Origin of the sequence: Methylobacterium sp. 13MFTsu3.1M2, assembly GCF_900112625.1 — a bacterium.
Lineage (GTDB): Bacteria > Pseudomonadota > Alphaproteobacteria > Rhizobiales > Beijerinckiaceae > Methylobacterium.
In genome coordinates, this window is the sequence record NZ_FOMM01000013.1 from 1 (window position 1) to 55,892 (window position 55,892).

Annotated in this window: 52 protein-coding genes, 1 other RNA gene and 1 pseudogene (1 of these 54 running past the window's edge); 19 read left to right on the forward strand and 35 right to left on the reverse strand. The window is 71.6% G+C overall.

From position 1 onward, the window contains the following. Both BM314_RS30605 and BM314_RS29980 read left to right on the forward strand, forming a co-directional pair. The coding region (locus BM314_RS30605) for a hypothetical protein (protein WP_170868112.1) at positions 1-187 on the forward strand (187 nt) is incomplete at its 5' end. Between the two features lie 51 nt (positions 188-238). Further along, a pseudogene (locus tag BM314_RS29980) lies at positions 239-389 on the forward strand (IS5/IS1182 family transposase); the annotation flags it as partial. A 75-nt stretch (positions 390-464) separates the two neighbouring features. Here the strand turns inward: BM314_RS29980 and BM314_RS13775 are convergent. The 4 genes from BM314_RS13775 to BM314_RS13790 form a co-directional block, all read right to left on the reverse strand. Next, on the reverse strand, positions 465-1,961 hold the full coding sequence (locus BM314_RS13775) for a diguanylate cyclase domain-containing protein (protein ID WP_244539943.1): 1,497 nt from the start codon (positions 1,959-1,961) through the stop codon (positions 465-467). A gap of 358 nt (positions 1,962-2,319) precedes the next feature. Continuing rightward, positions 2,320-3,438 (reverse strand): metallophosphoesterase, encoded by a 1,119-nt coding sequence (locus BM314_RS13780; RefSeq protein ID WP_091681720.1) that lies wholly within the window; start codon positions 3,436-3,438, stop codon positions 2,320-2,322. A gap of 162 nt (positions 3,439-3,600) precedes the next feature. Further along, complete coding sequence (locus BM314_RS13785) at positions 3,601-4,242, reverse strand: HAD-IA family hydrolase (protein ID WP_056530626.1); 642 nt, start codon at positions 4,240-4,242, stop codon at positions 3,601-3,603. Between the two features lie 229 nt (positions 4,243-4,471). Next, the gene (locus BM314_RS13790; RefSeq protein ID WP_091978487.1) at positions 4,472-5,653 is read right to left on the reverse strand and encodes an alanine racemase; all 1,182 of its coding nucleotides are present in this window, start codon (positions 5,651-5,653) and stop codon (positions 4,472-4,474) included. Between the two features lie 95 nt (positions 5,654-5,748). On the opposite strand from BM314_RS13790, the gene BM314_RS13795 reads away from it, so the two are divergent. Next, positions 5,749-6,702 carry a LysR family transcriptional regulator gene (locus tag BM314_RS13795; protein ID WP_091978488.1) on the forward strand — a complete coding sequence of 318 codons (954 nt, stop codon included), beginning with the start codon at positions 5,749-5,751 and terminating at the stop codon, positions 6,700-6,702. A gap of 60 nt (positions 6,703-6,762) precedes the next feature. Here the strand turns inward: BM314_RS13795 and BM314_RS13800 are convergent, their stop codons facing one another. Both BM314_RS13800 and BM314_RS13805 read right to left on the reverse strand, forming a co-directional pair. Beyond that, positions 6,763-7,302 carry a L,D-transpeptidase family protein gene (locus BM314_RS13800; protein WP_056530618.1) on the reverse strand — a complete coding sequence of 180 codons (540 nt, stop codon included), beginning with the start codon at positions 7,300-7,302 and terminating at the stop codon, positions 6,763-6,765. 78 nt (positions 7,303-7,380) lie between these two features. After that, the gene (locus BM314_RS13805; protein ID WP_091978489.1) at positions 7,381-8,829 is read right to left on the reverse strand and encodes a GGDEF domain-containing protein; all 1,449 of its coding nucleotides are present in this window, start codon (positions 8,827-8,829) and stop codon (positions 7,381-7,383) included. A 487-nt stretch (positions 8,830-9,316) separates the two neighbouring features. Between BM314_RS13805 and BM314_RS13810 the strand changes: the two genes are divergently transcribed. After that, positions 9,317-10,330 (forward strand): crotonase/enoyl-CoA hydratase family protein, encoded by a 1,014-nt coding sequence (locus BM314_RS13810; RefSeq protein ID WP_091681712.1) that lies wholly within the window; start codon positions 9,317-9,319, stop codon positions 10,328-10,330. Here the strand turns inward: BM314_RS13810 and BM314_RS13815 are convergent. The 10 genes from BM314_RS13815 to BM314_RS13860 all read right to left on the reverse strand — a co-directional run bounded on the left by BM314_RS13815 (position 10,319) and on the right by BM314_RS13860 (position 21,996). Continuing rightward, positions 10,319-12,649: a putative bifunctional diguanylate cyclase/phosphodiesterase gene (locus tag BM314_RS13815; protein ID WP_091978490.1), complete on the reverse strand. Its 2,331-nt coding sequence runs from the start codon at positions 12,647-12,649 to the stop codon at positions 10,319-10,321. The two genes, BM314_RS13810 and BM314_RS13815, sit on opposite strands and share 12 nt — an antisense overlap. Positions 12,650-13,245: 596 nt before the next feature. Then, positions 13,246-14,370, reverse strand: coding sequence for a YeiH family protein (locus BM314_RS13820; RefSeq protein ID WP_091978491.1), 1,125 nt, complete (start codon positions 14,368-14,370; stop codon positions 13,246-13,248). A 28-nt stretch (positions 14,371-14,398) separates the two neighbouring features. Continuing rightward, a complete protein-coding gene (locus BM314_RS13825) occupies positions 14,399-14,731 on the reverse strand; it encodes a SorB family sulfite dehydrogenase c-type cytochrome subunit (protein ID WP_091978492.1) in 333 nt (110 codons plus the stop codon). A 13-nt stretch (positions 14,732-14,744) separates the two neighbouring features. Continuing rightward, positions 14,745-15,950, reverse strand: coding sequence for a SorA family sulfite dehydrogenase catalytic subunit (locus BM314_RS13830; protein ID WP_091978493.1), 1,206 nt, complete (start codon positions 15,948-15,950; stop codon positions 14,745-14,747). Positions 15,951-16,041: 91 nt separating this feature from the next. Then, a complete protein-coding gene (locus BM314_RS13835; protein WP_091978494.1) occupies positions 16,042-16,866 on the reverse strand; it encodes a GntR family transcriptional regulator in 825 nt (274 codons plus the stop codon). 75 nt (positions 16,867-16,941) lie between these two features. After that, complete coding sequence (locus BM314_RS13840; protein ID WP_091978495.1) at positions 16,942-17,931, reverse strand: Ldh family oxidoreductase; 990 nt, start codon at positions 17,929-17,931, stop codon at positions 16,942-16,944. Positions 17,932-17,935: 4 nt separating this feature from the next. Next, the gene (locus BM314_RS13845; RefSeq protein ID WP_091978496.1) at positions 17,936-18,877 is read right to left on the reverse strand and encodes a hydroxyacid dehydrogenase; all 942 of its coding nucleotides are present in this window, start codon (positions 18,875-18,877) and stop codon (positions 17,936-17,938) included. Positions 18,878-18,889: 12 nt separating this feature from the next. Next, positions 18,890-20,254 (reverse strand): cation:dicarboxylate symporter family transporter, encoded by a 1,365-nt coding sequence (locus BM314_RS13850; RefSeq protein WP_091978497.1) that lies wholly within the window; start codon positions 20,252-20,254, stop codon positions 18,890-18,892. Positions 20,255-20,390: 136 nt separating this feature from the next. Next, on the reverse strand, positions 20,391-21,671 hold the full coding sequence (locus BM314_RS13855; RefSeq protein ID WP_091978670.1) for a UxaA family hydrolase: 1,281 nt from the start codon (positions 21,669-21,671) through the stop codon (positions 20,391-20,393). Positions 21,672-21,678: 7 nt separating this feature from the next. Next, positions 21,679-21,996, reverse strand: a complete 318-nt coding sequence (locus BM314_RS13860; RefSeq protein ID WP_020094921.1) for a UxaA family hydrolase — start codon at positions 21,994-21,996, stop codon at positions 21,679-21,681. A 337-nt stretch (positions 21,997-22,333) separates the two neighbouring features. Between BM314_RS13860 and BM314_RS13865 the strand changes: the two genes are divergently transcribed. Beyond that, on the forward strand, positions 22,334-23,080 hold the full coding sequence (locus BM314_RS13865) for a sulfite exporter TauE/SafE family protein (protein WP_091978498.1): 747 nt from the start codon (positions 22,334-22,336) through the stop codon (positions 23,078-23,080). Between the two features lie 17 nt (positions 23,081-23,097). On the opposite strand, the gene BM314_RS13870 is transcribed toward BM314_RS13865, so the two are convergent. From BM314_RS13870 to BM314_RS13915, 10 genes are all read right to left on the reverse strand, one after another. Beyond that, positions 23,098-24,102 carry an ABC transporter substrate-binding protein gene (locus BM314_RS13870; protein ID WP_091978499.1) on the reverse strand — a complete coding sequence of 335 codons (1,005 nt, stop codon included), beginning with the start codon at positions 24,100-24,102 and terminating at the stop codon, positions 23,098-23,100. Between the two features lie 25 nt (positions 24,103-24,127). Continuing rightward, complete coding sequence (locus tag BM314_RS13875; protein ID WP_091978500.1) at positions 24,128-25,753, reverse strand: thiamine pyrophosphate-binding protein; 1,626 nt, start codon at positions 25,751-25,753, stop codon at positions 24,128-24,130. A gap of 13 nt (positions 25,754-25,766) precedes the next feature. Further along, the gene (locus tag BM314_RS13880; RefSeq protein WP_091978501.1) at positions 25,767-27,491 is read right to left on the reverse strand and encodes an L-aspartate oxidase; all 1,725 of its coding nucleotides are present in this window, start codon (positions 27,489-27,491) and stop codon (positions 25,767-25,769) included. After that, positions 27,488-28,099 (reverse strand): fumarate hydratase C-terminal domain-containing protein, encoded by a 612-nt coding sequence (locus tag BM314_RS13885; RefSeq protein ID WP_056530583.1) that lies wholly within the window; start codon positions 28,097-28,099, stop codon positions 27,488-27,490. Before BM314_RS13885 ends, BM314_RS13880 begins: the two co-directional genes overlap by 4 nt. 10 nt (positions 28,100-28,109) lie before the next feature. Further along, positions 28,110-28,982 (reverse strand): fumarate hydratase, encoded by an 873-nt coding sequence (locus BM314_RS13890; RefSeq protein WP_091978502.1) that lies wholly within the window; start codon positions 28,980-28,982, stop codon positions 28,110-28,112. Between the two features lie 30 nt (positions 28,983-29,012). Further along, on the reverse strand, positions 29,013-29,390 hold the full coding sequence (locus BM314_RS13895) for a succinate dehydrogenase, cytochrome b556 subunit (protein ID WP_091978503.1): 378 nt from the start codon (positions 29,388-29,390) through the stop codon (positions 29,013-29,015). Then, on the reverse strand, positions 29,387-29,716 hold the full coding sequence (locus BM314_RS13900) for a succinate dehydrogenase/fumarate reductase transmembrane subunit (protein ID WP_020094913.1): 330 nt from the start codon (positions 29,714-29,716) through the stop codon (positions 29,387-29,389). Before BM314_RS13900 ends, BM314_RS13895 begins: the two co-directional genes overlap by 4 nt. Beyond that, complete coding sequence (locus BM314_RS13905) at positions 29,713-30,465, reverse strand: succinate dehydrogenase/fumarate reductase iron-sulfur subunit (protein WP_091978504.1); 753 nt, start codon at positions 30,463-30,465, stop codon at positions 29,713-29,715. Before BM314_RS13905 ends, BM314_RS13900 begins: the two co-directional genes overlap by 4 nt. Then, positions 30,462-31,484: an ABC transporter substrate-binding protein gene (locus tag BM314_RS13910; protein ID WP_091978505.1), complete on the reverse strand. Its 1,023-nt coding sequence runs from the start codon at positions 31,482-31,484 to the stop codon at positions 30,462-30,464. The genes BM314_RS13905 and BM314_RS13910 overlap by 4 nt, the downstream gene beginning before the upstream one ends. Before the next feature lie 442 nt (positions 31,485-31,926). Continuing rightward, positions 31,927-32,850 carry a CDP-diacylglycerol diphosphatase gene (locus BM314_RS13915; protein WP_091978506.1) on the reverse strand — a complete coding sequence of 308 codons (924 nt, stop codon included), beginning with the start codon at positions 32,848-32,850 and terminating at the stop codon, positions 31,927-31,929. A gap of 120 nt (positions 32,851-32,970) precedes the next feature. On the opposite strand from BM314_RS13915, the gene BM314_RS13920 reads away from it, so the two are divergent. Both BM314_RS13920 and BM314_RS13925 read left to right on the forward strand, forming a co-directional pair. Continuing rightward, positions 32,971-33,270, forward strand: coding sequence for a hypothetical protein (locus BM314_RS13920; RefSeq protein ID WP_091978507.1), 300 nt, complete (start codon positions 32,971-32,973; stop codon positions 33,268-33,270). A 51-nt stretch (positions 33,271-33,321) separates the two neighbouring features. Continuing rightward, positions 33,322-35,019, forward strand: a complete 1,698-nt coding sequence (locus BM314_RS13925; RefSeq protein ID WP_042672196.1) for an IlvD/Edd family dehydratase — start codon at positions 33,322-33,324, stop codon at positions 35,017-35,019. A 175-nt stretch (positions 35,020-35,194) separates the two neighbouring features. On the opposite strand, the gene BM314_RS13930 is transcribed toward BM314_RS13925, so the two are convergent. The 3 genes from BM314_RS13930 to BM314_RS13940 all read right to left on the reverse strand — a co-directional run bounded on the left by BM314_RS13930 (position 35,195) and on the right by BM314_RS13940 (position 40,173). Then, positions 35,195-35,737 (reverse strand): TetR/AcrR family transcriptional regulator, encoded by a 543-nt coding sequence (locus BM314_RS13930; RefSeq protein WP_020094907.1) that lies wholly within the window; start codon positions 35,735-35,737, stop codon positions 35,195-35,197. A gap of 246 nt (positions 35,738-35,983) precedes the next feature. Further along, the gene (locus BM314_RS13935) at positions 35,984-39,091 is read right to left on the reverse strand and encodes an efflux RND transporter permease subunit (protein ID WP_091978508.1); all 3,108 of its coding nucleotides are present in this window, start codon (positions 39,089-39,091) and stop codon (positions 35,984-35,986) included. Further along, a complete protein-coding gene (locus BM314_RS13940; protein WP_091978509.1) occupies positions 39,088-40,173 on the reverse strand; it encodes an efflux RND transporter periplasmic adaptor subunit in 1,086 nt (361 codons plus the stop codon). The genes BM314_RS13935 and BM314_RS13940 overlap by 4 nt, the downstream gene beginning before the upstream one ends. 190 nt (positions 40,174-40,363) lie before the next feature. On the opposite strand from BM314_RS13940, the gene BM314_RS13945 reads away from it, so the two are divergent. After that, positions 40,364-40,774, forward strand: coding sequence for a group III truncated hemoglobin (locus BM314_RS13945; RefSeq protein WP_020094904.1), 411 nt, complete (start codon positions 40,364-40,366; stop codon positions 40,772-40,774). Positions 40,775-40,861: 87 nt separating this feature from the next. Here the strand turns inward: BM314_RS13945 and BM314_RS13950 are convergent, their stop codons facing one another. Continuing rightward, the gene (locus tag BM314_RS13950; protein ID WP_132368230.1) at positions 40,862-42,073 is read right to left on the reverse strand and encodes an MFS transporter; all 1,212 of its coding nucleotides are present in this window, start codon (positions 42,071-42,073) and stop codon (positions 40,862-40,864) included. Positions 42,074-42,348: 275 nt separating this feature from the next. On the opposite strand from BM314_RS13950, the gene BM314_RS13955 reads away from it, so the two are divergent. Further along, entirely contained in the window at positions 42,349-43,011 is a 663-nt protein-coding gene (locus tag BM314_RS13955; RefSeq protein WP_020094902.1) for a ribonuclease H family protein, read from the forward strand. A gap of 63 nt (positions 43,012-43,074) precedes the next feature. On the opposite strand, the gene BM314_RS13960 is transcribed toward BM314_RS13955, so the two are convergent. Continuing rightward, complete coding sequence (locus BM314_RS13960) at positions 43,075-43,368, reverse strand: hypothetical protein (protein WP_026605213.1); 294 nt, start codon at positions 43,366-43,368, stop codon at positions 43,075-43,077. 206 nt (positions 43,369-43,574) lie between these two features. Between BM314_RS13960 and BM314_RS13965 the strand changes: the two genes are divergently transcribed. Further along, on the forward strand, positions 43,575-44,111 hold the full coding sequence (locus tag BM314_RS13965) for a DUF2059 domain-containing protein (RefSeq protein ID WP_091978672.1): 537 nt from the start codon (positions 43,575-43,577) through the stop codon (positions 44,109-44,111). 629 nt (positions 44,112-44,740) lie between these two features. Here the strand turns inward: BM314_RS13965 and BM314_RS13970 are convergent. Then, positions 44,741-45,934 carry an alpha-hydroxy acid oxidase gene (locus BM314_RS13970; protein WP_091978511.1) on the reverse strand — a complete coding sequence of 398 codons (1,194 nt, stop codon included), beginning with the start codon at positions 45,932-45,934 and terminating at the stop codon, positions 44,741-44,743. A 510-nt stretch (positions 45,935-46,444) separates the two neighbouring features. Here BM314_RS13970 and BM314_RS13975 point away from each other — a divergent pair. The 4 genes from BM314_RS13975 to BM314_RS13990 all read left to right on the forward strand — a co-directional run bounded on the left by BM314_RS13975 (position 46,445) and on the right by BM314_RS13990 (position 51,143). Continuing rightward, on the forward strand, positions 46,445-47,608 hold the full coding sequence (locus BM314_RS13975) for an ABC transporter substrate-binding protein (RefSeq protein WP_020094897.1): 1,164 nt from the start codon (positions 46,445-46,447) through the stop codon (positions 47,606-47,608). Positions 47,609-47,671: 63 nt separating this feature from the next. Beyond that, entirely contained in the window at positions 47,672-48,547 is an 876-nt protein-coding gene (locus BM314_RS13980) for a branched-chain amino acid ABC transporter permease (RefSeq protein ID WP_012329745.1), read from the forward strand. After that, a complete protein-coding gene (locus BM314_RS13985; RefSeq protein WP_091978512.1) occupies positions 48,544-50,379 on the forward strand; it encodes a branched-chain amino acid ABC transporter ATP-binding protein/permease in 1,836 nt (611 codons plus the stop codon). The genes BM314_RS13980 and BM314_RS13985 overlap by 4 nt, the downstream gene beginning before the upstream one ends. 8 nt (positions 50,380-50,387) lie before the next feature. Beyond that, positions 50,388-51,143 carry an ABC transporter ATP-binding protein gene (locus tag BM314_RS13990; protein ID WP_091978513.1) on the forward strand — a complete coding sequence of 252 codons (756 nt, stop codon included), beginning with the start codon at positions 50,388-50,390 and terminating at the stop codon, positions 51,141-51,143. A gap of 221 nt (positions 51,144-51,364) precedes the next feature. Here the strand turns inward: BM314_RS13990 and msrA are convergent, their stop codons facing one another. Together msrA and BM314_RS30610 are read right to left on the reverse strand one after the other, a co-directional pair. After that, positions 51,365-51,883 (reverse strand): peptide-methionine (S)-S-oxide reductase MsrA, encoded by a 519-nt coding sequence (gene msrA / locus BM314_RS13995; RefSeq protein ID WP_091978514.1) that lies wholly within the window; start codon positions 51,881-51,883, stop codon positions 51,365-51,367. A gap of 162 nt (positions 51,884-52,045) precedes the next feature. After that, on the reverse strand, positions 52,046-52,201 hold the full coding sequence (locus BM314_RS30610) for a hypothetical protein (protein ID WP_170868113.1): 156 nt from the start codon (positions 52,199-52,201) through the stop codon (positions 52,046-52,048). Positions 52,202-52,344: 143 nt separating this feature from the next. On the opposite strand from BM314_RS30610, the gene ssrA reads away from it, so the two are divergent. Both ssrA and BM314_RS14005 read left to right on the forward strand, forming a co-directional pair. After that, positions 52,345-52,717: a transfer-messenger RNA gene (gene ssrA / locus BM314_RS14000) on the forward strand. 84 nt (positions 52,718-52,801) lie between these two features. Continuing rightward, complete coding sequence (locus BM314_RS14005; protein WP_056530538.1) at positions 52,802-53,095, forward strand: hypothetical protein; 294 nt, start codon at positions 52,802-52,804, stop codon at positions 53,093-53,095. A gap of 395 nt (positions 53,096-53,490) precedes the next feature. Here BM314_RS14005 and BM314_RS14010 read toward each other — a convergent pair whose 3' ends face one another. Continuing rightward, positions 53,491-53,721, reverse strand: a complete 231-nt coding sequence (locus BM314_RS14010) for a DUF6894 family protein (RefSeq protein WP_020094891.1) — start codon at positions 53,719-53,721, stop codon at positions 53,491-53,493. Positions 53,722-54,110: 389 nt separating this feature from the next. Here BM314_RS14010 and BM314_RS14015 point away from each other — a divergent pair, with 389 nt between their 5' ends. From BM314_RS14015 to BM314_RS14025, 3 genes are all read left to right on the forward strand, one after another. After that, positions 54,111-54,935, forward strand: a complete 825-nt coding sequence (locus BM314_RS14015) for a cobalamin B12-binding domain-containing protein (protein ID WP_020094890.1) — start codon at positions 54,111-54,113, stop codon at positions 54,933-54,935. A gap of 104 nt (positions 54,936-55,039) precedes the next feature. Continuing rightward, the gene (locus BM314_RS14020; protein WP_056530534.1) at positions 55,040-55,261 is read left to right on the forward strand and encodes a hypothetical protein; all 222 of its coding nucleotides are present in this window, start codon (positions 55,040-55,042) and stop codon (positions 55,259-55,261) included. Between the two features lie 195 nt (positions 55,262-55,456). Then, a protein-coding gene (locus tag BM314_RS14025) for a hypothetical protein (protein ID WP_244539936.1) crosses the window boundary here: on the forward strand, positions 55,457-55,892 show its 5' portion. The gene runs 212 nt beyond the window's last position; the window shows 436 of its 648 coding nt (coding positions 1-436); its start codon is at positions 55,457-55,459; its stop codon lies off the right edge, out of view.

Genomic DNA, 55,892 nt, shown 5'->3' on the forward strand with positions numbered 1-55,892 from the left:
CTCGAGCCTGTTCGGGGCGGGGTTCGCGGGCCGGACGAGCGCGCTGGGCCGGGACGGCGCGGTTCTGGGGGTGAGCCTGACGGGGGCGGTCGCCGCGGGCGTGCGGCTGTCGGTGGGCTATACCGGCGACGTCCGCCCGGGCGCCACCGCCCAGGTGTTCACCGCCGGCCTCCAGGCCGCGTGGTGAGGGCCTCTTGAGCCACGCTCCTCGTCGCGGCCGGGTCGCTCCCGGCACCCGTGCCGATCCCGCAGCATCACGCCGCGCATCGCACGGCGCGGCGGCGAGGGCAGCGAGGATCTCGGACGCCACCGCTGGATCGCCGCGCACGCCGGCGTGGTCGGCGCGCTTCCGCCGCCTCGCCATCCGCTCCGGGCGGCGCGACGATCTCCGCGCGCCTTCGCTCATCCCGTCCGCGCCCTCGTCCGCCGGACCCGGGCCAGAGGGTCGTGTGGCCGACTCCGCGTCAGAGGCGTCGGTGAGGAGCCAACTCGAGAGCGGACGCGCCGCGAACCGGCGTGGCAGTCGGATCCGTCGCGGCCGAGTAGGTTTCAGCCGTCCCCTTCTGCTTACGCTTCGCGGCGTAGAGGGCCGCGTCGGCGTGGCGCAGCAGCACGTCGCGGTCCTGTCCGGCCTCTCGTGACCGCGCGAGGCCGATCGTTCCCGTCACCCGCGCGATCTGACCCTGCCCTTTCACGACCATCTCGAGGTCGTGCAGGAGGCGCCGCACCATCGCCTGCACGCCCGCGCCATCGCAGCCGGCAGGCACCAGGATCGCGAACTCGTCGCCCCCCAACCGTGCCGGGAAGCAACCGGCGTAGCAGGGCGCGCGCAACCGCTCGGCTACGCAACGCAGAACCTCGTCGCCGGCCGCGTGCCCGAGGCGATCGTTCACGCCCTTGAAGCCGTCGAGGTCGATCAGGAGGACAGCCACATCGTCGTCGGAAGCGCGCGCCTCGCGCAGCCGCGCGTCGAGTGCGCGGTGGAATTCGGCTCGGTTGGCGAGTTGCGTCAGGTCATCGGTGCGCGCCTGATGGCGAAGACGCTGCTCCAAGCTGTGCCGTTCGGTGATGTCCTGGATCAGGCCGATGAGGGCGACGGGCTTACCCTTGACCAATTCGATCTCGCAGGAGCACCGCACGCGCCGGGCATTGCCCTTGGCGGTCACGAAATCGGCGTCCATCTCGAACGGCTCGCCCGTGTCCAGCACGCGCCTGACGGCCGCGCGGAAGAGGGCGCGATCGGGCTCGGGAAAGAAGTTCATGATCGCGCCAATCGGCACACCGCCGCTGACGGGCAGCTCGTGAATGACGAAGACGCCGTCCGACCAGGAGGTCGACCGCGTCTCGATATCGTAGCGGTACGAGCCCATCTCGGCCATGCGCTCCGCCTGCTTGAACTGGCGGCGCTCACGCTCCAGGCCCTCGACGGCCATCCGGCGTTCTTCGGCAGCCTCGGCTGCGCGCAGGGCCACGGCGCGCGCCTCGATCAGGGCCTCCGCGACGCAGGCCAGCTCTTCGAGCACCTCCAGGTCTGTCGTCGTCGGCTCGCGGGGCTGTTCGTCGAGGACGCAGAGCGTGCCGATCGTGATCTTGTCGCCGTCGGCTTGCCGGACGCGGACCGGCACGCCCGCGTAGTAGCGGATGTACGGGGCGTTCGTGACGAAGGGGCTGGCCACGAAGCGAGGGTCGAGGCTGGCATCCGCCACGATCAGCGGAGCCTCCGTCTCGAACACGACGGGGCAGAACGCCTGGGCACGCGGCGTCTCGGCCGCCAAGGGACCGCAACGCGCCTTGAACCACTGGCGCTCCGGGTCGATCAGGGTGATCGAGGACATGCCGGTGCCGAGCATGCGCTGCGCGAGCCTGGCGAGTGCGTCGAACTCGCGCTCCGGCGGCGTGTCGAGGAGGGCGATCTGGGCCAGCGCCTGCTGGCGGAGTGCCTCGCGCTGGGTATTCGATATGGTCCCCTGCAGCACTGTTCGACCTCGCCGGAGCCAAGATGGTATCCGGGGGATACGACGAGAAGGTTTAATCGAGGGTGCGATGGCCTGACCTTTCGTCGAGGCCAGGCTTCGTCCTGGGACTGGCGCTGTCCGGCACGCGCGCAGGGGCCGCTCTCACCGCTCTTCTCCCGCGAGCCGGCCGGCAGCTTCCGAGCGGGGGCGATCCGGCAGCGACCCGGGGTAGCCGTTCCGAAGAACATGGCCCCTCCCGGGGGAAACAGCCGAGTGTCCGGCGATGCGGGCTTCGGCCGGCGCTGGGGCCTCCCGGGCCTCGATCGCTGACCCGTGCGAGAAGCCGCGCGGCGGCGCGCGCGCGTCAGGTGGCTGCCCGCAGGGTGATCCGCGTCAGCTCCGACGGACGCCCGAGCCGGAGGGCGAAGCCGGGCCAGAGCCCGGTGCCGTTGCTGACGTAGAGCCGCATGGCCCCGACCCGGTACGCCCCCGAGACGAACCCGGCATTGCCGCGCGCCACCAGCCGGTCCAGGCCGCGGATCATGCCGCCGTGGGTGTGGCCGGAGAGCTGGAGCGCGACGCCGCGCGCCGCGGCCCGCGCGGCGTTGGCCGGCTGGTGATCCAGCAGAACGATCGGCGCGCCCGGCGGTGCGCCCGCCAGGGCCGCGTCGAGGTCGGGCCCCGGATGCCCCGTGGCGGGCGCGGAGCGGTCGGTGACGCCGGCCAGCACCAGCGCGTCGCCCCCGCGCCTCAGGATCGTGTGGGTGTTGGCGAGGACGCGGATCCCCAGGCCCGCGAGATGGCCCATCCAGGAATCGTGGTCGAAGAAGTACTCGTGGTTGCCGGGCACGGCCCAGACACCGTCGCGCGCGCGCAGGGCCCGCAGCGGCGCGACGTCGTCTCGCCGGGCCTCCAGCGAACCGTCGATGAAGTCGCCGGTCACGACGATCAGGTCGGCCTGGAGGGCGTCGGCCCGCGCGACGACGGCCCGCGCCCAGGCGGCCGGGAACAGGCGGCTGATATGCAGGTCGGTCAGGTGCAGGATCGTGTAGCCGTCGAGGCCGGGGGGCAGGTCCGCGATCGCGACCGGGACGTCTTTCAGGGGCGGCACGCGCACGGCCTGCCACACGGCGACGGCCGAGAGGCCCGCGGCCGTCGAGGCCACCGCGATGCGCCAGGCGGTCGGGATCGCCCAGCCGCCCCCGGGCAGAGCCAGCGAGATCAGCGCGACGGCATCGAGGCCGAGCTGCATCACCGCCGCCAGCGCGATCGCACCGAACGCCCAGTTGAACAGGATGACGACGGGGCGCGGAAACTCCGGCGCGAAGACGGAGCCGGAGGAGAGGCGGCTCCACAGGTGGTACTGGGAGGCGACCAGGAGGAGCCCGGCGAGGCCGAGCCTGAGCGCGAGCGGCACCGGCAGGGGCCACACCACCCGCGCGATGACGTAGGCCGCGGGCAGGCTGGGGATGAGGCGGATCATGGGCGGCTACATGGACCGGGCGACGGCCGAAAGGCAAAGCTCGCGCCGGGCCGCCCGGTGCGCGGCGGCACATGCGGTCGCCTCGCGCGGGTCGGGAGGTACCCTCCGCCGGCCCGTCGCCCGCCCCGCCTTCGCTCCCGCCGCGCCCGGAGACCGCCGGCGTCAGCGCGCGCCCGGATCGAACCAGGCGCGTAGCGGATCGAGGGTGGTCTCGTGCGCCAGCGGGGGCGACGCGCCGTCCGGGGCCGCCATGCCCACGCGGTCGTGCCAGTACGTCGCCAGCCCCACCCGCGCCGTGCCCACGAGGTCGAAGGCCGAGCCCGCGACGAACAGGCAGCGCGCCGGCTCGACCCCGAGGGCCTGCAGTCCCAGCCGGTAGGGACGCGGATCGGGCTTGTAGAAGCCGGCGCGCTCCGCCGTGACGACCGCGTCGAGTTCGACCCCCAGGCAGCCGGCGGCGATGCGACCCAGACGTTCGGAGCAGTTGGTCACGACGCCGAGCCGCACGGAGCGCGCCGCGAGCGCCTGCAGGGTCTCCGTCACACCGGGCCAGGGCCGGAGCTCGCCGTAGCGGTCCTCGAGGTCCGCCGCGAGGCGGCGCGGCAGGCCCACCGCCGCGGCGGCCTCCGCCACGAGATCCTCGTAGGGCCGGTACGCCCCCGTCCGGTAGGTGATCCGCAGGTACTCGGCCCGCCACCGGCGGCCGGCCTCCGTGCTGCCGGCGACCGAGTCCCACAGGGACCAGCTGTCGAGCAGGGCCGTCAGGAGGTCGAACAGGACGGCGTCGAACCGGTGGGCTGTCATGATGGGCTTCTCCTTCCGTATCGGGCGTCGCATCGGGCGGCGTCGGTGCCGGGGGCCTCGGGCCGTGCCGACGGGGCCCGGAGCGCGCGTCAGTGCGCGCGGGCGGCATGCGCCGCCCCGAGGAGGGCGGCGGTCACGCGCCTCGCGGTGTCCGGGCGGGCTCCCGCCGCGTCCGGCGCCGCCGGGCGCTCGCGAGGCGCCCGATCCGCGACGTCACGGTCGGCGCCGCCTACCAGCCATTGATGCGCGGCCAGACGGCGGCGACCCGCCCGTCGGCGTCGAGGACGTGATAGCGGTCGTACTGGGCGCCCGTCGCGCAGGCGTGGTTCGGCAGGACGCGCACACGGTCGCCGATGGCCAGGTCGGGGAGGGCGGCGCGGGAGCCCGGGCGCAGGGCGAGGATGCCGTGTTCCTGGTTGGCGTCGGCGACGATCAGGTCCGGGTAGGGGCGGCCGGCGCGGTCGCAGACCACGCCGTAGCCCTGATCGACCGCCTGCCGGGCCGTGCCCCGGTCGCGCGACAGCGCCATCCAGCCGGCATCGGTGATGATCCAGCCCTTGTCGCGGCGGTGCCCGATCACGGTGGCGAGCACGCTCACCGCGATGTCGTCGACCGCGACGGAGCCGACCCCGGCCTGGAACAGGTCGCCGAACATGAACACGCCGGCACGGACCTCGGTGATCCCGTCGAGGTTCCGGGCGTAGCGCGCGGTCGGGGTCGAGCCGACGCTCACCACCGGGCACGGCAGGCCCGCCGCGCGCAGGAGGGTGGCCGCCGTCACCGCCGCCGCGCGCTCGCCCTCCGCCGCCGCGGCGAGATCCTCGGGATCGCTGAGGCCGTAGCTGTCGCCGGCGTGGAGCAGCACGCCGCGCAGGTCCGCCCCCGCGCCGAGCGCGCGCCCGATCGCCACCAGCAGCGCCGCGTCGGCCGGCTTCACGCCGGAGCGATGCCCGTCGGCGTCGACCTCGATCAGGACCGGCAGACGGTCGCCGGTCCGCGCGGCCCAGGCGGCGACCGCGTCCGCCTGCTCGATCGAGTCGAGCACCACGGCGAGGTCCGCACCCCAGCGGCGCCGGACCGCGCCGACTCGGTCGAGCTTCTGCGGGGCGATGCCGACGCCGTAGATCATGTCCCGGACCCCGCCCTCGGCGAAGTACTCGGCCTCGCGCAGGGTCGAGACGATCGCCGGGCCGGCCGGACCGGTCATCGCCAGGCGGGCAACGTCGATCGACTTCGCCGTCTTCAGGTGCGGCCGGAAGGCGACGCCCAGCCGGTCCAGGTGCGCCCGCAGCCTTGCGAGGTTCGCGCGCATCCGCGCCTCGTCCAGGAGGAGGCACGGTGTCTGAAGAGGACCCGACGCCCCGTCGACCTCCGCTGACGGCACCTGCGTCCCGACTCCGGTGTCCGGCATGTCCACGCCTCCCTGTCTCGCTGCCGGGTGACAGATCATGCCGGACCGCGAGACGCCATTAATCTGTTCGGCATTCTGGATTAAGGTCGGCCTTAATGCTCGACACCGACGATCTCCGCTTCTTCGTCGCGGTCGCGGCCAGCCCGTCCCTGGCCGCCGCGGCGCGCAGCCTGAACGTGTCGCCGCCCGCCGTGACGCAGCGGCTGCGCAGCCTGGAGAAGCGGCTGCGGGTCCATCTGGTGGACCGGTCCGGCCGCGGCCTCACGCTGACCGACGAGGGGGAACTGCTGGCCGAGCGCGGTCGCGACCTCCTCGGCGCCTTCGACGATCTCGCCGACGCCCTGGCCGAGCGCGTCGGCGCGGTGACCGGACATCTGCGCGTCGTCGCCCCGCTCGGCTTCGGGCGCCGCTACGTGGCCCCGGTCGTGACGGCGTTCCGGCTGCGGCATCCGGGCGTGCGGATCGACCTGCTGCTCTCGGATCGCCTGGGCCGCATCCCGTCCGAGACCTGGGACCTCGCGATCCACGTCGGTGAGATCAGGGAGGCGACCCCGAGCCTGACTGTGCGCGCCCTCGCGCCGAACGACCGGATCCTCTGCGCGGCGCCCGCCTACCTGGCCCGGCATCCAGCCCCGCGCGTGCCGGCCGACCTGCGGGATCACACCTGCATCGCGCTACGCGAGAACGACGAGGACGTGACGCTCTGGCGCTTCCGCGCGGCGGACGGCGCCGAGGTCCGCGTCAGGGTGGATGCGGGCTTGGTCAGCAACGACGGCGACGTGGTGCGGGGCTGGGCCCTCGCGGGCCTCGGCGTGATCGTGCGCTCGGAATGGGATGTCGCCGACGACCTGCGCGCGGGGCGGCTGGCGCGCCTGCTCGAAGGCTACGCCCTGCCGTCGGCGCCGGTCGTCGCCCTGCTCGGCTCGGAACGGCGGTCGCGCGCGGCCCGGACGGAGCGGTTCCTCGAGGCGCTCCGGCGCTCGTTCGACCCGCTCCCGTGGCGCCCGCCCCCGGGGCCGGGCGCGGCCGCCGGGGATGCGGCGCCTTGAGGCGCCCCGGCCGCGCGCCGTCCGGCCCCGAACGCTTCGCCCGACGACGCCCGATCCCGATCAGCTCCGGATCTCGATCGGCGTGCCGACCTCGACCCGCGCGTAGATCGCGCGGGCCTCGGCGTTGGTCACGCCCACGCATCCATCCGTCCAGTCGATCAGACGATGCAGGCGGCCGACCCAGGAGAAGCCGTTCCTCAGACCGTGGATCATGATGTCTCCGCCGGGCGGCACGCCGGCCGCGGACGCCGCGGCGCGGTCGGCGGCGTCCGGATAGGAGATCCGCAGCGCGAGGTGGGCGATGCTGTCCGGGTTCTTGCCCGCGATGCGGTAGCGGCCCTCGGGTGTTCGGCCGTCGCCCTCCATCGCCTTCGGGCCGACCGGCGCGAAGCCCAGCGAGACGCGGTAGACCGCCAGCACGCGTCCGCCGCGCAGCAGCGTCAGGCGCCGCTGCGCCTTCTCCACGCGGACGAGATCCGCGCGCTCGGCCTGCGGCACCAGGCCGGGGGCCGCGGAGCCCGCGGGACCGTCGGCCGTCCCGAAGAGGAGGGCGAGCGGCGCGACGCAGAGGATCGGTCCGACGAGGTGGCGGCGTCTCATCGGCCGATCCTACGGGGCAGGCGTTTCACGGCCAAACGACCGGGCCCGGATCGCCGCCGGTCAGGGTCGATCCCGGAGTCAGGCGGCCCATCTCAGGGCGTCGCGGCCGGCGTGCTTCGCCTCGTACAGAGCGCTGTCGGCCCGCTGAGCCAGCGCTTCGTAGCCCTCGCCCACGCGCGCGACGGCCAAGCCCATGCTCAGGCTGACCGGCGCTTCGGTCCCGGCACCGGTCGAGAACGGCAAGGCGCGTGCGCTCGCGCGGATCCGCTCGCACACCGCCCTGGCGCGCGCGAGGTCGCTCTCGCGGAGAAGGATCACGAACTCGTCGCCGCCGAGGCGCGCGACCAGATCCCCCGGGCGGATCTGCGATGCGAGCAGCGATCCGAGAGTCTCGAGCGCGCGATCGCCCGCCGGATGCCCCCAGCGGTCGTTGATCTGCTTGAAGTGATCGATGTCGATCGCGATCAGGCTGACGGGCGGGAGTGCCCTGACGGGCAGGATGGTCTCGATCTGATGCTCGAAGCCCGCACGGTTGAGCAGTCCTGTCAGGGAATCGGTGAAGGCGCTCCTCGTCATCTCCCGATCGTGCGCGGCCAGCTCGGCCGTGAGCCGCGCCCGCGCGGAGACCTCCGCCGCGACGGGCAGGCAGGTCAGCAGGATGAAGGCCAGGAACACCTGGAACGCCTGCGCCTGCGTGACGGCGTCGGCCGCGATCAGGACCATCGGCCCGCGACCGTACATCGTTGCGACGCCTCCGATGACGGCCACGACCATCACGGCCGCGGTGACACCCAGGCGGCCCAGGCGGAAAGCGATCAGGATGAGGGGCGGGAAGATCAGGAACAGCAAGGGGCGGCTGGTGCAGAAGAAGGTCGCGTACGCGACCGAGCCTGCGAGGACGAGCAAGGCGGCCGCTTCGAGCCGGTCCCGCCAGCTCCGCTCCGCGAGCGCACGCGCGTAATCGCCTCGGAACAGCGAGAGCAGGAAGGGCGTGAAGACGATGAGTCCCAGGCCGTCGCTCGCGACCCAGGTGCCGAACGAGCGCAACAGGGGCTGGCCGAAGACGAGATGCGCCGTCAAGCCTCCCAGGACGCCGCTCGCGGCCGGTGCCAGCAATCCCGCGATCGCGAGGAACCGCAGGGCGGATCTCGTGCATTGCAGCAGGGCGTCCTGCTCGTAGGTCCTTCGCAGGAGACGGACGGCCAACATCACCTCGGCGAGGTTGGCGAGACTGTACAGGAAGGGGCCGATCAAAGTCCCCCGCGTCAGGACATTGGCCGCGATGTTCGCGGCCAATCCGGCGCTCAGCACCGTGCCCGATCGGGCCCTGTCATGGGAGAGCAGCAGGGCGACCAGAATGGCATTGGCCGGCCATAGGGCAGCGATGTCGTGTCCGCTACTGGCCAGGCTCAGTGTCGAAGCTGCGGTGCAGAAATAGAGAAACGCTGTCGTCAACCATAGATAGAGTGCCGGCTTCTCGTCGCTGTCGTCGTCGGATCGCTCTCGGATCATGGTCTCGATAGACATGAAAATTTATAACGAACAGATAAGATTGTGCAACTATTGGTATGTTATTCGTCTATAATACAACTGCGGGGGAGGGAGACAGCAATCGTCATGATCGGCGATCGGCGCAGCGAGCATTGCGCCGACTCGCATGATCGGAGATCGGAGCCGTTACGGGGTGCCGCTGAGGCGTCCGTCGCGCGGTTGACCGCGCGTCCCCGCGGCGGACCCGGTCTCGCGCGGGAGCGGCGGGCGTGCCGCTTCACGCCTGCCGTCCGCGATCCCGCCGGACCGAGCCGGCGCCGTCGAGTCCGTGGAGGTCGAGGGTCAGGGCAGCCGCCGGGGCGTCGGCGGGCCTCTCGTCCGGAGAGGCCCGCCTCGCAAGCAAAGGTGGCTAAAAGGCCGGCATTAACCAAAGCTTAATTATCTGAGGAGGGCCGCTCCGGCTGCCTAGCTCCGCAACGCCGGCTGAGATACGGTTAAGGATCACTTAACGGATCCGAATACGATGGCGTCTATTACAGGTCTCGCCAAAGACTTGGTGCCATACCCTGGTCCTGTGCCGCTGCGACGGCGTCCGACGGCCGCGCGGCGGCCGAGCGAGAAGCGGATCGCGCCGACCGTCTCGTCTCCCGACCACGGCCTTTCCGAACTCGCTCAGATCGAAGTCAATCTCGAAACCGACACCAGCACCCTGTGGGCCTTCATGCGCCCGCAGGGCCGCCCGTGCCAGAATCCCGAGATGCTGGCCGACTTCAGCCGGCTGCAGGATGGCATCGAGCGCGGTTTCGGCAACGGCAGCCTCGACCTGAACTACTTTGTCTTCGGTTCACGATTTCCCGGCGTGTTCAGTCTCGGCGGTGATCTGAGCCTGTTCGCGAGCAAGATCCGCGCGGGCGACGAGGCCGCGCTGGTCGGTTACGGCAACGCGTGCGTCGATGTTCTTCATCGCAACATGAACGCGCTGAACCTGCCGATCATCACGATCGGCCTCGTTCAGGGCGACGCGCTGGGCGGGGGGTTCGAGGGCCTGCTCTCGTTCGACGTGATCATCGCCGAGAAGGGCACCAAGTTCGGCTTCCCGGAGATCCTCTTCGGGCTCTTCCCCGGTATGGGGGCCTACAGCTTCCTCGCCCGGCGTCTGGGGACCATCAGGGCTCAGGAGATGATCCTCGATGGGAGAACCTACACCGCGGAGGAGATGCACGAACTGGGAATCGTTCACGTCCTCGCCGAGCGGGGCCAGGGCGAGGCGGCCGTGCGCGCGTACATCGCCGGCAACCACCGGCGCCGCAACGGGCAGCAGGCGATCTATCGAGCCGCCCGGGAGGTCAATCGCATATCGTTGGAGGAACTGAGAAAGATCGTCTCGGTCTGGGCGGCCGCCGCGATGAATCTCACGGACAGGGATCTGAGCATCATGGAGCGGCTCGTCCTGGCGCAGGACAGGCTCAGGGGAAAAGCCCAGGCCGCTCAGGCCCGCACGGTGACCGCGCGGGGGCCGGCGGGGTCAGCTCGCTAGCTTCGTCACGGGCTCCGCGGCCGCGAGCATGGCCCGGATCTGGGGTGCGGCGACCGGACGACTGAACACGTAGCCCTGGATCAGATCGCAGCCCTCGGCCCGGAGGATGGAGAGCTGCGTCTCCGTCTCGACGCCCTCGACGACGATGGCCATCCCGATGCTCCTTCCCATCCCGACGATCGCCCGGATGATCGCGGTCGACTCGGCCTTCCTGTCCAGGTCCCACACGAACGACCGGTCGATCTTCAGCTTGTCGAAGGCGAAGTTTCTCAGGGAGCTCAGGGACGAGTAACCGGTTCCGAAATCGTCGATCGACAGGCGGATCCCGAGCTGGCGGAGCGTGTGGATGGTCTCGACGATCTTGTGCGTCGCGCCCAGCGTCACGCTCTCCGTGATCTCGAGCTCCAGGCGATGCGCCGGGAGGCCGGAGCGGTTCAGCGCGCCGATGACGTGGAAGGCCAGCTGCGGATCACCGAACTGACGCGGCGACATGTTGACCGCGACGCTCACGGTCGACGGCCAGTTCCGGGCCTCGCGGCACGCTTCGTTCAGAACCCAGTCGCCCAGCTGGACGATGAGCCCCGTGTCCTCGGCCACCGGGATGAAGTCCGACGGCGGGATGTAGCCGGAGACGGGGTGCTGCCACCGTAGCAGGGCCTCGCAGCTCACGATCGCCCCGGTGCTCGCGTCGACGATCGGCTGATAGTGCAGCTCCAGTTCGCCGTTGGTCAGGGCGGCCCGGAGATCGGACTCGAGGGCGTGCCGCGCGCGCGTGGCCGCTTCCATCTCGTGCTGGAAGATCTTGAACCCGCTCCTGCCGGCCCCCTTGATGGCGTAGAGGGCGATATCGGCGCATTTCAGCAGCCTGTCCTCGTCGTTGGCATGGAACGGGGCGATCGCGATGCCGATCGAGGCGCCGACCGTGACGTGAGTGCCGTCGATATCGAAAGGTCGCTCCAGCTCGTGCAGGACGCGCTGCGCGAGATCCTCCGCGACGGCCGGCGACGTGACGGATTGCTGGACGATGACGAACTCGTCGCCGCCGAGGCGGGCGACCGATCCGGACAGCGCCCCGATCCCGCGCAGCCGGTCCGCCACCATCTGCAACAACCTGTCTCCGGCCGGATGCCCCAGCGTGTCGTTGATGACCTTGAAGTGGTCGAGATCGAGCAGATGGACCGCGAAATCGCCCTTGCTGCTGGCGCTGGCTTTCAGCGCCTGGGAGACCTTGGCCTTGAAGCTGCTGCGATTGAGCAGGCCCGTCAGATCGTCGTAACGCGCCATCTGCTGGATGCGGGCTTCGCTCCGACGCCGCTCGGTGATGTCCTCGAAGATGATCACGTAGCCCTTCTCGGCGGTCCGCCGCTGCATCAGGGAGACCACGCGATCGTCGGGGAGGATCAGGACCAGGTTTCCCGACCTCAACGCGTTCGACGCCGCCGAGAATGTCGAGAGCGTCGCGCCGCGCCCCGCGGTTCGCTCATCGATGATGGCGCGGCTCAATGCGTACAGCGATTTGGCCGTCGAATTGGTGTGGATGCGGTTCGAGGGAATGCCCGATATCGAGAGGAATTGGTCGTTCCAGACCTGGAGCCGGCCGCGCGCGTCGAACATGCACAGTCCGTGCGACATGTTGCGCAACGCGATGTCGAAGAGATTGGCCTGGGCCTGGAATTTCTCGGCGAGCGCCTCCTTCTCGCGCGTGGTCACCAGGGCCGACACGATGATCTCGCGCGTGCTGAGCGTGATGTCGATCATGCCGTAGGCGAACAGGAGCGAGAGGATGCCGAGCGAGGCCCGCTCGCCGTCGCCCGACACGAGCAGGCCCGCGGATAGCGGCATCGCCGACAGGAGCACCTGCGCGATGGCCAGCAGGGGGCGGCCCGCATTGCGGCCCGAGATGCCCGCGGCATAACCGATCGTGAACGTGGGGGTGATGACCTGGAGCGCGAGGTTGGACGACCGCGTCGTGATGAGGAACGACAGGATGCCGAGCGACGCGGCGTAGGCGAACGCGCCGAGGGAGAAGTAGGTCTCCCAGAGCTCGTAACGATCGTGCTTCTGCGGCCCCTTCGTCAGGTAGATCCGAGCGAGCACGATGCGGGTGAGGCCGATCAGGCCGACCGCGAACGCGGTCACCGTGATCGCGCGATCGTCGGACCAGAACGCCGCGGCCGTGGCGACGATCGTCCCGGACGCGGCGCCGACCGCGAGCGACGCGAACGGCTGATACAGCCCGTCGACGAGCGAGCGCTTCACGCCGCGCGCGAGGAGGGCATCTTCAGCGAGTGCGGCCCGCAGCTTGGAATACAGTCCCAACGCGGCGTCTCGCTACTTCGCTCTCGTCGACGGGGGCATCATTGTAGCAGTTCAATCCCAGGTTATATCCGCATATTAGCGGCCTGGAATTTCAAAAATATTGAAAACCGTGGTTAACGCCGCGCGCGGGGCGAATCTCTGCTTCGAATATTTGTCTCCTCTGCGCAAATATTCGGTGATCTCCGTCGTTCACGAGGCCGAATATCGGTGCCGCGCCGGGCCGTCCGGCGCAGGTATGGACGAGACGGGCGCGGGGGGTTCACTCATATCCCGTCGGGCGTTGCGCCGCGGACACCCCACATTCGGAGCTGTCGTCTTGCTCGGCCGCGTTCGGCGCGAAGACGTCTGCCTGTTCGTCAGACGTCGCGGCGATCGCGCGATCCTGCCCCGGCGGCATCGTGGCACCGCCGATCCCGTTGCGCGCTCAACGTCCGCATCGGCGCCCGGATGATGTCGTCTCGTCGGGGACTTTCACGCTCCCGGGCGCGCGACATCGCTGTCCGCCGTACGCGACCGCCACCGTTGCGTGTGAGTCGCCTCCCCGGCGCGATCGCGCTCGCGGAGCCCGGGCCACTCGCGCGCCGCCGGCGACCGGCTCAGCCGATCCCGAGGCCGCGGATGAGCAGGACGGCGATGGCCAGCAGCACGCCGAGCGAGGCGGTGACCGCCATCGTGACCCGGCCGCCGACCTGGGCCAGCACGCGCACGTCCACCCCGAGGCCGAGCGCGGCCATCGACACGATGGTGAGGAAGCCGGCGAGGCGGGAGATCGGCGCGACCCAGGCGTCCGGGATCAGCCCGAGCGAGCGCAGGCTCGCCAGGGCCAGGAAGCCGAGGATGAACCACGGGACCAGCTTGAAGAAGCCGGGCCGGCGCCGGGCGCTCCCGGGGGCGCTTCCCCCAGCAGGCTTGGCGCTCGCTCCCGCCGCCGGCAGGCGCGGGGCGAGGAGCGAGAGCGCCAGCACCACCGGCCCGAGCATCAGCACCCGGACCAGCTTGACCAGCGTGCCCACCTGCGTGGCGAGCGGGCCCACCGGCACGGTCGCGGCCAGCACCTGCGGCACCGCGTAGACGGTCAGGCCCGCCAGCACGCCGTACTGGTGCTCGCTGAAGCCGATGAGCGGCACGAACAGCGGCAGGCCCAGCACCATCAGCACGCCCAGCACCGCCGTGAAGGCGATGGCCGCCGCCACGTCCCGGCTGTCCGCCCCGATCACCGGCGCCACCGCGGCGATCGCCGAGTTGCCGCAGATCGCGTTGCCGCAGGCGATCAGCAGCGCCATGCGCACCGGCAGGCCCAGGGCGCGGCAGAGCGCGCAGCTCGCCAGGATGGTCAGCGCCACCGCTCCGACGATGCCGGCCAGCAGCGCCGGGCCCGAGGCGACGATCGCCCCGAGGCTGACCGCGGCGCCGAGCAGCGTGACGGCCACTTCCAGCACCTGCTTGGCCGAGAAGGCGATCCCGGCCTTGAAGCGCGCGCCCGGCACCCAGGCGGTCCGCACGGCCGTCCCCAGCAGGATGGCCAGCACCAGGGCCTCGACGTAGGGATGGCCGGTCAGGTGCTCCTCGCCGGCCTGCAGAGCCTGCGCCACCGCGGTGATGCCCAGGCACAGGAGCAGGCCCGGGAGCAGGGTGCCGGCCGCCCCGGCCCAGGCGGAGGCTCCCCGCGACCCGGTCGGCGCGGCCCCGGACCGGTCCGGCACGGCGGTTCTGACGGTCATCGCGCGACCTCCTGCCCGGTCTCGGCGCTCAGTAGGCCGCGCCGAGATAGCCGGCGATGGCCCGGGCCTGGTCCTCCGTGATCGGCGCCCGGTAGACCTTGATCATCTTGGCGACCTCGGCGTCCCAGAACGCCTGCCCCTTCCGGGGCGGCTGCATGGCGACGTAGTCGGCCGAGTGGCAGGTCAGGCAGTTCTCCTGCGCGGCCTGGAAGCCGGCCGCGTGCGCGGCATCCGGGGCCGGCCGGAACTGCGCCGTCGGCTCCGGCAGCGCGTAGGTCTCGGGCGCGGCCAGCGCGGGTGTCGCGGCCAGCGCGGCGGCGATCGCGACGACCGACGCGCGGGGTGGGCGGGTGCTGAACATGCCGATCCTCCCTCTAGGCCGCGCGCACGCGGGTCGTCTCGACGACGTTGCGCATGTAGCCGGCGGGGTTCCAGCGCGGCTCCATCGGCTGGGTCGCGCCGTCGTTGCCCGTGGCCCGCACGCGCAGGGCGTGGGCGCCCGGCGCGAGATCGACCTCCGCGGTCCAGGTGCGGAAGGCGTAGGGGCCGAGATCCTGGCCGAGCCGGGCCGCGCTCCAGGTCCGGCCGTCGTCGGCCGAGACCGCGACGTCCCGGATGCCCGAGCCGCCGTCGAACGCGATGCCCCGCAGGGCGACCGGACCCGCCTTCACCGGCGCGCCGTCGGTCAGGTTCGTCAGGAAGGAGCGGACGTTGAGGCGGCCGATCGGGACGGTCCTGTCCGGCGCCTTGCCGGGCTCGGTGCAGGCGCAGGGATTGTCGGGGATGCGGTAGGCCGTCTTCATCCAGAAGCCCTCGAAGGGGTGATCGAGGACGGCGATGCTGTCGAGGTGCTTGACCCAGTAGGTGCCGTAGTAGCCCGGCACCACGAGGCGGAGCGGGAAGCCGTTGAGCCAGGGCAGGTCCTGCCCGTTCATGCCCCAGGCGAGCAGCACCGCGCCGTCCCGGGCGTGGTCGAGGGTCAGCGCCTTGGCGAAGTCCGGCGTCTCGGGCAGGATCGGCCCGTCGAGGCCGTTGAAGGCGACCTGCACGGCGCCGGCCTTCACGCCGGCCCGGTCGAGCACCGTCTTGAGCGGCACGCCGGTCCAGCGGGCGCAGCCCATGGCGCCGTTGGCGAGCTGGCCGCCGGCGATGCGCGGCTCGAAGAAGCCGCGGGAATTGCCCGAGCACTGGTTGACCGCGACGATCTCGGTCTGGGGCATCGCCTTGAGGTCGGCGAGCGACAGGGAGAGCGGCCGCTCGACCTGCCCGGTCACGGCGACGCGGAAGGCCTGCGGGTCGATCTCGGTCGGGATGTCGGCGAGGTGGTAGCGGACGAAGAACGCGTCGTTCGGCGTGATCGCGCCGCCGTCGAAGACGGCGAACGGCGTCTCCAGCTGCGGCGGGCGCGCGGTCATCTGCAGGAGCGGCCGCTTGCCCGGATAGGCCACGAGCGGCCGCTCGCCGTTGCCGAAGGGCAGCGTCACCCCGTCGGCCGCCCGTGCGCGCGGCACGCCCCCGAGCGCGGCGAGGGCGCCGAGAGCGCTCAGCCGCATGAAGTCCCGTCTTCCGCGATCGGTCATCGCGCGCTCCCCGTTCAGGCTGTGGCAGCGGAGGTCCGGTTCGGCGCGCCCCGCCTTCGACTGCGGGACGGCGCGTCGGGGGGGATCCCGGTCAGCGAAGGACCGAGAGGTAGTGGATGTCCTGCGTCAGGCAGGTCGAGAGGCGCCACTCGACCGGCCGCTCCTCGAGGTCGATGGCGACGCGGTCGATCTCGAGGGCGGGGGTTCCGGCGGGCACCTGGAGCAGCTCGGCCTCGCGGGGCCCGATCGCCACGGCCTTCAGGCGCTCCTTGGCGGTGGCGATCGTGATGCCGTAGCGGGTGGCGTAGAGGCTGTAGAGGGTGTTCGGCAGCTCGATCTGGGCGATGCCCGGGAACAGGCCGGCGGGCACGCTGATCGTCTCGACCACGCACAGCTTGGCGTCGACGGCGCGCACGCGCTCGATCCGGACCACGCGGGCGGACCGCACGAGGTCGAGCCGCCCGCGCTCGTCGGCGCTGGCGGCCGCCTCCGCGATCCCCGTGACCCGGCTCGTGGGCATGCCGGTGCCGTCGCCGTCCGGCCGCAGCTTCAGGAAGCGGAAGACGCTCTGCTTGTCGTCGTGGTCGGCCACGAACGTCCCGCGGCCCTGGCGGCGCACCAGCAGGCTGTCGGCGGTGAGCGCGTCGAGCGCCTTGCGCACCGTCCCCTGGCTGACGCCCAGCTCGGCGGCGAGCTGCCCCTCGCTCGGAAGGATCTGGCCGGGCTGCCAGACCGCGTCGGCCAGGCGCTTCAGCAGCGTGTCGTAGACCTGCCGGTAGAGCGGGCGGAAGCCGACCGCGCCGACTCGTCCCGAGTCTGCGCGCCCCGAACCTGCCTGCCCTTCGCCTGACCGTTCCATCGCGTGACGACGCAGAGCCCCATCCGTGGGTAGAGCGTCGAAGGTTGTGTCCAGCACCTCTCCCTCCTCTCGCTTACGTCGCCCTGCCGACGGGAGCAATCACGGGTTCTTCCTCCGCACAGGCGTTACGCCTCACAGCGCCCGGATCTCGGCCACGAGGGCTTCGGCCACGTCGAGGCCCGCCTCGGCGGCCCGGCGGCGGAGCCCGAGCCGGCGGCTGCCCGGGAGCCGGGCGCCGTCCTGCGCCTCGATCGCGCCGGCCAGCGCCGCGAAGCGCTCCGGCGCGTCCGGGCTGAGCGCCGAAGCGTCGAGGGCGAGGATCAGCTGCCCGGTCCCCGGCGGGTCGCCTGCGGCGTCGAGGAACGAGGAGGCTTCGCCGGCGAAGCGCGCGCCGACGAGGCCGGCGGCCAGCAGCTCGACCATCAGGGCGAGCGCCGTCCCCTTGGCGTCGCCCAGCGGCACCATGGTGCCGTTGAGGGCGGCCGTGGCGTCGGTCGTCGGTTGCCCCTCCGCGTCGAGGGCCCAGCCCTCGGGGATCGGCTCGCCGCGCTTGGCCGCCCCGACGATGTTGGCGCGGGCCACCTTCGACAGGGCGAGGTCGACGACGATCGGCGCGCGGCCCGGCAGCGGGCAGGCGAAGGCCAGCGGGTTGGTGCCGAACACCGCCTGACGCCCACCCCAGGGGGCCATCGCGGCGGGCGTGTTGGCGAAGAGCAGGGCGACGCAGCCCTGCTCGGCCAGGACCTCCACCGGGCGGCCGGCCGCGCCGCAATGGTGCGAGCGGCGGATGCCCGCCGCCGCCACGCCCTGCTGGCGCGCGACGCCAGGCAGCGCCTCCAGGGCGAGATCGATCGCCGGATAGGCGAAGCCGTGGGCGGCGTCGATCGCGAGCAGGCCCGGCCGCGGGTGCTCCGCCCGCGGGACCGCGTCGCCCGCGACCTTGCCGGCACGCACCTGCGCCGCGTAGGGCGCGACCCGCGACAGGCCGTGGCCCTTGAGCCCGTCCGCCTCGGCGCCGACCAGGGCGCGGGCGACGCTCCGGGCCGCGGCCTCGGCCGTGCCGCAGCGGACGAGGGCGTCGGCGGCGAGGGCCTCGGCCTCCGACAGGGTCAGGTTCGGCATCGGCTCAGCGCTCCGTGAGGTGGCGGCGGACGGCCGCGGCCGTGACGGCGGAGACGCGCACGTTCGACTCCTGCGTCACCCCGGCGATGTGCGGCGTGAGGATCAGGTTCGGCACGTCGGCGAACACGGCGCCCGCCGCCGCGTCGAGGGGTTCGCGGTCGAACACGTCCAGCGCCGCGCCGCCGAGATGGCCGGACCGCAGGGCTTGCGCCACGGCCGCCTCGTCCACCACCCCGCCCCTTGCCGCGTTGATCAGGATCGCGCCCTTCGGCATCCGCCCCAGCGCCGCCGCGTCGATCAACCCGCGGGTCTGATCGGTGAGCGGCACGTGCAGCGAGAGCACGTCGCTCTGGGCGATCAGCGCGTCGAGCGCCTGGCTCTGCACGGGGCCGGTGGCCGGGTTCCAGGTCGGGTCGTCCGCGGCCACGAAGGGGTCGTGGGCGGCGACCGTCATGCCGAGGGCCGCCGCCCTCCGGGCGGTCTCGCGGGCGATCGACCCGAAGCCGACGAGGCCGAGGCGCTTGCCGGCGATCTCGCGGCCCATCAGGGCGTTGCGCGGCCACGTGCCGGCCGCCACGCGGGCCGTGGCCCCGTAGGCGCCGCGCAGGAGCAGCAGCGCGGTGGCGACCACGTACTCGGCGACCGCGCCGTCGTTGGCGCCGGTGGCCGGGTAGACCGCGATGCCGCGCGCCCGGCAGGCCGGGACGTCGATGTTGTCGAGGCCGACGCCGAGGCGGCCGACGACCTTGAGATCGCGGGCGGCGTCGAGCAGGGGGCCGCGGACCTGGGTCCGGTTGCGCACGATCAGGGCGTCGGCCCGGGCCACGGCGGCGGCGAGGTCTCCGGGCCGGTCGACGAGACCCGGATCGTACTGCACGTCGAGGCCGGCGAGCTCGGCCGCGATCGCGGCCTCGTCCATGAACTCGCTGATGATGACCTTGGGCATGGAGGATCCTTCTCAGGTCGCCGGCACGGCAGCGGGGAGGGGGCGGCGCAAGGCCGCCGCCGGCTCGCGGGCGGGGATCGCGTCCGCCGCCTCGTCCTCGTCGTCGAGGAGGTCGAGGTTCGGGGTGATGCGGCCGTCGAGCACCGCCCGGGCGTGGGCGAGGTCGATCTTGCCCTCCCAGCGGGCGATCACGAGGGTCGCCACCATGTTGCCGACCGCGTTGGTCACGCAGCGCAGCTCGTTCAGGATGCGGTCCACCCCGATGATCAGGGCGATGCCCGCCACCGGCAGGAGCTGCGAGGCCTGGAGCGTCGCGGCGAGCACGAACAGGATGGCGCCGGCCACGCCCGCCACGCCCTTCGAGGTCACCAGCGCGATGGCGAGGATGCCGAGCTCCTGCTCCCAGGTCAGCGGCACGTTGAGGGCCTGGGCGATGAAGCCGATCGCCATGGTCAGGTAGATGCACGAGCCGTCCATGTTGAAGGACAGGCCGGCCGGCATCACGAGGCCGGTCACGCTCTTGTCGACGCCGAGCCCGTTGAGCTTGGCCATGATCCGCGGCAGCACCGATTCCGAGCTCGTGGTGCCGAGCAGGATGAACAGCTCCTCCCGGCTGTAGCGGAACAGCTTCCACAGGCTCAGGCCGACGTAGAAGCGCATCACGCCGCCGAGGAAGACCACGATGAACACGATGAAGGTCAGGTAGAGGGAGACGATCAGCATCCCGTACTGGGCGAGGATGCCGAGCCCGAACTTGCCGATGGTGAACGCCATCGCCCCGAATGCGCCGATCGGCGCGAAGTGCATGATCAGGCCGACGACCTTCATCAGCACGTCGCCGAAGGCGTGGACCACCTTGAGCGGGAACTCGCCGCGCCGGCCGAGCATCGCCAGACCCATGCCGACCAGCACTGAGAAGAACATCACCTGGATCAGGTCGCCCTTGGCGAAGGCGTCGACCGCGCTGTGCGGGATGATGTTGGCGAAAATCTCCATCGGCGACTGCGCGTGGGCCTTGCCGGCGATGCCGGCGACCAGCTTGGCGTCGAGGCTGTCGACCGTGGCGTTCACGCCGTCGCCCGGCCGCAGCAGGTTGACGAACAGGAGGCCCGCGGCGAGCGCCACCGTCGTGGCGACCTCGAAGTACAGGATGGTCTTCAGGCCCATCCGGCCGACGCTCTTCATGTCGCCGACATGCGCGATGCCGACCACGACGGTGCAGAAGATGACGGGGGCGACGATCATCTTGATCAGGTTGATGAACATGTCGCCGAGGATCTTGCAGCCCACGGCGAAATCGGGGGCCACCACCCCGACCGCGATGCCCAGCGCGATGCCGAGCAGGACCTGGCCGTAGATCGACCGAAGCAGCCTCATGCGTTCCTCCAGAATGACGGGACGGAGGCCGCCGCGGTTTCCCCCGCGGTCGTGCGCTCCGGCGTGGTCCTGACCCCGTGGCGTCGGGGCCGCGCCCGCGGACCGGATCGCGGTCCGCGGGCGCGGGACTTGTGCGTCAGGCGCTGCGGTAGAGCTTCGTCATCACGAATTCCCGGTGGCCGAGGGACTCGGCCGCCGTGAGCCGGCCGTTGGCGGTGCGCACCACCATGTCGATGAGCGCGTCGCCGGCCTGCGGGATCGTCATCTCACGGGTGAGCACACCCGAGACGTCGACGTCGATATGCTCGCCCATGGTCCGCACGGTCCGGGGATTGCCGGTGATCTTGATCACCGGGACGATCGGGTTGCCGATGACGTTGCCCTGGCCGGTCGGGAAGGTGTGCACCACGTAGCCGGCCGCCGCCATCAGGGTGACGCACTCGGCCGCCGCCGAGGACGTGTCCATGAAGTACAGGCCGGGCCCCTTGGCGGGCGCCTCCGCGGGCTGCAGCGCGTCGATGAACCGGCACTCGTGGCCGATCTTCTCGAGGTTGCCGAGCGCCTTCTCCTCGATCGTGGTGAGGCCGCCCGCGATGTTGCCCTTGGTCGGCTGCGAGTCCGAGAGATCGTCGGTCTTGTGGGCCTCGATCACGTCGTCCTGGTAGGCCTTCCACATCGTGTACCACTTGTCGGAGACTTCCGGGCTGATCGCCCGCTCGCGACAGAGGTGCTCCGCGCCGGTGATCTCCGAGGTCTCGCCGAACACCCCGTAGATCCCGTGCGGGATCAGCTTGTCGTACATGTTGCCGACGGTGGGGCAGGAGGCGAGGCCGGTGGTGGTGTCGGACTCGCCGCACTTGGTCGAGACCCAGAGGTCGGCGATCGGGCATTCCTCGCGCTGGAGCTCGGTGGCCCACTGCACGAAGCGCTTGGCCTGGTAGCTCGCCCTGGCGACGATCGCGATGTCGCCGTGGCCCTCGATGCCGAAGCCGACGACCGGCTTGCCGGTCCTGGCGATGCCCTCGACCACGCGGTTGGTCCACTGGTCCTCGATGCCGATCACCACGACGGCGGCGACGTTCGGGTTCGAGCCGATGCCGATCAGGGTGCGGAAGTGGAGGTCCAGATCCTCGCCGAACTGGAGCCGGCCGTAGGCGTGGGGCAGCGCCATCGTGCCCTTCACGTTGTTGGCCACCGCCTCGCAGGCGGCGTTGGACAGATCGTCCAGCGGCAGGAGCACGACGTGGTTGCGCACGCCGACCCGGCCGTTCTCCCGGCGCCAGCCCATGAAGGTGGCGGAGGTGTAGTTCTCCGAGGCGCGCCCGGTCGCGAGCGCCTTGGTGGCGAACTGATCGGGCGCACCGCCGACGAAGGGGGTGGCGATCTCGTGTTCGAGCTGAGCGGCTTCCTTGAACATCGTCACCTCACCAGCGCTTCGTCTTGACGTTGTGGACGTGGACGTGCTCGCCCTTGGCGACGTCCTTGATGACCTTGCCGATGTCCTGGCCGTACTTGATGGCCGTGTCGCCGGCCTTCAGGTCGGTGAGCGCGACCTTGTGGCCGATCGGGATGTCGTGGCGGACATGGACCTCGAAGGTGCTGTCGTTCTCGGTGACCACCCCGAAGGCGTCGGTGCTCGCGCTCAGGCCCTCGATCACCGCGACGGCGACGTTGTCCTGGGGGGAATGGGCGAGAAGATGCGGCTTGCGGCGCCCCGCGCCGGACGCGGCGTGGCTGCTCATGCGGTCCTCCTGATCTGCGTCGTCGGCTTCTCGGCGGCGACTGGTCTTATATAAGACCAATGAGGTCTCCGGCGTCAACGGGTGATTGAGGGGTGCGGATGATTTCACTGGTTCGGGGACGGCACCGAGCGCCCCATCCTCCTCTGTGACGAAGGGAGGTCGCGGGCCGGATCCGGAGGGCCAACCCTGTCGCGCCGCAGAGGTATGTGCCTTGCTCAGTCGAACAAGTCTTATATAAGATACATGGAAACAGAGCCCGCCCCGGCGGGACGCGGGCCGGGAGGACGAGAATGGCGGGTGTGCGCGCGGATGGCATCGGCCGGGCCGGGCGCCCCCGGTGAACGAGACGCTCCTCCTCGTCATCTGCGTCGGCTGCGCCGGCGTGATCTCGGGCCTGACGGGCTTCGCCTTCGCGCTGATCGCCTCCGGCACGCTGCTGTCGATCCGCACGCCCGTTGAGGCGACCGCCCTGGTGCTCGTCTGCAGCATCCTCTCGCAGGTGATCTCGATCCTGCGCCTGCGGACCTGGCCGCCGCGGGGCACCGCCTTCGCGATGATCCTGCCGGGCCTCGTCGGCGCGCCGATCGGCATCCACCTGCTGCACGATCTCGATCCGCGCTTCATCAAGGTCGCGATCGGCGCCTTCCTGGTCCTCTACAGCGGCGGCGTCGCCCTGCTGCGCGCCGATTACCGGGTCGGCTTCGGCAATCGCTGGAGCGACGGCGCGATCGGCTTCCTCGGCGGCGTGCTGGGGGGCATCGCGGGCCTGTCCGGAGCCCTGCCGACGGCCTGGAGCCTCGTGCGCGGCTGGGATCCGCGCACCCAGCGGGCGGTCTACCAGTCCTTCACCCTGGTGATGCAGGTCTGGGCCCTGACGATCCTCCTCTATCTCGATCCGCTGCCGCCCGAACTCGTCGGCGACCTCGCCCTGGCGCTGCCGGTGGTGCTGGTGAGCGTGCTCGCCGGGCTCTCGCTGTTCGCCCGGATCGACCAGCGCCGCTTCCGCACGCTCGTCCTCGCGCTGCTCGCCGCGATCGGCCTGACCACGACGGCCCTGGCGCTGCCCGGCCTGCTGCAGAACTGAGCGCGGCCGGTGGGGCGTCAGCTGCCCGCCTTGTCGTGGACGCCCGCGAAGAACAGGTCCTTCCAGCTCTCCGGCCGGCGGCGGATCGTGCCGGTGCGGGCCATGAAGTCGGCGACCTTTCCGACCGCCCGGGGCGTCGCCGTGAAGGAGACCTGCGGGTCCTTCAGGATCTCGGTGATCAGCCCGACATCGCTCCCGTCGCGGGCGAGCCGCACGTAGGCGCGCGCCGCCTCCGACGGATCGGCCGTGATCGCGGCGAGCGCGTCGTCGAGGGCGGCGCCGAAGGCCGCGACGACACGGGGATTGGCGCCCGCGAAGGCCGAGGACGCCCAGACGACGTTGAAGGTCGAGGGTTCGCCCAGCACGTCGAAGCTGTTCAGCACCGTGCGGATGCCGGGCCGGCGCAGCTCCAGCTCCTGGATCGGCGCGGCGGTGAAGTGGGCCGTCACCTCGCTGCCCCCGAGGAGCGCCGCCATGCCGTCGGGATGGGAGAGGGTGACGGTGAGCCGGTCGAGGTCGTTGCGGCGGCCTGCGCCGAGCTCCTTCTCGGCGGCCATCTGCAGGAACATCGCCTGGACCGAGACCTTCACGGCGGGGAGCGCGATCTTGTCCCGGTCGGTGAAGTCGGCGAGCCGGTGCACCTTCGGATTGCTGGTGTTCATCAGGAGCGGCATGCTGTTCATCGCCGCCACGCCCTTCACCGCCATGGCGGTGCCCTCGGTCTTCGACCAGAGCAGCACGAGGGGCGGCACGCCGCCGGCCGCGAACTGGATCGTCCCGGAGAGCAGGGCGTCGTTCATCGCGGCCCCGCCCGCGAGGGTGAGGTAGCGCACCTGGAGCCCCGCCACGCCGCGGGCGGCCGCGGCCTTCTGGAGCAGGCCCTGCTCCTCCATCAGCATCAGCGGCAGGTGGCCGAGGCTCGGCTGGCGGGCGATCGCCACCGCGCCGACCTCGTCGGCCCGCCCCGGGACGGGACTCGCCAGGAACGCCGCGGCCCCGGCCAGAACGTCGCGTCTGCGCATGATCCCCCCTCCTAAGCGGTGTTCCTCAGCCAGGGCGGCGGATCACCGGCGCCGCCACGCTCTCGATCATCACGTTGATGCAGGCCGGCAGGCCGCTGGCCTGGGCCGCCTCCAGCGCCGCCGGAAGTTCGGCCGCCTCGGTCACCAGCGCCCCGAAGCCGCCGAGGGCCTGGACGACCGTGTCGTAGCGGGTCGGGAGCAGGTCGCAGTGGCGCGTCCGATCGGGGCCGTAGCTGCGCAGCTGGATCTGGTGCTCGGCGTTCCAGCGCGCGTCGTTGCCGACGACCGCGATGAACGGGATCCGATAGCGCACGGCGGTGTCGAACTCGGCCATGTGGAAGCCGAAGGTGCCGTCGCCCAGCACCGCGACCACCGGGGCGCCGGGCCGCTCCAGTGCGGCGGCGATCGCGAAGGGGATCGACGCGCCGATCGTGCCCGAGACGCCGTTGATCAGCCGGCGCCCGCCGCGGGCCAGGGCCTGCGGCCATTGCCCGATCTCGCCGCCGTCGCAGATCAGCGTGCCGTCGGGGTGGCGTTCCAGGAAGGCGTCGACCGCCCGGCACAGCTCCACCGGGTGCAGGCGCTGACCCGTCCCGTGGAAATCCGCCCAGGCGGGCGGCCGGTAGGCGAGGGCGGCCCGCGCCTCCCGGTGCCAGGCCTCCCGGCGGGGGAGGGCGGTGGCGCGCGCGGTCAGCGCCGCCAGCACCGGCCGCGGATCGGCGAGCCCCGAGACCGCGAGGCGGTCGGCCGGCGCGCGGGCCAGCAGCGCCGGATCGGGATCGACGAGGGCGAAGCGGCAGTCGGGCGCGAGGGCAGGGGCCGCGCCGAAGCGCAGGGTGAAGTCGAGCGGCTTGCCGAGGAGCACGAGGAGGTCGGTCCGCGCCAGGATCTCCGCGAAGGCGCCGAGCGCCGGATCGTTGATCCCGCGCGGGCTCTCCATGCCGACGACCGGCAGGCCGAGAGTTTCTTCCAGCGTTGCCATGGCAGCCCGGCCGGAGGCGTCGCACAGCGCCGGGCCGCAGGCGATCAGCGGCCGTTCCGCCCCCGCGAGGGCGGCGAGGAGGTCGGCCACGAGATCCGGCGCCGGCTCGGCGGCCCGGATGGCGGCCGCTGCGCGGTCCGGGATCCGCACCGAGGCGGCGGGGACGGCCGCCTCCAGCAGGTCGACCGGCAGGCTGAGATGGACCGGGCCGGGCCGCCCCTCCCGGGCGATCCGGAAGGCCCGGGCGAGGTCCGGCCCGAGGGCGGCGACCGACCCGGCGGTCCAGGCGGCCTTGGTTATCGGCCGGGCGATGTCGGCCTGGGCCAGTTCCTGGAAGGCGCCGCGCCCGAGCTCCGACAGGCCCGCATGGCCGGAGAGCAGCAGCACGGGCGACTCGGCCGCGAGCGCCGTGGTGAGCGCCGCCGCGCCGTTGGTGTGGCCCTGCCCACCGGTCACCAGGGCGACGCCGACCTCGCCGGTCAGCCGGCCCCAGGCGTCGGCCATGTGGACGCAGGCCGCCTCCTGGCGGGTGTGGACGAGGCTGATCCCGGTCTCCAGCAGGGCGTCGAAGACCGGCATGATGTGGTTGCCCGACAGGGTGAAGATCCGGGTGACGCCGAGCGCCTCCAGGGTCCGGGCCACGATGTCGGCGCCGCGCAGGGTCTGCATGGACGGGCTCTCCTCAGGCGGCGGCGTCGAGGAGCGAGCCGCCGGGCCGCACATGCGTGAAGTGCACCGGCTCCATCGCGAGGTCGAGCGCCCCGCCGCGCTGGCGCACCACGGTGAAGTGCGAGGTCGCGAGATCCGAGGCCTCCGGGAAATCCTCGCGGAAATGGGCGCCGCGGCTGTCGGTGCGGGCGAGCGCCGCCCGGGCGACCGCCTGCGAGACCAAGACGAGGTTCTCGAGGTTCAGCCGGTCCATCCAGGTCAGCGCGTAGCGGCGGTCGCCGTCCGGCGCGCCGGCCCGGGCGACCGCGTCGGAGAGCCCGTCGAGGGTGGCGAGCGCCCGGGTCAGCCCGGCCGCGTCCCGCAGGATGCCGACATCGGCCCACATCGTCTCGTAGAGCGCCTCGCGGATCTCCGGCAGCGACTCCGCCGGCCGGCCGAGCGGCCCGTAGGCGCGGGCGAGGCCCGCCTCGATGGCGGCGGGATCGGGCTCGGCGAGGCGGCCCTCGCGCGTCACGGCCCGCGCCATGGACTGGCCCGCGAGCCCCCCGAACACCGTGGAATTCGCGACCCCGTTGCCGCCCAGCCGGTTCGCCCCGTGGACGCCGCCGGTATCCTCGCCGGCCGCGAAGAGGCGCGGCAGCACCGTTGTGCAGTCGACCGCGAACTGGAGGCCGCCCATCATGTAGTGGGCGGTGGGGATGACCTCGACGAGCCCGCCCGCGAGGTCGAAGCCGCAATCGGCGCAGCGCTCGACCATGCCCTTGAACCGGCGGCGCACGTCCTCGGGGCCGAGATGGCTCATCTGGATGTGGACGCCCCCGCTCGGCGTGGCGAAGCCGTCGCGCAGCCGCCGCATGATCGAGCGGCTGACCACGTCCCGGGTCGCGCGCTCGGCCCGCGGATCGTAGGCCTCCATGAAGCGCTGGCCGGTGGAATCGAGGAGCCAGCCGCCGGCCCCGCGCAGGCCCTCCTCCAGCACCGTCCCGGTCATGCGGGTGCCGGCGCCGGCGAGCAGCCCGGTCGGGTGGAACTGCACCATCTCCATGTCGCGCAACGGCAGCCCGGCGCGCAGAGCCATGGCGAGCCCGTCGCAGGACTTGTCGCCCGACGGCGTGTGGTACTTGTACATGGTCGGCCCGCCGCCGGTGGCGAGCAGCACGGCCTTCGCCCGCACCAGCTTCGGCTCGCCGGTGCGCATGTCGAGCATCAGCACGCCCGCCAGCCCCGATCCGTCCCGGGCCGGGATCAGTTCCAGGGCGCGGTGGTCCTCCAGGCGGCGCACGTCCCGTCGCCAGACCTGCTCGGACAGGCGGTTGATGATCTCGATGCCGGTGAGGTCGCCCTTGTGCACCGTCCGGTCGAAGGTCTGGCCGGCGAACGCCTTCTGGTGGACGCTGCCGTCCGGGTTGCGGTCGAAGAAGCAGCCGAGCTCGGTCTCCAGCTCGCGGATCCGCACCTGCGCCTCGGTGACGAGCGTCCAGGCGAGTCCCTGGTCGTTCAGCCACTTGCCGCCCTCGATCGTGTCCATGAAGTGCCGCTCGACCGAGTCGCCCGGCGCCAGCGCCACGTTGTAGCCGCCCTGGACCATGCGGGTGCAGCCGCATTTCCCCAGCAGACCCTTCACCGCGACGGTGACGTCGAGGTCCGGCGCGACCTTCTTGGCGTGGAGCGCCGCGAACAGCCCGGCCCCGCCGGAGCCGAGGATCAGGATGTCGGTCTCGACCTGTTCGGGGCTCATCGGGCGTCCTCGAGGGAGGCGATGACGGCGTCGCGCCGGGCGGCCACGTCGCGCTGCACGTCGGCGAAGAGCGAGCCGCCGTGCGAATCCATGCCGACCAGCAGCGGCCCGAAATCGCGGATCGCGAACTGCCACAGGCTCTCGGGATGGAGATCGTCGAGGTCGACGTCCACGATGGTCTCGATCCAGGTGGTCTCCAGCGCCGCCGCGCCGCCGACGATCGCCAGGTAGGCGCCGCCGCGCCGCGCGAAGGCGTCGAGGGTCGCCGGCCCCATGCCGCCCTTGCCGACGATGAGGCGCACGCCCTCGCGCTCCATCAGCGCGTCGGTGAAGCGCTCCATGCGCATCGACGTGGTGGTGCCGATGCAGAACGGCGCGAAGCCGACCGGCGCCTCGTTGGAGACCGGGACGCGGTGGACGTTCGGCGCCGTGTGGATCACCGCGTGGCCGTCGAGGTCGAGCCGGGTGCGGCGGTCCCGGTCGAACATGTGGATCAGGGTCGCGTCGCGGATGCCGAACAGCCAGCGCCGCAGGGTGACGGTGTCGCCGATCCGGAGCGCCCGGATCTCGGCCTCAGTGGCCGGCATGTCGAGGACGTGGTGGGCCACGGTCTGCTCCTCAATCGAACGCGATGCCGCCGGGCGTGAGCGTCGCGCGGGCGCGGCGGGCCGAGTGGCACTGGATGTTCACGGCGACCGGATTCTGGGTGATGTGGGTCGCGGCGAGCTCGACATGGACGGCGAAGCTCGTGGACCGGCCCCCGAGCCCCTGCGGGCCGATGCCGAGTTCGTTCACCGCCCGCGACAGCTCGGCCTCGATCCGGGCGCCTTCGGGATCGGCGCAGACCGAGCGCAGCGGCCGGGTCGCCGCCACCTTGGCGAGGTGCATGCACAGGTCGGAGGTGCCGCCGAGCCCGACGCCCACGATGGTCGGCGGGCAGACCCGGCCGCCGAGCTCGATCACCCGGTCGATGACGAAGCGCTTGGCCGCGCCGATCCCGTCCGAGGGCAGCAGCATCTGCAGGAACGAGCCGTTCTCGGAGCCCGAGCCCTTCGGGATCATCTCCACCGCCACGGTCTCGGGCCGGTCGTCGAAGTCGACGTGGATGATCGGCACGCGGATGCCGCAGGAGGTCTGCTCGTTCCTGCGGGTGATCGGGTGGACCACCGAGGAGCGCAGGGAGAAGTCCTTGGTCGCCCGCTCGCAGCCGCGCCGGATCGCGGCCTTGAGCGCGGCGCCGTCGAAGCGCACGTCGGCGCCGATCACGACGTTGTAAATCGGGATGCCGGTATCCTGGCAGAGGATATTCTTCGTGCGCTCCGCGACCGCGACGTTCTCCACCATCGTGTCGAGGATGGCGCGGCCGGTGGCGCTGGTCTCGGCCCGCTGCAGCTCGGCGAAGCCCGCCTTGATGTCGGGCGGCAGGATCTTCAGGGCGCGGACGTAGAGGTCGCGGCAGACCTCCTCGAATTCGCGGATGTCGAGATCCATGGCGGGTCTCCGCTGGTGACGGTCGGGGGATCAGGCCCCGCTCAGGAGGAACAGCAGGCCGACCGCGAAGGCGGCCGCGAGACAGCCCGCCACGACGCGGGCATTGCGCTCGCGGAAGCGCAGCCACTCGATGGCGAGCACGCGCAACCCCAGCGCCATGTGGACGGCGAGCGCGCAGACGAGTCCCCATTCGGCCGTGCGGACGAGGCCGTTGTGGGTGAGGCCGAGGAAGCTCTCCAGCCGGTCGGCACCCTGGAGCGCGGTGCCGAGCGCGATGAAGTGCATCGGCAGGAACAGCGCCAGGGCGATCCCCGAGAGCCGGTGGATCAGCGCGGCGGCGAAGCCGGGCCGGCGCAGGGACGCGCGGGTGATGCCGGCCCGCCCGGCCGTGCCCGGGGCGGTCCTCATGCCGCGTACACCGCGAGTGCCGCCCGCAGGCCCAGCCCGGCGAGCAGGGCCGAGAGGGCGATCATGGCGACGTCGAGGGAGCGGCCGCGCCAGCCGGTCCACTCGCGCAGGACGCTGCGCAGGCCGATCGGCGCGTGGATCGCGGCCGCCAGGACGAAGACCGCGTAGAACAGCAGGAAGGCGAGGTTGCCCTGCGTCCGGCCCAGGATCTCGCCGGCCGTGAGCCCGCCGCGCACCGCGTAGAGGATCGTGCCGAGATGGACCGCGACCGTGACCGCCAGGATCGCCGCGGTGCCGCGCTGCGCGAGGTACAGGAGCGGGCTCATCCGCGCCTCCAGAACCGGCGCAGCGCCGCCTTGCCGGTCTCGCGCTTGAGGCCCGCGATCGAGAAGGTCGGGCTCAGGCCCTTCGGACAGTGCTCGGTGCAGCTCATGTGGCTGTGGCAGGAGTGGCAGCCGGCATCGCCCGCCACCGCGGCGAGCCGATCCCGGTCGCGGTCGCGCACGTCGTTGACCAGCGTCCAGGCCCTGTTGAGGGCCGCCGGCCCGAGATAGTCGGGGTTCCACGTCACCAGATCGCAGGCGGCGTAGCAGACGCCGCAATTGATGCACTCGATGCCGGCATCGACCTCCCGGCGCGCGGCGGATTCCGGTTCCACGACCGCGAAATCCTCGGGCGGGTTCTCGCCCGGCTCGAAATAGCCGTGGGCCCGGCGCCACTTCTCGAAGAAGGGCTCCATGTCGACCGCGAGGTCCTTCACCACCGGCAGGTTGCGCAGGGGCTCCAGCAGAAGCTCTCCGTCGGGCGCCACGGCGGCGACCCGGGTGCGGCAGGTCCAGCGCGGGCGCCCGTTCACCGTCATGCCGCAGGAGCCGCACATGCCGACCCGGCAGGCGAACCGGTAGGCGAGGGTCGGGTCCTGGTCGCGCTGGATCTCGGTGACGACGTCGAGCACCGTCTGGTTGGCCCGGCGCGGCACCGCGTAGTCCGCGACGGTCTCGCCGCGCCGGACATGCACCCGCAGCGTCCCGCCTGCGCCCGGGTCGACGGCCGCGTGGCCGACGGGAGCCGTCACCGGTTGGCCTCCTTCGGAGCGCCGGCAGCGTTCGGATCGGGGAAGAACAGCTCGCTCTCGCTGTCGGCCTTGGCCGAGACCAGCCCGGCCCGGTTCATGTACGCGAGGTAGGCGAGCATCCGCTCGGGCTTGGTGGTCCAGGCGTTCTGCGGCGCGCGGATGATGGCCACGGCCTCCTCGGGCGAGATCTTCGCCCCCTCGGCCTTGATCCACAGGGCGGCGGCCCGGGCCGGGTCGTCGCGGATCAGCGCGAGGCTCTCCTCCAGCGCCGCCCGGAAGGCCGCCGTGACCTTGGGGTTCTCGGTGACGAAGCGGCTGGTCGCCCAGACGAGGTTGAAGGTGTGGGGGCCGCCCATCACGTCGTAGCTGTCGAGCACCTTGCGGGCGCGCGGGTCCTTCAGCTCCATCTCCTGGAAGGGCGGAGAGCCGAAATGGGCGGTGATCTCGGAGCGGCCGCCCATCATGGCGGTCTGCGCGTCCGGGTGCCCCATCGAGACGGTGAGCGGGTCGAGCTTGGCCTGCTGGCCCGGCCCGAAGGCCTTCTCGGCGGCCATCTGCAGGGTGATCGCCTGGATCGAGGTCTTGGCGGTCGGCAGGGCGATCTTGTCCTGGGGGCCGAAATCCGTGATCGCCTTCACCGCCGGGTTGATGGTGACCAGCCAGAGCGGCATCGCGTTCAGCGCCGCCACGCCCTTGACCTTGAGATTGCCCTGCGTCCGGCCCCAGATCGTCAGGAACGGGCCGACGCCGCCGGAGGCGAGATCGAGGTTGCCGGAGAGCAGGGCCTCGTTCATCCCCGAGCCGCCGGTGAAGCGCAGCCACTCGGCCTTGACGTCGAGCCCGCGCTGCCTGGCCTGCTTCTCGAGCAGGCCCTCCTCCTCCATCACGGTGAGCGGCAGGTAGGAGATCCCGAACTGCTTGGCGAGCCGCACGGTCGAGACCTCGGCCCGGGCGGCGCCGAGCGCCCCCCATAGGACCGCGACCGTCCCGACGAGCCGGATGATGCTCCGTGCCGTCATGGCGCTCCTCACCTGTCCGCGCGCCGATCTTGCGAAGTCCGCGACCTCGTCGGCGTCGGATCGAGGATACGCCCCCGGGAAGGCCTGTCAACATTCATGTGTCATATATATGACTTGAGGGCCGAGCTCCCGGTGGCTGCACCGAGGCGCCCCGTGCGCGAGGGGACCGGCGGCGGATCGGCGGAGTGCGACCGGCTCTCGCCCTCGCTCTCGTCGCGATGATCGTCGATATGGCACGCGCCAGAGTCGGCCCTTGTCTCGGGCTACCCGCCCCGCTGCGGGCGTCGGCGCAGATTTAAGGTCATTTATAAGACTTGCGCGCAGGTGCACGGGCGCGCCGCCGCCGGCCGCCACGACGTTGCTCACGCGAGGGCCGGCCGGAATGCGGCCCGCGGCCGGCCCCGCGCAACCCGACCCGCGGCGGAAGCCGGATCCACCCGCGTCAGTCTTCCAATGGCCGAAACCCGCTCGACGCGGGCTCCGCCGCCACGGCGCAGGTGTGGTCCTGCACGACCTCGCCGTTGGAGGCCTTGCCGAAGCGGCTGGTCACCAGACCGTCCAGGAGCACGAAGCCCGGCTTCGCGCCCGGAAACTCGGCGCCCACGACAGCCAGGGCGTGCTCGCCCATGGCCGAGCGTGCCCCGTCGTCGCGCGCCAGCAGGTCGAACGGGTCCGCGGTGCCGAGATCCTCGCCGAGCACGCGCATCGCCCTGTACGGGCGGCCGACCAGCGGCTCCGCGAGAGAGGCCCAGCGATCCCCGATCGTGGGTGCGAGGCGGCGGAGGGTGTCGCGGACATCCCGGCGGACGCAGTCGATGTGGATGTGCAGCTGCCCCTGGGTCCGCCGCAGCCGCGAATTCACCGCGAGACTGACGTCGCGCCGGTCGAGCGGATGGCCGAGACGCTCCTCCACGAAGGTTCGGGCGCGCCACGCCTTGGCGAAGTAGTTCGTCGTGCCGGGCTGGAGGAGCACGGGGCTCTCGATGCCGGTGATGCGCGCCGTCGGGATCAGGAGGAACTGCGCCCGCCCGCGAAGGTCTTTGAGGATGGCGTATCCCTTCTCGACCCCGCCCTCCAGGTCGACCAGGCTGCACGGTGCGGGGCCCTGTCCGCGCAACGCGTGGGGGACGCACGCGCCGTGCACGATCGCCCACAGGGCTCCGCCCTTCCCGAGGAGGTTGGGCACGAGGGCGACGGCCAGCCAGACGGCCGTCGCCGCGAGGACGAGCAGGATGCCCAGCGATCGCCGCGACAGTCCGGTCCTCGCGCGCCCCGTCGAGCCGCGCGGTGACACGGTGCCCGGCCGGCCGCGGACGGCGTCACGCACCTGACGGGTGAGCTCGGCCGCGGCTCTGCGCAAATCCATGACGTGACCCGGTAGCCCGTTGCCGCGAAGCGCCGGGGCCGCCGACGCCGGAACCGTCTTACAGATCGCCCGCCGCCTGAGCGATCTCTGTCCCGCTACGGATGCAACGCCGGACGGATCGTGCGGAACGCGGGCGCCGCCGTGGAGGCCGGCACCGGACGCGGTGACGCGGCCGCGCTTTTCGCGCTCCGGATCCCGCGCGGCCCCTTCTCGGACACCTATCCGATGGGCCATGCCTTGAGAGGCCTCGTCATCGGCGCCGGACTGGGACATGCCTGTCCGCACCCCGATGCCGTCGGCGGCCGCAACCGATCCGGCGGCGCGCCGCCGGGAACGCGGCGCGAACGACAGGGGTGGGACGACGCGCGCGAGGACCTGCTCGACGCGCGCTCCGGGAGCCGGGAGCCCGGCGACCGCTGAGACAGACCGGACGGCCGGGGCGACCCGGGCCGCCCACGCGAGGAGACGACCATGACCGACGAACCGCACGGCTTCGACCGCGGCCTGACCAATTACGGCGACCGCGACTTCGCCCGGTACCTGCGCCGCTCCTTCGCGCGCTCAATGGGCATCTCGGTCGGCCTGCTGAACAAGCCGGTGGTCGGCATCGCCATGACGCCGTCGGGCTTCAACAACTGCCACCGGGGCATGCCCGAGCTGGTGGAGGCGGTCTCCCGCGGCGTGCTGGCGGCCGGCGCCCTGCCGCGGCCGTTCCCGACCGTGTCGCTCGGCGAGGTTTTCCTCAACCCGACCAGCATGATGTACCGCAACCTCATGGCCATGGACACCGAGGAGATGATCGGGGCCCAGCCCATGGACGCGGTGGTGCTGATCGGCGGCTGCGACAAGACCGTGCCGGCCCAGCTCATGGGCGCGGCCTCCGCCGACCTGCCGGCGATCCAGCTCGTCACCGGCCCGATGTCGACCGGCCGCCACCGGGGCCAGCGGCTCGGCGCCTGCACGGATTGCCGGGGCTTCTGGGCCAAGTACCGGGCCGGCACCGTCGACGCCGAGGAGATCGCCGAGGTCGAGGGTCGGCTCTCCGTCACGGCCGGCACCTGCGCGGTGATGGGCACGGCCTCGACCATGGCGTGCATCGCGGAGGCGCTCGGCATGTCGCTGCCGGGCACCGCGGCGATCCCGGCGGTGCATTCCGACCGGCTGGTGGCCGCCGAGGAGACCGGCCGCGCGGCGGTGCGGCTGATCGAGACGCGGATCCGGCCCTCCCAGGTGATCACGCAGAAGTCGGTCGAGAACGCGATCCGCGTGCTGATGGCGGTGTCGGGCTCGACCAACGCCATCGTGCACCTCACCGCCATCGCCGGGCGGCTCGGCATCCGGATCTCGCCCGAGCGCTTCAACCAGATCTCCGACGAGACGCCGGTGCTGGTCGACCTGAAGCCCGTGGGACAGGGCTACATGGAGGATTTCCACGCCGCCGGCGGCATGGGCGCGCTCCTGCGCGAGCTGCGCCCGCTCCTCCATCTCGACACCGTGGACGTGGAGGGCCGGACGCTCGCCGAGCGCCTGGACGAGCCGGAGTCCTGGGTCGACCGCGCGGTCATCCGCACCGCGGCGGATCCCGTGTCGCCGGTCGGCGGCCTGGTGGCCCTGTCCGGCAGCCTCGCGCCCGACGGGGCGATCTTCAAGCGCGCGGCGGCGACGCCCGACCTGTTCGAGTCGGAGGGCCGGGCGGTGGTGTTCACCGGCCTGGAGGACCTGTCGGCGCGCATCGACGACCCCGCGCTCGACGTGGCGCCCGGTGACATCCTCGTCCTGCAGAATGCCGGCCCGCACGCGGCCGGCATGCCGGAGGCGGGCTACCTGCCGATCCCCAAGAAGCTGGCGCAGGCGGGCGTGAAGGACATGGTGCGCATCTCCGACGCGCGGATGTCGGGCACGGCCTTCGGGTCGATCGTCCTCCACGTGGCCCCGGAGGCCGCGGTGGGCGGACCGCTGGCCGCGGTGCGCGACGGCGACCGCATCCGCCTGTCGATTCGGGACAAGCGCGTCGATCTCCTGGTCGCGGAGGACGAGATCGCCCGCCGGCTCGCCGGCCACCGGCCGCCGCCGGTTCCGGCCCGGGGCTACAAGGCGCTCTACCGGCGCAGCGTCACGCAGGCTCCGGAGGGTTGCGACTTCGACTTCCTCGCCAAGGCGGAGGGCTGACGGCCCGCAACCCTCCGTCCGGACGCGCCGGACGGCCGTGACGGACACCGTCGATCCGAAACCCGCGGCCCGCCCGGCGGGCCGCGCGCGCCGTCGCGGCATCCGGGGCCGTCGCATCGCCCGTCCCCGTCCCGGCGGTGAGGCGGCCCGAGCCAGGGTGCCGCCTCGGACCGGCTCAGCCCGGGATCGTGGAGCGCGCCGCCTCGAGCAGTTCCCCGGCCAGGGCCTCGTCGTCGACGCCCCGGGCCAGCACCACCGCCCCCACCATGGTCGACAGCGCGATCAGGGCGCGCTGCCGGCGGCGCTCCTTCGACGCTCTGGGCAGCCTGTCCGCGATGAGACCGGCGAGCCCCTTGACCCCCTGGGTGAACCGCGCCCGCAGGGCGCTTCCGGGCGGCTCGCGCCCGACGTCGTTCACCAGCGCCGCGACGGGGCAGCCTCTCCCCGGCGTGCGGACATGTCCCAGGGAGAGGTAATTCTCGATGAAGGCGTCGAGGTTGGCCCGGTACTCGGCGCTGATCGCCGCGTCGAACGCCTCCGCGGCGAGGGCATCCTTGCTGGCGAACTGACCGTAGAAGCCGCCATGGGTCAGGCCCGCGGCCGCCATGATGTCGACGACGCCGATACCGTGCAGGCCGCGCTCCCGGAACAGGGCCGAGGCGACCTCGACCACGCGCTGGCGGTTCAGCTTGGCTTGCTCCTGCGAGACCCTCGGCATCGTACCGTCCTCCGCTCCGCCTCCTCACATAGATGCGAGATGTCATTTATTGAAGGGACGGCGAGCCGCGGATGCCCGAGGCCGGGCGGAGAGCGGCGTCGCGGTCGCGCCGCGGCGGCCGTTCAGGGCTGCCGACCGGCCCGCGCGAGGGGGCGAAGCGCGGGCCGGTCGACGCACCGCGCGCCCGGGACCCGAGCGCGCGATCGCGGGATGCCCCGAGCTGGGCATCGGTGGGGGGCGGCCGGGTCAGGGCTCGGCCGGCACGGGCACCGGTGCGGGGCCGGTCCGCGGCGCGCGCGCGTCCCGCGCCACCCGGAACCAGAGGGCGTAGAGTGCCGGCAGGAACAGCAGGGTCAGCAGGGTCCCGACGCCGACGCCGCCGATGAGCACGTAGGCCAGCGCCCCCCAGAACACCGAGTGGGTCAGCGGGACGAAGGCTAGCATCGCGGCAGCGGCCGTCAGGATCACCGGTCGGGCCCGCCGCACCGTCGACTCGACGATGGCCTCGTAGTCCGACAGGCCCGCCGCGCGGTCGTGGTGGATCTGGTCCACCAGGATCAGCGTGTTGCGCATCAGGATGCCGGACAGCGCGATCAGGCCGAGGATCGCGTTGAAGCCGAAGGGCTGGTGGAAGACGAGCAGCGTCGGGACCGCCCCGACGAGGCCGAGCGGCGCGGTCGCGAACACCATGAACATCGTGGTGAACGAGCGGACCTGCAGCATGATGACCGTCAGGGTCACGATCAGCATCAGCGGGAAGACCGTGACGAGCGCCTTCATCGCCTTCTCGCTCTCCTCCACCGAGCCGGCCGTGTCGATGCGGTAGCCGGGCGGCAGCCTCGCCTTGATGGCCGCGAGTTCGGGGACGATCTGCGCGTGGATGTCCGGCGGCTGCTTGCCGTCGATCACGTCGCCCTGCACGCGGATGTAGGTCTCGCGGTTGTAGCGCTTGAGCACCGCGTCCTCGTTGCGGCTCTCCAGGTGCGCGACCTGGGAGAGCGGCACCTGCCGCCCGTCCCGCGTGGCCAGCGTCAGGTCGCCGATGTCGCCGAGCGAGCGGCGCTCGGGGCCGGGGCTGCGCAGGAGCACGTCCACGGAGCGCAGGTTCTCGCGGACCTGGGTCGCCGGCGTCCCGTTGAGGTAGCTCTGCAGCTGCTGGCCGGCCTCCTTCGGCGTCAGGCCGATCAGGCGCAGGCGCTCCTGGTCGAGGGCGAGGTGCAGGGTCGGCGTCCTGTCGCCCCAGTCGAGATGGACGAGGCGCATGTTGGGGTTGGCCATCATCACGTCGCGCACCTCCGCGGCGATGCCCCGGATGACGGTGAGGTCGGGCCCGACCACCCGGAAGGCGACGGGGAAGCGCACCGGCGGCCCGAACACGATCTGCAGCACCCGCACCCGCGCCTCGGGGAAGCGGCCGTCGTCCACGAGCTTGCGCACCTTGCCGCGCAGCACGTCGCGGGCGTGGGAATCGGCGGTCTGGACGACGATCTGCGCGAAGGCGGGGTCCGGCAGCTCCGGGTCGAACGAGAGCACGAAGCGCGGCATGCCCTGGCCGATATAGCTCGTGATCTCGCCCGCCTCGGGCAGCGCGCGCACGGCCGCCTCGACCTTCCGGACGCTGGCCTCGGTGGTCGCGAAGGCGGACCCGGTCGGCAGCGTCACCTCGACGATGAGCTCGGAGCGCTCCGAGTTCGGGAAGAACTGCTTCTCGACCTTGCCCATGCCGACGACGGCCGCGGCGAACAGCGCCACGGTGATGCCTGCGGCCATCCACTTGTGGTCGACCGAGAGCCGCACGACCCGGCGCAGGCGCTGGTAGTTCCGCGTGGCGTAGATCGCGGCGTGGCCGCCCTCGACCGTCTCGATGTTCGGCAGGAGCTTGACGCCGAGGTAGGGCGTGAAGGTCACGGCCACGACCCACGAGACGATCAGCGAGAAGGCCACCACCCAGAAGATGTTGCCGGCATACTCGCCCGCCGTGGAGGCGGCGAAGCCCACTGGCAGGAAGCCCGCGATGGTGACGAGCGTGCCGGTCAGCATCGGCGCGGCGGTGGCGCTCCAGGCATAGGTCGCCGCCGAGACCCGGTCGGCGCCCTCCTCCATGCGCACCACCATCATCTCGATGGCGATGATGGCGTCGTCGACGAGGAGGCCCAGTGAGATGATGAGCGCGCCGAGCGTGATGCGGTCGAAGTCGCGGCCGGTGATCATCATCACCACGAACACGGCCGAGAGGGTGAGCGGCACCGCCAGCGCCACCACGATGCCGACCCGGAAGCCGAGCGCCACGAGGCTGACGAAGATCACCACCGAGAGCGCTGTGAAGAACTTCACCATGAACTCGTGGATGGCGTCGTCGATCACCCTCGCCTGGTCGGTGATCTTCGTGAAGGTGATGCCGGTCGGGAGATCGCGATGGATCGCGACCTCCTCGGCGTTCAGCGCCTCGCCCAGGCTGAGTCCGTTGAAGCCCGGCTTCATCACGAGGCCGAGCACCAGGGCCGGCGCGCCGTCGTTGCGGATCGCGAAGGTCTTCGGGTCCTCGTAGCCGCGTTTCACCTCGGCGATGTCGCCGAGCTTGAGGCTGCGGTCGCCGGCCGCCACCGGCAGGTCGCGGATCGCGTCGAGGCCGTCGATGGCGCCGTCGAGGCGCAGGTAGACCCGCGGGCCGTCGGCCTCGACGAAGCCGGCCGGCGTCACGTCGTTCTGGTTGGCGAGCGCCGCCAGGAGCTGCTGGCCGGTGATGCCCAGGGTCGCGAGGCGCTGGTAGGAGACCTCGACGAAGATCTTCTGCGCCTGCTCGCCGAGGATGTTGATCTTCTCGACGCCGGGCACGCGCAGCAGGCGCTGGCGCAGGTCCTCCGCGCGGAGCACGAGATGCCGGTGCGGCAGCCCCTGCGCCTGGAGCGCGTAGAGGGCGAAGTAGACGTCCGAGAACTCGTCGTTGAACAGCGGCCCGAGCACGCCGCGCGGCAGGCCGGAGGCCTGGTCGGAGAGCTTCTTGCGCGCTTGGTAGAATTCCGACTGGAGCCGGGCCGGCGGCATGCTGTCCTTGAAGAAGACCTTCATCAGCATCAGGCCGGGGCGGACGGTCGTCTCGACGCGGTCGTAGTAGACGAGCTCCTGCAGCCGCTTCTCCAGCGGGTCGGCGACCTGCCGCTGCATCTCGTCGGTGGTCGCGCCGGGCCAGGCGGCCGAGACCGCCATGGTCTTGACCGTGAAGGTCGGGTCCTCGGCGCGCCCGAGCTTCTCGAAGGCGAAGATCCCGGCGGCGGTGACGGCGAGCAGGAGGAACAGCGTGACGGCGCGCTCGCGCACCGCCAGGGCCGAGAGGTTGAAGCCGGAGGCGTTCATCGACCGGCCTCCACGACGCTGGCGTCGGCCTGACGGACCTTCTCGCCCGCTCTCAGCAGATGGGCGCCGAGCGCGACGATCCGGTCACCGGGCGTCAGGCCCGAGGCGACTTCCGCGGTCTCCTCCGACAGGCGCGCGACGGTGACGGGCTGCGCCGCGACGGTCTGGGTCTCGGCGTCGTAGCGCCAGACGGCCGAGCCGCCGCCCTGGTCGAACAGGGCCCCCAGCGGCACGGACACCGAAGCCCGCGCCTGCCCCTGGGCAGGGATCAGCTGGAGCGTCACGGTCGCCCCGAGGGGCGCGGTCTCGCCCCCGCCCGACAGGATGTAGCGGGCGCGGTAGGTGCGGGTCGCCGGATCGGCCGTGGCCGACAATTCCCGGAGCTTGGCCGGGTAGGTCGTCTCGCCCTCGGCGTAGAGGGTGGCCGACGCCGTGCCCTTCGCGCGTTGCCGGCTCCCCTCCGGCAGGAACACCTCCGCCTCGCGCGCGCCGTCGCGGGCGAGCTTCACCACCGTCTGCCCGGCGGCGACGACTTGGCCCGGCTCGGTCGGCACCTCCATCACGACCCCGTCGGCATCGGCCTGGAGCTCGGAATAGCCGGCCTGGTTGGCGATCTGGCTCGCCTGCGCCTCGGCGTTGGCGAACTGGGCGATGGCCGCGTCGGCGGCCGCCTTGTTCTGGTCGTAGGTCTGCTTGGAGGTCCACCCGTCGCCGACGAGCTTGCGGCTGCGCTCCTCGTCGGCCCTGGCCTTGATCATCTGCGCGCGGGCCGCCTCGACCGAGGCGCGGGCCGCGTTGAGCGCCAGGGTGAAGTCGGTCCGGTCGAGCCGCATCAGGGGCTGGCCGAGGCGCACGTGGTCGCCCGGGTCGACGAGGCGCTCGAAGATCTTGCCGCCGACCCGGAAGCCGAGGTTGCTCTCGGTGCGCGCCCGGATCACGCCGGTGTAGCGCGCCACCGCCGCCGAGGCGGGCGCGACCGCAACGGTCTGCACCAGCGGCGGCTCCGGCGTGACGGCGGTCTCGGCCGGCGAGCATGCCGCGAGTGCCAAGCCGGCGAACCCGATCACCCATCGCGCGTCCATCACCGAGCCCCGTCGCAGCCGATCGCCCAAAAAAATTATAACCATCATTTATTCTGGCGCGATACGGCCGTCAATGGCGGCCGCGCCCGGCGTCGGCCGAGGCCTGACGCGCGCCGTCCCCTCCGGCTGCCGATCCGGCGGCCGTCCGATCCCCCTTGAAGAGAGCGGGGTCTGCCGGCATCTCACGATCATGCCCGATGTCGCGCTCGACGAAGCCAGCCTCGCCCGCTTTCTCGATGCCTTCTACGGGCGCGTGCGCGGCGATGCGCTGATCGGACCCGTCTTCGCGGCCGCGATCCCCGACCCGGACTGGCCGCGGCACATGGAGACCGTCCGGGCGTTCTGGTCCTCGGTCCTCTTCAAGTCAGGCCGGTACAAGGGCAACCCGTTCGGCAAGCATCTCGCGCTGGGCCGCCTCGAGCCCGAGCACTTCGCGCGGTGGCTCGACCTGTTCGGGGAGACGGCCTCCGCCCATTTCCCGCCCGAACCTGCCGCCCTCCTGATCGAGCGCGCGCACCGCATCGGCGACAGCCTGAAGGCGGGCCTGTTCTTCCGGCCAGACGTGCTGCCCGTGCCCGCGGCGGGATCGGCCGCGCCGTGACCCGCGGGGAAGGCGCACGCGTGAGACGCGCGCGGAGCCGCGACCGGCGGGACGGCCCGAGATCCCGGGGGGGCGGGTCCGGAGCCCTCAGAGCGCGGCCGGACTCGTGCGCGCCCGACGGCAGTGGATCAGCCACAGCACGATCGCCACGTTGACGGCGTTCCAGGCCAGCCCGTTGACGAACGCCGCACGGTAGGAGCCGGTGGCGTCGAAGATCGCCCCCGTGAGCCAGCCGCCGAGCGCCATGCCGGCCAGCGTCGCCATCAGCACCGCACCGATCCGCGCCCCGGCCTCCTCGGCCGGGAGGTACTCGCGCACGATGATCGCGTAGGCCGGCACGATGCCGCCCTGGAACAGGCCGAACAGGGCCGAGATCACGTAGAGCGAGGTCAGGTCGTCGAACGCGAGGTAGAGCGCGAGCGCCGCCGCCTGCAGCAGCGCACCGGCCAGCAGCGTCGCGAGACCGCCGATCCGGTCGGCGACGAAGCCCGACGCGACCCGGCTGACGATGCCGAAGCCGAGCATCAGCGACAGCATCTGCGCGCCGCGGGCGACGCCGTACCCGAGATCGCTGCAATACGCCACGATGTGGACCTGCGGCATCGCCATCGCCACGCAGCACGCGGTGCCGGCCACGACGAGGAGGCCCTGCAGCGCCGCGGGCGACAGCGTCGTCACGGCCTGCGGACCGGCCGCGCGCGTCGCCGAAGCCCGTGGCGGCCGGCCCCGCATCGCCAGCGCGAGGGGCAGCATGGCGACGAGGCAGAACAGGCCGATGCCGGCCTGCGTCGCGCGCCAGCCGTACGCGTGGACCGCGCGCTCCACCACCGGCGGCCAGAGCGTGCCCGCGAGGTAATTGCCGGACGCGCACAGCGCGACGGCGAGCCCTCGTCGGCGCGAGAACCAGCGCGACACGTCGGCCATCAGCGGTCCGAAGGCGACCGAGCTGCCGAGCGCCCCGACGAGCACGCCGTGCACGAGGGCGAACTGCCAGAGGTTCGTCGCGAGGGCGCTGAGCCCGTAGCCGAGGGCCAGGCAGACGGTGCCGAGGAGCAGCGGGGGCACGATGCCGATGCGGTCCGCGAGCCGGCCCATCAGGAGGCCGCCGACCGCGAAGCCGACCATCGTGAGGGTATAGGGCAGGGCGGCCGCCGCCCGATCGACCCCGAACTCGGCCTGAACCGCGGGCAGCACGACGACGACCGACCACATGCCGACGCCCCCGACCGTGCCGAGCGCCGTCGCCGCGGCGAGCCGACGCCAGGCGCGGCCCGAATCGGCAATCCCATCCTCAGCCATTCCGGCGCACATCGATCTCCGTCCGTGCGGCGCGTTTCACACGAATGCGCCTTCGTCGCCAGCACCGGGCCCGCCCGTCGGCGCGGGCCTTCGGGACACCGCTCGCTCGCCGACGCGCGCCTCACTCGGCCCTGCCGCGGCGCGTGATCGGTGCTAGAGGTGCCGCCGCGCTCGCCGGCGATGCCGGCTCGGGCCGGGGCGACCATCGGTCGGCCGATATCGGGCCTCGATGGCGCCCGTCCACCGACCACCCGTACGAGAGGGCTCACGCCACGATGCGAACGATCGTTTATGCCGATGGCGGTTGCGACCCGAACCCCGGGCCGGGGGGGTGGGGCGTCGTCATCGCGGCCCCGGACGGCACGATCGAGCTGTGCGGCGGGGAGCCCGGCACCACGACCAACAACCGGATGGAACTGACGGCCGCGATCAAGGGCCTCGAGCATTTCCCCGCCGGGGCCGCGATCGAGATGCGGTGCGACAGCCAGTACGTCGTCAAGTCGGTGACCGAGTGGATGCGCGGCTGGAAGGCGCGGGGCTGGCGCTCGACGACGGGTGACGTGAAGAACGTCGATCTCATGAAGCGCCTCGACGAACTGAACGCGGCCCGCGACGTGAAGTGGACCTGGGTCCGGGGGCATGCCGGCGACCGCCTCAACGAGCGCGCCGACGCGCTCGTCCACAGGGGGCGTCGCGAAGCGAAGCTCGGCAAGCTCGAGTCGCGGAGCAGCGCCGCGCCCGTACCGGCCCCGACCGCCGCACCGGCGCCGTCGAGCCGGGGCGCCGACCTGCGGATCGACCTCGCGCTCGGCCTCCAGGTCGCTCGGGCCGCGAAGGCGGCGGGTGTCACGCCCGACGCACTCGTCGACGATGCGATCCGCTTCTACCTGGAGATCGGGCCGAGCGAGGTCGCACGCCTGCGATCAGGCCGGGCCTAGCGGGCGAGGCCGCGCGCGGCGACGCCGGGTCGCCGTTCCGCGATCTCCGGGACGGGGCTCGGCCTACTCGCAGACCTCGATCCGCCGAATGTGCTCGTACCCGTACGGGTCGATGTACGCGCGGCGCTCGAAGTGGCAGGCGCCGTACGGGTCGGGTGCGGCGTAGACGGGGCGACCCGGGTAGTACCCGCTGTTGGCGGACGCGATGGCGCTGCCGGCCACGACGCCGCCGAGGATGCCCAGCGCCACGGCGCCGCCGACGCCGATGCCGCGCGCCTGAGCGGCCGGCGGGGTGGCGCAGAGTGCCAGGGCGACCAGCGCGGCCGCACCGCCGGTCCGCAGAAACGTTTGACGCATGGTGTCCTCCCATTCCTCGATGCGGACACCATGAGCCCGCGACCGCCGGATCTCGGTGCTGATCGGCACCCCGAGTTCAGGGCCCGCCGCGCGCGACGCGGTGCCGGGCGATCCCGCGCTGTCATCGATCCTGTTCGGAGCTGTGGTAGCTACCCGGACCGGCCGCGCGGCCTTGTGATCGCGCGGCGCTCGTGAACGGGACCGCCATGCGCTTCTCTGCCCTCGTCGTCGGTTTGTGCCTGACCTCCTTTCCGATCGGTGCGGCACTGGCACAACCGGCCCCGAAGCCCGCGCCCACGACCGCGCCGGATCCGGCCCTGCTGAAGGTTGCCCGGGAGACCGTCGCGCAGATGCAGGGTGATCGCGCCGCGACGCTCGGCTCGATGGCGACCCCCATGATCGGCATGATGCAGCAGATCGGGATCAAGGAGCCCGACAAGGCGCAGGTGCTGGTGCAGGAGGTCGTCATGCCGACGCTCACGGCGCACTACGACGAGCTGCTCGACATCCAGGCGCGCGGTTTCGCCACCGTGCTGAACAAGGACGAGTTGCAGGCCATCGCCGCCTTCTACGCGACCCCCGCCGGGAAGCGCCTCGCGGCGGCCCAGCCGCAGCTCGCTCAGATCCAGCTCGCGGGCATGCAGCAATGGATCCAGTCGGTGATGCCCGAGATGCAGGGCAAGCTGACGACGGCCATCCAGGCCCACGGCTGGGCGCCGGGCGGACCGGCGAAGCCGCGTTGAGCCTCCCCGGGCCGCGACGCCGTCCGAGCGGAGCGGCGCCCTGCTTCGAAGGCGTCGATAGGCCGGACACGATGCGGGGCGCCGGGACAGCGTGCCCGGACGCTCGGTCAGCGCGGCGGGCCTGAACGCTCAGCCGATGGCCCAGAACAACGGCAGCGCGCCCGCGAGGAACAGGGCCGAGGAGACGAGCACGGCGAGGCGCTCGCGATGGTGCAGGACGAAGGCGTGCGGGCTGGCGAACATGGCTGGGTCGGATCGGTGGTGAGGGCATCACGCTCGCTCCTGAACCTTGACGGATCGAGGGCGCTTCGCGCTGTCCACAGGTGATGGCCGATCTCTGTCGCTACCGCGCCACATCCTTTTGGATGTGCTCGGGCGCACCTCCCGGACGGCTCTTCTGGCATATTGAATTCAGCAGGCCGTCTTTCCCCCCTCGGCGGCCCGATCCAGCGGCGCAGCGACCCCACGGGTCGCTGCGCCGTTGTCGTTGTGGCTCGGGCTCAGCGCGAGCGCCCCGGCCCGGTGCCGCGCTGGGACGCCTCGGCCGCGGCGACGCGCGATTGGCGAGAGATTCGGATCGGGAACCGCGACACCGTGAAGGTCCGGATCGGACCGGTGGTCGCCCGCCGTCAGGGCCCGATGCGCCGCACGGGCGGCGCATCCTCCCGGGTCTCCCGCCCTGAGGGCGTCCAGAGGATCGACCGGTCGACGGCGCGGATGTCGCGATGGCCGCACAGGGCCATCGTCATGTCAAGTTCCGTGCGGATGATCTCCAGGGAGCGGGCGACGCCGGCCTGGCCGTAGGCGCCGAGCCCGTAGAGGAAGGCGCGGCCGATGAACACGCCCTTCGCGCCCAGGGCGACGGCCTTCAGCACGTCCTGGCCCGAGCGGATCCCGCCGTCCATCAGCACCTCGACGCGCCGGCCGACCGCGTCCGCGATTCCGGGAAGCGCGGCGATGGACGAGGGGGCGCCGTCGAGCTGCCGCCCGCCATGGTTCGAGACGATGAGCGCGTCGGCCCCGGTCGCGGTCGCCCTCTCGGCATCCTCGACGTCCAGGATGCCCTTCAGGATCAGGGGACCCTGCCACCGGTCGCGGATCCGCCGCACGTCGTCCCAGTCCAGGCGCGGGTCGAACTGGTCCGCCGTCCAGGCCGAGATGGAGCGGGTATCCCGCACGCCGTCCACGTGCCCCACGATGTTGCGGAAGGTCCGGCGCTGCGTGCGCAGCATGGACCAGCACCAGCGGGGCTTGGTCAGGAGATCGAGGACCGTGCCCGGCGTCAGCCGCGGCGGGGCCGACAGGCCGTTGCGGATGTCCTTGTGGCGCTGCCCGAGGATCTGGAGGTCCAGCGTCAGGACCAGAGCCGAGCAGCCTGCCGCCTTCGCGCGGTCGATGAGGCGATCGTTGAAGCTGCGGTCGCGCATGAAGTAGAGCTGAAACCAGAACGGCTTGCTGACGTTCTCCGCGACGTCCTCGATGCTGCAGATGCTCATCGTCGACAGCGTGAACGGCACCCCCGCCGCCTCCGCCGCCCGTGCCGCCAGGATCTCGCCGTCGGCGTGCTGCATGCCCGTGAGCCCCGTCGGCGCCAGGGCGACGGGCATTGCGACGGCCTGACCGGCCATCGTCGTGGCGAGGGTACGGTCGGTCATGTCGACCGCGACGCGCTGGCGGAGCTTGATGCCGGCGAACTCGGCCTCGTTCGCGCGGTAGGTCGACTCCGTCCACGAACCGGAATCGCAGTAATCGTAGAACATCCGCGGCACCCGCCGCTTGGCGACCCGCCGCAGATCCTCGACCGTCGTGATGATGGGCGCCATGGGAGGTTCGGCCTCGCGACTGGATGACGGGGCCGGTCGCGGTTGAGGCGGGCTCGCGCCCGCTCGTACGCCGCGCGCTTCAGGCCGCGATGCCCCGTGCTGGAAGCTGGACGGTGCAACGGTTCGCTGGAAAACGGAAGCGCCTCCTCGCCGAATGCGCCGGTCGCACCAGGCCTCTCCCGCGCGTACACCGATCCTATAGCGCCTGTTGCGCTCGCCCGCGCCGCAGAGGAACGCCGGATCTCTGCCTGAAAGTACACATTCCGGATCGCGCCTGTTCGGATCTTCGCGTTCCGAGCGCGCGTCAGGACAGAATGAATGCGGGCGGAGCCTCGTCGTCATCGTCTTCGCCTTCGCCGCACCGCAGCGAAAGCGGTCGAGTGACGATCCGAGAGCTTCTTCTCATCGAAGCTGAGCGTCGAAGGTTTGCAGGATAGACATCGGCGCGCGGAATAGGGACCATCGTCGCCAACGCCGGGCCCGAGCATCGGCGGTGGGACGGATACGCCAATGAGGACGACGCGCCGCGTTTTCTTGACGGGGGCCGCATCCGCAGTCGCGGGCGGCCTGGCGCCGGGGGTGATCCGCTCGGCCTGCGCTCAGGGCGCCGGGTCGACCGTCCGGATCGGCATGGTGCTCCCGGTGACGGGGCCCGGCGCGGATGCCGGCCGCTACGCGCTCGCCGGGGCCAAGATCGCCCTGGAGACGGTCAACAAGGCCGGCGGCGTGCTCGGCAAGCCCCTGGAGATCGTCACGGAGGACGATCAGACCACCAATCCCGGCGCGGTCTTCGCCTTCTCGAAACTGGCGTCGCAGGGCGACCTCGTCGGCTTCCTCGGCTCGATCCGCTCGACCCAGAACCACGCGATGGCGCCCGACATCCTGAAGACGGGGAAACCCGTCTGTTTCGGCGGCACCGACCCGGTCCTGACGCAGCTCGGCAATCCCTGGCTGTTCCGCTTCCGCCCCAACGACACCTTCTCGGCCCGGGTGATCGCCGAGCACGGCGTCAACGGGCTGGGCAAGAAGAAGTGGGCGATCATCCACTCCACCGACGCCTTCGGCACCAGCGGCGCCAAGGCGCTGACCGAGAGCCTCGCCAAGGGCGGTGCCACGGTCGCCCTCGACCAGGGCTACACCAACCAGAGCCAGGACTTCACGCCGGTCGTGCTGGCGATCCGTCAGTCGGGCGCCGACGTGATCGGCTCGTACTTCACCTTCGAGAACGACATCGGCATCTTCGCCCGGCAGCTGCGCCAGCTCGGCGTCACCGCGCCCTGGGTCGGCTCGCCCTCGATCACCAACGTCACCGCCCTGAAGCTCGCCGGGCCGTCCCTCTACGGCACCTACGGCGTGGCCGACTACGCCGAGGAGTCGGGCGACGCCGCGCGCGCCTACGGCAAGGCCTACCGGGCCGCGATGAAGATCGCGCCCGACAACCAGTCCTCCTGGACCTTCGACGCGGTCACGGTGCTGGCCAAGGCGATCAACGCGGCGGGCAAGACCGACCCGCAGGCGGTCCGCGAGGCGATCCTGGCGGTGCGCGGCCACGAGGGCGCCGAGGGAACCTACAACTTCGACAAGAACGGCGACGGCCTGCACGGCTACAACGTCGTACGCAACGACAAGGGCAACATCGTCTTCGACCGGCGGATCGACTTCTACCAAGGGTGAGCCGGCCGACGTGTTCGGGGTGCGTGAACGACATCCGGAGGAGGAGGCGAGAGTGCGGACCGCATGGACCTGATCCTGCAGCTCCTCTTCACCGGGATCGGCATCGGCTCCGTCTACGCCCTGGTGGCGCTCGGCTTCGTGCTCATCTTCCGCGCCACCAACGTGGTGAACTTCGCGCAGGGCGAGTTCTCGATGGTGGCGGCCTTCCTGATGGTGGTCTTCGCCGTCGACCTCCAGTGGCCCTACTGGCTCTCCCTCCTCCTGACGCTCGGCGGGATGGCGCTGCTCGGCGCCCTGTTCAATCTCGGCGTCTACTACCCGCTGCGGCACCGCAGCTACCTGCCGGTGATCATCTCGACCATCGGCGCCTCGATCTTCCTGGCGAACACGACGCTCGCCCTCTACGGGCCGCAGCCGCAGGTGCTCCCGCCCGTCTTCGAGACGCAAGGGTTCCTGCTCGGGCCGGTCTTCCTCGACAGCCAGTACCTGCTGATCATCGCGGTGACGGCGGCCCTGGTGGCGTTCCAGTACTGGTTCTTCGAGCACACTCTGGTCGGCAAGAAGCTTCAGGCGACGTCCCAGGACAAGGAGATGGCCGCCCTCCTGGGCATCCCGGTGGCCGGCATGATCATGCTGACCTTCGTGTACAGCGCGGTGCTCGGCGGCATCGCCGGCATCCTGGTGGCGCCGGTGCTGTTCGTGTCGATCCAGATGGGGGCCACGATCGCCCTCAAGGCCTTCGCGGCGACGATCATCGGCGGCTTCGGCGACGTCACCGGGGCGATCATCGGCGGCCTCGCGCTCGGCATCATCGAGACCTTCGGGGCGGCCTACATCTCGGTCCCCTACAAGGACGCCTTCGCGTTCCTGGTGCTGGTGGTGTTCCTGGTCGTGCGCCCGCAGGGCCTGTTCGGCGAGCGCGTGGCGGAGAAGGCATGAGCGGTCGCCCCTCCACCGTCGCCGGCCCGGCCGCAGCGGCTCCCGCGCCCCCGCCCCGCCGCCTGCCCCTCGGGAGCCTCGCCTACGCGGTCCTGGCCGCCGCCCTGGTGACGCTGGCCGCCACGACGCCGCTCAGCGGCTACGCCCTCAACATCCTGATGCAGGCGGCGACCTACGCCATCGCGGTGATCGGCCTCACCGTGGTGCTCGGCCTGTGCGGGCAGATCAACCTCGCCCAGGCCGCCTTCTTCGGGATCGGTGCCTACGCGGTCGGGCTCGGCACGGTCGACGGGGGCCTGAACTTCTGGATCTGCCTGCTCACCGGCCTCGGTCTCGCGGTCGTGCTGGGCGCCGCGCTCGGCGCCTCCACGCTGCGGCTCGGCGGCCACTACCTCGCCATGGTGACGATCTCGTTCCAGCAGATCCTGACGCTGGTCCTCACCAACTGGATCCCCGTCACGCACGGGCCGGACGGCGTGCCGAACATCCGCCGCCCGGCCCTGTTCGCGGACGGGCAGAGCTACCTCGCCCTGTGCGTGCTGGTGCTGGCCGTCGTCGGCTGGCTCGTCTGGCACATGCCGCGGACGCGGCTCGGGCGCGCCATGCGGGCGGTGCGCGACAACGAGCTCGCGGCGGGGGTCTCGGGCATCGACATCTACCGCACCAAGGTCGCGGCCTTCGCCCTCGGGGCGCTGCTGGCGGGGCTCGGCGGCGGGCTGTTCGCCGGCAGCTTCACCTATATCAGCCCGGACCAGTTCGCCTTCGCCGAGTCGATCGTGTTCCTGACGATGGCGCTGCTCGGCGGCGTCGGCTCGCCGGTGGGCGCCGTGATCGGCACGGCCCTGCTGATCCTGATCCCGGAATGGCTCCGCTTCCTCAAGGAGATCCCCGGGCTCTACCTCGCGATCTACGGGCTCGCGGTGATCCTGATCGTGGTGTTCATGCCCGACGGGATCTGGGGCTTCCTCGGCGACCAGGTCCGGCGGCTGCGCCGCGCCCGCCCGATCCCGCCGCCCGCCGCCGAACTGACCCTGAGCCAGGGCGAGGCGTCCGCCGCGCCGATGCTGGAGGTGTCGGACCTGTCCAAGCACTTCGGCGGCCTCAAGGCCGTGGACGCGGTGAGCTTCACGGTGGCGCGGGGCGGCATCCACGCGCTGATCGGCCCGAACGGCTCCGGCAAGACCACGACGCTGAACGTCCTGTCGGGCCTCTACAGCCCCACGGGGGGCACCGTGCGGCTGGCCGGGCAGGACGTCACGCGCCTGTCCCCGCACCGGCGGGCGGCGGCCGGGATCGGGCGCACCTTCCAGAACATCCGCCTGTTCCGCTCCATGAGCGCCCTGGAGAACGTGGTCATCGGCGCCGAGCGGCCCAACAACCCCTCGGGCGCCCGCGACCGGGCGAGCCTGGAGGCCCGCGCCCGGGCGGCGCTGGCCTTCGTGGGGCTGGAGGAGCGGGCGCAGGAGCCGATCTCCGGCTTCTCGTACGGCCACCAGCGCCTGATCGAGATCGCGCGGGCGCTGGCCGGCAACCCCGCGCTGCTCCTCCTCGACGAGCCCGCCGCGGGGCTCAATTCGAGCGAGAAGAACGCCCTCACGGTGCTCCTGCGCCGGATGGCCGCCAAGGGCCTGACCATCCTGATCATCGACCACGACATGACGCTGGTGAGCGACGTGGCCAGCCACGTCACGGTGCTGAACTTCGGCCGCCGCATCGCCGACGGCGTCACGGCGACGGTGCTGCGCGAGCCGGCGGTGATCCAGGCCTATCTCGGCGAGGACGCCGCCGCCGGTCCGGCGGCGAGCCTCAAGACCGACCTCGCCCCGGCGTGACCCCAGCGATGACGACGCCCGCCACGCCACTCCTCGAGATCCGCGACCTCGTCGTCCGCTACGGCGAGATCGAGGCCGTGCGCGGCCTGTCCTTCTCGGTCGGCGCCGGGGAGGTGGTGACGCTGCTGGGGTCCAACGGCGCCGGCAAGTCGACGACCCTCAAGGCGATCTCCGGGCTGGTGCGGCCCGCCGCCGGCACGATCCAGCTGGAGGGGCGGCCGCTGGAGGGCCTGAAGCCCGAGGCGATCGTGCGGCTCGGCGTCGCCCACGTCCCGGAGGGGCGCCGGGTCTTCCCGGGGCTCACGGTGCGCGAGAATATCATGCTGGGCGCGTCCAACCGCTCCGGCCTCGGCAAGCGGGCGCTGCGCGACGAGGTCGAGGCGATGTTCGACCTCTTCCCGGACATCCGCCGGTTCGGCGACGCCCTGGGCTGGACGCTGTCGGGCGGCCAGCTCCAGATGGTGGCCCTCGCGCGCGGCCTGATGGCCAAGCCCCGCATCCTGCTCCTCGACGAGCCCTCGCTCGGCCTGGCCCCCGTGATCGTCCAGGCGGTGTTCGCGATCATCGCCGAGGTGCGCCGCCGCGGGACCACCGTGCTGCTGGTGGAGCAGAACGCCCGGATGGGGCTCTCGGTCGCCGATCGGGGCTACGTGCTGGAGACGGGCCGGCTCGTCCTGCAGGGCGCCCCCGACGCCCTCTGGGCCAACGACGAGATCCGGTCGGCCTATCTCGGCGGACGGACGAGGCCCGAACTCGCGGGCTGATCGCACCGGGCCTGTTCGGCGGCTTCGTCGCTCGCGCGGTTCACGCGACCACCGCCGGACGGAGCGGTGTCCGCGACGCGGCGGTCCGGAAGCGGTCGGACGCGCCTCGGCCCGCGAGCCCGCCGGCGTCACGACCGGCGCGTCTCGGCGGCCGCCGGCGGTACCGTCGCGACCGTGAGGCCCGAGACCGCCGACCGTCCGGCGGCCTCGGCCCGATAAGCCTACGCGCTCTGCGTGGCTGGCGCGCGCGCGGGCAGCACCCAGTTGGGCCTGATGAAGTGGCAGGTATATCCGTCGGGACGCCGTTCCAGGTAGTCCTGATGCTCCGGCTCGGCCTCCCAGAACGGGCCGGCCGGCGCCACTTCGGTCACGACCTTGGCCGGCCACAGGCCGGAAGCGTCGACGTCGGCGATGGTCTCTTCGGCGACGCGGCGCTGGCCCTCGTCGGTGTAGAAGATGGCCGAACGATAGCTCGGGCCCCTGTCGTTGCCCTGGCGGTTCGGCGTCGTCGGGTCGTGGATCTGAAAGAAGAATTCCAGCATGCGCCGGAAACTCGTCCGCGCCGGGTCGTAGATGATCTCGATGGCCTCGGCATGGGTGCCGTGGTTGCGGTAGGTCGCGTTCGGCACGTCGCCGCCCGTGTAGCCGACGCGGGTCGACACGACGCCCTCCTGGCGCCGGATGAGGTCCTGCATGCCCCAGAAGCAACCACCGGCCAGCACCGCCCTCTCGGTTTCCATCGTCGCTCCTCCTGAGCCGTTCCACTGATCGCGCAGATATAGGGATCCCGAGGCGCTCCGCGCTGCGGCCTCGTAGCTTGCCATGCCTGCGATGCCTGCACGAGCACGCGCGGGGTTCCGAGAAGACGTTCGCTGCCGGGCGAACGTCTCCGAAGCGGCCTGTCAGCTCCGCACGAGCGGCTTGTTGACCTTGAAATTCTTCCGTGCCGGTTCGGACTTGCGGGGATCCGGCTTGTCGGCGAGGAGCCGCTTCACGCGCTCGTTGAAGTCCTCGGGCGTGACGCCCTGCGCTTTGCCGGTCTTGAGTTCGCGTGCCATGTCGGCCTCCGCTTCGTGGCCCAGAGCACGGGATTGCGCGGAGGGATCGCACGCATATGGGCACGCGGCGGCCGCGGCGCCACCGATGTCCGGCCAGGATCGCTGCGTGCACGCGATGGACCGGCGGGCCGGGATGGGTTACGGTGGCCGCGAGGTTGATGACCGGTTCGTAATAACGCTTCAGGACCCGGGGGCGGTACCCGGCGCCTCCACCAGAAGCATCTTGCCCCGGATACCGCGCGGGGACGAGGGCGAGCGTCCGGCGTTGCGGATCGCGCGCTGCCAGGGTGCTTCTGCTGGGGGTGAAACAGGTTCGACTGGGCGGTAAAGGGATCGCGAGTTCTGCCCTGCCTCGGCAGGGTAAGATGCGGCTTTCGGTAAGGACTCGACCGGCTCGGCGCGGGCAACCCTCGTTCCGGGCACCTGACCAAAACTCTAAATGCCAACGACAACGTCGGCATGGAGATGCGCCTCGCGGCGTAATCTTCCGGGGCGTGGGTACGCCTAGCAACAGAACCCGAGGCTTCGGCCTCGGGACCCGCCTTTATCGTCTGCCCGTTGTTCAGTTCGGGGTCGCGTCCGGGCAGATCGGAGACTTGCTTGAACGAGCCCGAACAGGGCAGCGCGGAGGCCGTCTACATCTCGGCCATGGTCGGCGAGATGATGCGGCGCGTCTTGGAGGACGCTCTCGCCGAACTCGCGAGAACCCGCGGTGCGGCCTTCCTGGAGATCTTCGTGGCGCGCGAGCTGGCTCGCTGCGCCGACCTGTTCCGCGAGCGGCCCGGCGACACGCCGGAGACGACGGACATGTTGCGGGCCTGGTTCGCCATGGAGGGCGGTGAGGCGCTGCGCGCCGTGGTCGATCGCGCCAGCGTCGAGGCGGCGCGGGACTGAGGCACTCCGTGGATGTGCCTGCCGCCGGGCGCGGGCCCTTCCAGGCGGTCCGCGCACGGCGACAGTCCCCGGCGAACTGCTCGCCATCTTCCTGGGCTAAGCTCCGTCTCGGGAATGTTGAGACCGCGATCCCGGCCGAGGACAAGGGAATCGGGGCGACAGGTCTTCAGGTTCTTTCTCGCCGGGGAGGAGCAGGGAAGAGTGGAACCGCCGCGGCGAGGGGCCCGCGCACTTCGCCCGGGAATGCCGGTGCGACCGCTGGTCAAACCAGCCGAGCGCGGCAGGCCTTCCGTCATCCCTGATCTTGTACCCGCCGCACCGTCGATCAGCGAGAACCCGATCTGCCTCCGCGGCCACGGAGCGCCCGCGCGCCTCGGCGACGGACAGGCTGCAACCTACACATCTGTCGCCGAGAAGCTGGCGCTCGCGCTCATCACGAGCTTGCCCGCTTCGTCGTAGGCTTGAGCGGTGAACGCGTTCACCTCGGTGCGATAGCCCTCATCGCGCAGGATGTCGGTCAGCAGCCGACGAAGGGTGTCGCGCAGTGCGTCCCGACCGGAAAGTTGCACGCCTTCGTCGTCCTTGACCGTGATGTGATCGGATGTGACGATGAAATATCGCGGCATCGGGCTCTCCGCCGACTGGACATAGCAGCGCGCATCACGCGGTCACCGGCCGCCGAGCCCACAATCGTCTACGCTCGCACAAACGCGGCGCGCGGGCACTCACCTGGATCAATCGCCGCGGCGCGGAACGACCGGCTCTCTCGGTGAAGAGATCGTTCGCTCCGGAGCGCCCTGTCCGCCGTGCCGGATTGACGGGAACCGTCATCCGAGGCGGCAGTTCTGTGCCGGTACCGACCTATACAGCCCGCACCGGTCGCGGCGCGCGTGAGTTCCGTCAGGCTGTAGCCAAAATCATCCGTCCGCGATCGGAATTATAGTTCGCTAATCGAGTTGCCTAGTGCCGATACAAAACATATAGTGCCGCGTCGGCGGGGGAGCCAATGCCTGAAATGGCCGGTATCGGTGTCGCGCGCGCCCGCGTCGACCGACGGACTTGGTCCGTTCACGGAGCGGCCAAACGCAACTCGGCCATCATCCAGGCCGGTCTCGCCCGGATCGTCGAGGACGAGATCCTGCCGCGTCTGGCGCTCGCGCATCGGGCGGATCCGCCGTCGCCCGCGTCAACGACGCGATCACCGACGCCTGAGCGCGTCGCCTCTCTCGCTCAAGCGCTGATGGAGGGCGAACCGCACGCCGAGTGGGTGCGCGCGCTCCTGGAAGAGGGCTTGTCGCTGGATGCCCTGCTGCTCGACCTGTTCGCACCCGCAGCACGGTATCTGGGCGAGCTCTGGGAAGACGATGCCGCCGACTTCCTCGACGTGGCGCTCGCGCTCGGTCGCCTCCAGAACCTGACCCGCGCCCTGTGTGCGGATCTGGAGGGCGTGGACGTGACGGCGAACGGTCGCCGCGTCCTGCTGATGCCCTGTCCCGGTGAGACCCATCTCTTCAGCCTCGCGCTCGTGGCGAGCTTCTTCCGCGAGGCGGGGTGGGACGTGGTCCTGACCAACGGAGCGGACGAGGACCCCGCCAGCTTGGTCCGCGCCGAACAGTTCGATCTGGTCGGCATCTCGCTGTCCTGCGACATCCTCCTGCCGGTGATGGCGGTGTCCGTGGCGAAACTGCGCGCCGCGTCGTGCAACCCGGACCTGCGCGTCATCGTCGGCGGGCCGCTCTTCGTGCGGGAGCCTGCCAGCGCCCGTGTCGTCGGCGCGGACGCCGTCGCCGCGGACGCGCAATCGGCCGTCCGGATCGCGGAGGCCACCCTCGCGCGATGACGCCGTGCGGCCAGGCGCCGGATTCGGCGACTCGCTGCTGCGCGGATCCCTTCTCATCCGGACGGTGTTAGACGTGTCGCGGTTGAGAGGCAGAGATCCAGAATTTGCACGAGTTCGACGAGCAATTGGCGCGTGAATTCGTCCGCGGCCTCGTACAGTCGGCCGTCGCGCGCGGTCTCGATCCGGCCATCCGGCTCGATCAGTTTCGGGCGTTGCAGCAAGCGGTCGTTGCTCTATCGCGAGACGCTGACGTAGTTCGAACCAGCGAGCAGATCATCCGGGCGATCGACTGCGCTCTCCAGGAACTGACCGCGGTGAGATCGTAGTCTGATCGGACGGTTTCCGCGGCGACGCGCGGGGCAGGGCCGGTCGCGAGCGACCAGCGATGCCGCGTCCGACGGTCCGTTCAGCACCCGTCCCTCGGGCCCGCGGTGACGGTTCGTTGCGGACACCCGGCAAGTGCCCTATCGGCCGCGATGATGCCCGACCGATCCCTCCGTGCCGTCTGGTCCGACAGCCTCATGGCCGAGGTCGGCGCCCGCCTTCCCCTCTTCGACGACCTGTCCCCGGACACGATCCGGCGTCTGTCGGCCGAGGGCTTCGGGCGCGGCCTGCTGACGGCGTCCCTGCGCGCCCGCCTGCGGAAGGCCGGATTCCCGGATCTCGGTCATCTGGCCCAGTCTTCACCGGTCGCGATCGCCACGATCAGGAAGTTCGGTCCCATCCGCGTCGAGCGCGTCCGGCACTTCATCCTCGACGTGCTGGCGCGCTGGCTCCCGGGCGCGCGGGAGATGCACACACCCGAGGCCACGCGGGCGCGGCGGCTCGGCCGGCTGCGCGGGCTGCCGGCCGGATGCCTGCCCCTCGCGGCGGGTCAGATCGCGGCGCTCCGCTTCGCGGACGCATCCTGTGCGGACATCGCCACGTGTTCGCGTCTCGGGCTCCTCCGGACAGGCG

Bases quoted from the DNA above. Each gene is read 5' to 3' on its own strand.
- BM314_RS13840 (WP_091978495.1), bottom strand. From the start codon at position 17,931: ATGCCGAACCTGACCCTGTCGGAGGCCGAGGCCCTCGCCGCCGACGCC.
- BM314_RS13925 (WP_042672196.1), top strand. From the start codon at position 33,322: ATGACCGACGAACCGCACGGCTTCGACCGCGGCCTGACCAATTACGGC.
- BM314_RS13820 (WP_091978491.1), bottom strand. From the start codon at position 14,370: ATGACCGTCAGAACCGCCGTGCCGGACCGGTCCGGGGCCGCGCCGACC.
- BM314_RS14010 (WP_020094891.1), bottom strand. From the start codon at position 53,721: ATGCCGCGATATTTCATCGTCACATCCGATCACATCACGGTCAAGGAC.
- BM314_RS14015 (WP_020094890.1), top strand. From the start codon at position 54,111: ATGGCCGGTATCGGTGTCGCGCGCGCCCGCGTCGACCGACGGACTTGG.
- BM314_RS13955 (WP_020094902.1), top strand. From the start codon at position 42,349: ATGCGAACGATCGTTTATGCCGATGGCGGTTGCGACCCGAACCCCGGG.
- BM314_RS13880 (WP_091978501.1), bottom strand. From the start codon at position 27,491: ATGAGCCCCGAACAGGTCGAGACCGACATCCTGATCCTCGGCTCCGGC.
- BM314_RS30610 (WP_170868113.1), bottom strand. From the start codon at position 52,201: ATGGCACGCGAACTCAAGACCGGCAAAGCGCAGGGCGTCACGCCCGAG.
- BM314_RS13855 (WP_091978670.1), bottom strand. From the start codon at position 21,671: ATGTTCAAGGAAGCCGCTCAGCTCGAACACGAGATCGCCACCCCCTTC.
- BM314_RS13915 (WP_091978506.1), bottom strand. From the start codon at position 32,850: ATGGATTTGCGCAGAGCCGCGGCCGAGCTCACCCGTCAGGTGCGTGAC.
- BM314_RS13860 (WP_020094921.1), bottom strand. From the start codon at position 21,996: ATGAGCAGCCACGCCGCGTCCGGCGCGGGGCGCCGCAAGCCGCATCTT.
- BM314_RS13800 (WP_056530618.1), bottom strand. From the start codon at position 7,302: ATGAGACGCCGCCACCTCGTCGGACCGATCCTCTGCGTCGCGCCGCTC.
- BM314_RS13810 (WP_091681712.1), top strand. From the start codon at position 9,317: ATGGCGTCTATTACAGGTCTCGCCAAAGACTTGGTGCCATACCCTGGT.
- BM314_RS13795 (WP_091978488.1), top strand. From the start codon at position 5,749: ATGCTCGACACCGACGATCTCCGCTTCTTCGTCGCGGTCGCGGCCAGC.
- BM314_RS13845 (WP_091978496.1), bottom strand. From the start codon at position 18,877: ATGCCCAAGGTCATCATCAGCGAGTTCATGGACGAGGCCGCGATCGCG.
- BM314_RS13910 (WP_091978505.1), bottom strand. From the start codon at position 31,484: ATGACGGCACGGAGCATCATCCGGCTCGTCGGGACGGTCGCGGTCCTA.
- BM314_RS13960 (WP_026605213.1), bottom strand. From the start codon at position 43,368: ATGCGTCAAACGTTTCTGCGGACCGGCGGTGCGGCCGCGCTGGTCGCC.
- BM314_RS13875 (WP_091978500.1), bottom strand. From the start codon at position 25,753: ATGCAGACCCTGCGCGGCGCCGACATCGTGGCCCGGACCCTGGAGGCG.
- BM314_RS13850 (WP_091978497.1), bottom strand. From the start codon at position 20,254: ATGAGGCTGCTTCGGTCGATCTACGGCCAGGTCCTGCTCGGCATCGCG.
- BM314_RS13985 (WP_091978512.1), top strand. From the start codon at position 48,544: ATGAGCGGTCGCCCCTCCACCGTCGCCGGCCCGGCCGCAGCGGCTCCC.
- BM314_RS13805 (WP_091978489.1), bottom strand. From the start codon at position 8,829: ATGTCTATCGAGACCATGATCCGAGAGCGATCCGACGACGACAGCGAC.
- BM314_RS13900 (WP_020094913.1), bottom strand. From the start codon at position 29,716: ATGAGCCCGCTCCTGTACCTCGCGCAGCGCGGCACCGCGGCGATCCTG.
- BM314_RS13780 (WP_091681720.1), bottom strand. From the start codon at position 3,438: ATGATCCGCCTCATCCCCAGCCTGCCCGCGGCCTACGTCATCGCGCGG.
- BM314_RS13945 (WP_020094904.1), top strand. From the start codon at position 40,364: ATGCCCGATGTCGCGCTCGACGAAGCCAGCCTCGCCCGCTTTCTCGAT.
- BM314_RS13790 (WP_091978487.1), bottom strand. From the start codon at position 5,653: ATGCCGGACACCGGAGTCGGGACGCAGGTGCCGTCAGCGGAGGTCGAC.
- BM314_RS13895 (WP_091978503.1), bottom strand. From the start codon at position 29,390: ATGAGGACCGCCCCGGGCACGGCCGGGCGGGCCGGCATCACCCGCGCG.
- BM314_RS13980 (WP_012329745.1), top strand. From the start codon at position 47,672: ATGGACCTGATCCTGCAGCTCCTCTTCACCGGGATCGGCATCGGCTCC.
- BM314_RS13990 (WP_091978513.1), top strand. From the start codon at position 50,388: ATGACGACGCCCGCCACGCCACTCCTCGAGATCCGCGACCTCGTCGTC.
- BM314_RS13975 (WP_020094897.1), top strand. From the start codon at position 46,445: ATGAGGACGACGCGCCGCGTTTTCTTGACGGGGGCCGCATCCGCAGTC.
- BM314_RS13950 (WP_132368230.1), bottom strand. From the start codon at position 42,073: ATGGCTGAGGATGGGATTGCCGATTCGGGCCGCGCCTGGCGTCGGCTC.
- msrA (WP_091978514.1), bottom strand. From the start codon at position 51,883: ATGGAAACCGAGAGGGCGGTGCTGGCCGGTGGTTGCTTCTGGGGCATG.
- BM314_RS13965 (WP_091978672.1), top strand. From the start codon at position 43,575: ATGCGCTTCTCTGCCCTCGTCGTCGGTTTGTGCCTGACCTCCTTTCCG.
- BM314_RS13890 (WP_091978502.1), bottom strand. From the start codon at position 28,982: ATGGATCTCGACATCCGCGAATTCGAGGAGGTCTGCCGCGACCTCTAC.
- BM314_RS13940 (WP_091978509.1), bottom strand. From the start codon at position 40,173: ATGGACGCGCGATGGGTGATCGGGTTCGCCGGCTTGGCACTCGCGGCA.
- BM314_RS13930 (WP_020094907.1), bottom strand. From the start codon at position 35,737: ATGCCGAGGGTCTCGCAGGAGCAAGCCAAGCTGAACCGCCAGCGCGTG.
- BM314_RS13970 (WP_091978511.1), bottom strand. From the start codon at position 45,934: ATGGCGCCCATCATCACGACGGTCGAGGATCTGCGGCGGGTCGCCAAG.
- BM314_RS13935 (WP_091978508.1), bottom strand. From the start codon at position 39,091: ATGAACGCCTCCGGCTTCAACCTCTCGGCCCTGGCGGTGCGCGAGCGC.
- BM314_RS13785 (WP_056530626.1), bottom strand. From the start codon at position 4,242: ATGACAGCCCACCGGTTCGACGCCGTCCTGTTCGACCTCCTGACGGCC.
- BM314_RS13830 (WP_091978493.1), bottom strand. From the start codon at position 15,950: ATGACCGATCGCGGAAGACGGGACTTCATGCGGCTGAGCGCTCTCGGC.
- BM314_RS13870 (WP_091978499.1), bottom strand. From the start codon at position 24,102: ATGCGCAGACGCGACGTTCTGGCCGGGGCCGCGGCGTTCCTGGCGAGT.
- BM314_RS13825 (WP_091978492.1), bottom strand. From the start codon at position 14,731: ATGTTCAGCACCCGCCCACCCCGCGCGTCGGTCGTCGCGATCGCCGCC.